This window comes from Bradyrhizobium sp. USDA 376 (assembly GCF_054063675.1).
Genome location: NZ_JBSSGN010000001.1, coordinates 575717 through 631927, shown reverse-complemented (window position 1 = coordinate 631927; position 56211 = coordinate 575717). Strand labels below are relative to the sequence as shown.

Below are 56211 nucleotides of genomic sequence, written 5' to 3'. Positions count from 1 at the left end.
CGAGTTGGTGAAGCTCACCACCGAGGTGCCGTAGTTCAGGTTCGCGGAGAGGTCGATGCCGAGCTGCTTGACGATGCTGCGCTGGACCTCGGCCACCGTCACCTTCAGCATGACCTGGTCGCGGCCGCGGACCACGATCGAGTTCACCACCTTGTCGGCGCCGCCGGCGAGGCGCGCGGCGAGTTCGTTGGCCTGCTGCGCCTCCATTGGACTAGCCACGCTGCCGGTCAGAACGACACCCTCGCCGAGCCCGTCGATCTGGATGTCGGAATTGGGCAGGACCTGCTTCAATGCGGCGCGCACGCCGTTGAGGTCGCGCTTGACCGCGATGTCGTAGGCCGCAATCTGCTGGCCGGCGGAATCGAAGAACACGATGTTGGTCTGTCCGACCGAGGCACCGATGATGTAGGCGCGCTGCGCCGAGCGCACCACCGCATTGGCGATCTTGGGGTCGGCGACCAGCACGTCCTTGATGTCGCGCGGCAGGTCGATCACGATCGATTTGCCGACGCCGAGCGAAAGGAAGCGCGCGTTCATCTGGCCGTCGGCGGCGGCCGGTGCCACGGGGCGGTAGTCGGCGGCGACCACGGGGGTCAGCGCCGGGTTGAGCACCAGCGCGAGGGCGGCCGAAAACGACAGGGCGCGGACCATTGAGGTTCGCATCGTCGTCAAATCTGCCCTGCAATTCATATAGACTGCCCTCATCGTGCCTTTGCCGTCGCGCTCGGGATACCGTAGCGAATGATCGAAACGCCATCGCGCTTCTGTGCGGAATCGTCGAGCGTGATCTCGCTCATCTTGACGTCGACGATGCTGCGCAGCGCCAGCGACAGCGTGCCGCTCTGGCGCGCGGCGGACAGCGTCGCCGTCTGCGCGGGATTGAGCTCGAGGGTGACGGTCTTGCCGACCACCGCGTTCTGGCCGTCCTTTTCCTTCGGCGCCTGGTCGATGGCCAGGACGCGAATGTTGGCCAGGATGATCTCGGAGGTGATGATATCGGGGGCGCCGCTGCTCTGATCCGGGTTCTTGAGGCGGCGGGTCAGAAGCACGTCGACGCGATCGTTGGGCAGGATGAAGCCGCCTGCGCCGGTCTCCGGCGAGATCTCGGTCGAGATCGCGCGCATGCCGGTGGGCAGGATCGCCGCCATGAAGCCGGAGCCCTCCGGCTTGACCAGCTTCTGATCGCGGATCGGCTCACCCTGGATGAAGGGGGCGCGTGCGATCGAGCCTGTCACCTGGGTCGCGCCCTCCGGGCGCTCGTTGCGGCGGATGAAGGTGGCGCTGGCGGTCGCGGCCGGCCAGGTCTGCCATTGCACGTCTTCAGGCTTGACGGTTTGGCCGAGACCGATGTCGTTCTTGGCCACCAGCACGTCGACGGTCGGAAGCTGCGCGACCGGAGCCGCTGGGGGCGGCGCAGAATTGTCCGAGCCGCTCGCCAGGTACGCGGCGACACCGCCGGCGCAGAGAGCGACCGTCAGGACGACAATGCGTGCCCTATTCATACGCTTCACTTTCCAACAAAAACGCCGCGACGCTGCCGCCGCCGTAATCGGCAGTTGACCAGCTATTCGTCAAAGCATGGTTAATGAGGCGTATCTAAATCGCCTTAACGCCGGGTTTACCCGGGGCGTTCAGCGCAGTGCGAGGTGAGCGAGGTCGATCGCCTTCACCCATTCGGTCTCCGGGTAGACCATCAGCGCGCTCAGCGCGAGCGCGATGCCGTAGGGAATACCGGTCTCCTTGGCGTGCAGTCGTGCAAGCCAAGCCTGGCCGGCGAGGCCGTAAGGCAACGGCCATTGCCGGAACTGGAGCAGGAGCAGCGTCAGCGCTCCGCCGAACAACGAAGCATAGAGCAGGAAGTTCATGAGGTGCGCGAAGCCGAACCAGAGCGCGACGGAGGCTGCGACCTTGGCGTCGCCGCCGCCGACCCAGCCCATCGCGAAGCAGGTGAAGGCCACGACCAGCAGAAGCGCGCCGGCGCCGACATGACTGAGCATCTCGTAAGGTGCCATGCCACCGGCAAGGGCGAGCACGAAGAAGCCCGCGATCAGTGCCAGCGACACACGGTTCGAGATGGTCATCGTGAAGAGATCGCTCGCGGCGGCGAACGCCATCAGGGCCGGGAAGAGCAGGAGGCGCGCAAGGTCGAGGATCATGGGCTGCGTCTTGAGGCCTGGATTTGTCGCGGGATCTGGCGTCGCGTGATGCTAGCCGGCAGTGCTAAACAAACCGACAACGGCAGCAGCGGACTGGACGGGCAATAGCCCGCCAGAGGCATGTTCACCAGAGGCTGGCTATGCGCGCGGCGAGCGCGACCGTTGCCAGCAGCAGTGCAAGGCACACCCAATAGGCCGGCGAGCCGGTCGGCGCCGGCTGCGCCTCGCTCGCCGCAACCGCGGCATCGGTTCTGTACTTTCGCAACGCCACTGGAACTCGCCGTACTCAGAAAAACAAAGGCCCCGGAGGTCCGGGGCTCTTGCCGTCGTTTGTCGGTCGCTTACTTCAGCGAGCTGCTGATCGAGCCGAACTTGGTGTTCAGCGTGCTGCCGAGGTTGTTGACGACGGTGATGATGGCCAGCGCGATGCCGGCGGCGATCAGGCCGTATTCGATGGCGGTGGCGCCGGATTCATCCTTCGCGAAACGCGCAATCAAGTTCTTCATGAACATACTCCATCTGGGGTGAGATCGCCTCGTTCGGCGCTGTCGTTGACGCGATGACCATGAGAGCCGAGCTCTTTCGGTAGAGTTAATTCGATCGTGTAAACCCAATTCCCGCGCGATGCTTTTGCCCAGAGTGAATTTCACCTTAAGGCGCTTATTGAATTTCGCTCCGGTTCCGGACGCAGTGCAACTGCGCCGCCGGCTTTCACGCTCCCTTAAATTTCGCGGAGTAGGCGTAGAAGAACCAGCAATTCGGAAGAGAGGCGACGATGTCGAGCCTGCCCATGCAAGTCGCCCTGATGCTCGGCGAGACCATCGCGAAGGTGGTCCCCGTCACTTTCGTGCTCGCGCTGGTCTTCACGGTGCTCGAGCATTTCTGGGCCTGCAATCCCGGCGTGCCGTGGTGGCGCAAGCGGGAGATCGTCACCGACATCTGCTACTGGTTCTTCGTGCCCGTATTTGCCCGCACCATGCGGATCGGGCTCCTGATCGTCGGGGCGAGCGTCTTCTTCAACATCCACGACGCCGACGATCTCATCGCCTTCTACGACAACGGCCACGGCCCGCTGGCGCAATTGCCGGTCTGGGTGCAGGCCGTGCTGTTCCTGGTGCTGTCGGACTTCATGCTGTACTGGCTGCACCGGCTCTTCCATGGCGGCGGGTTCTGGAAGTACCACGCGATCCATCACTCCTCCGAGGAGATCAGCTGGATCTCGGCTGCCCGCTTCCATCCCGTCAATCTCGTGCTCGGCACCATCGGGGTCGACGTCGTGCTGCTGATGGCCGGCATCTCGCCGAACGTCATGATCTGGGTCTCCCCGTTCACGACCTTCCATTCGGCCTTCGTGCACGCCAACCTGAACTGGACCTTCGGGCCGTTCAAATACGTGCTGGCGACGCCGGTATTCCACCGCTGGCATCACACCCCGCTCGAAGACGGCGGCGACACCAATTTCGCCGGGACGTTCCCGATCTGGGACGTGCTGTTCGGCACCTTCCGCATGCCGGAGGGGAAACTGCCGCAGGACTACGGCAAGGACGAAGCGACCATGCCGAAGGAGATCGGAGGGCAGCTTGCCTATCCGTTCCGCCGTTAAAGCATGATCCGGAAAAGTGCGAGGCGGTTTTCCGGAAAGATCATGCGTAAACAACAACCTAAAGCGCGATGACGATTCATCCCAATCTCATCGCGCTTGAGGCTCCTCGAGAGCGGCAAATCGTCAGTCCGTTCAAACAATAGAAGGCGAGTTTGCGGAACGTTCACGAATTGAGGGCAGGTTAGCGGGGTCGGGCACCGGCTCCGCTGCTATCAGATCGCTTCTGCCGGTTTGTGACGTCCCGGGGGTAAGAGTATGCGTAAACAACTGCTGCGCCGCCATGCGCGCGTCTGTCTTCTGGTTGCGGCCGCGGTGCTGGCATCGCCTTCTGCCGGCCTTGCCGAATCCACCGCCGATACCATCGCCGTCAATGTCGACCAGGCCAAGCTGGTCCGGCTGCCCGGCAAGGTTGCGACCATCGTGGTCGGCAACCCCCTGATCGCCGACGTCACACTCCAGCCCGGCGGTATGATCGTCGTGACCGGAAAGGGCTACGGCGCCACCAATTTCATCGCGCTGGACCGGGCCGGCGAAATCCTGGTCGACCGCCAGATCCAGGTCGAAGGTCCGAGCGATCGGCTCGTGACCGTCTATCGCGGGGTTGAGCGCGAGTCCTACAGCTGCCTGCCGCTTTGCCAGCGCCGCGTGACGCTGGGCGACAGCGACAACTACTTCAACACCACGATGGGCCAGGCCGGTTCGCTGAGCAGCAATGCCAGCGGCAATGCCGGCGCGGGTGCCAAGACCAACTAGCAGGACCAGCGAGCAAGTCCGATTGGCGGGGGCCGGATCGTGCGGTCTGGTCCAGACGACTGCGCTCGCCAGTCCTCTCCGTCCGGCGGTCAACTAGTGCGCCTCGGATCGTCTCGGGTTAACGATCCCTTAACGGCGTGTTCCGCCGGCCGCGGCCGTCCTGGAACACTGGGGAAATTTGACGCGATGCCAACGCCTGCACCCGTGAGGTTCACGCTCCGAGCCGTGCTGCGCCGGTTTCGCGGCAACCGCCGCGGGTCCGCGGCCGTCGAGTTCGCACTGGTCGCGCCGATCTTCTTCGCGTTGCTGTTTGCCATCATCGAGACGGCGCTCATGTTCTTCGCGAGCCAGGTGCTCGAGACCATCACGCAGAATTCTGCGCGGGTGGTTCTGACCGGGCAGGCGCAATCCGGTTCAGTCACCGCCTGCGCGGTGTCCGGCGTCGGCACGCCGTGCACGCAAGCGACGTTCAAGACCTACGTCTGCAGCCAGATCCCGGCACTGTTCGATTGCAGCAAGCTCTACGTCGACGTCACGAGCTACTCGTCCTTCTCTGCGGTCACGCTGTCGAGCCACATCGACGGCTCCGGCAGTTTCGATACGAGCATGAGCTACAGCCCGGGCAGCGCCGGCGACATCGTGGTGGTGCGGCTGTTCTACCAGTGGCCGCTGTTCGTGACCGGGCTTGGCTACAACATCGCCAATCTCACCGGCAGCAAGCGGCTGCTGGTGGCCACGGCCGCGTTCAAGAACGAGCCCTACTAGAGCATGATCCGGAAAAGTGCATAGCGGTTTTCCGAAAAGATCATGCTCAAACAATAGACCAACGGATCGGCGGAACGATGCAGGCGATTGCGAAAATCCGGCGGGCGATGCGTCTTTCCGCGCAGGAATTCCTTGCCGATGGCAGAGGTCTTGCGGCCACCGAATTCGCGGTGGTCGTGCCGCTGATGCTGGTGATGTTCTTCGGCACGGTCGAGTTCTCGTCGGCGGTGGCGATCGATCGCAAGGTGACGCTGATGGCGCGGACGCTGTCGGACCTCACCTCGCAGTCGACGTCGGTCGGCGATACCGACATGACCAATTTCTTCGCCGCCTCGACAGGCATCATGACGCCCTATGCCACCTCGCCGGTCTTGGCGACGATCACCGAGCTCTATGTCGATCCCTCGAGCCTGCAGGCGCATGTGCAGTGGAGCAAGGGATCGGTGCCACGGACGCCGAAGTCCGCAGTGACGATCCCCACGACGCTCGCAATCGGCGGCACCTATCTGATCTTCAGCGAGGTCAGCTACACCTACACGCCGTCGGTCGGCTATGCGCTCAAGAGCGCGATCACGCTGAGCGACGTCGCCTATACGAGGCCGCGCCAGTCGACCTGCGTCTACTACAGCCCGGATACGGCCTGCACGACCTACTGAGTGCACCGGCCTCCAACATGAAAAAGGCCGTGCGTCGCGCACGGCCTTTTCCATTGTTGTTTGACTTGCTCGTTTGAGCTGATCCGGACCGAAGGTCCGTGGGCTCAGCCGGCGGAGCGAAGATTGTCGGCGGCCGACTTGCCGGACCGGCGATCGGCGACGATCTCGTAGGAGATCTTCTGGCCTTCGCGCAGCGTGCCGAGGCCGGCGCGCTCGACGGCGCTGATGTGCACGAACACGTCCTTGCCGCCATCGTCGGGCTGGATGAAGCCGAAGCCCTTGGTCGCGTTAAACCACTTCACGGTTCCCATGCTCACGGGGTAGTTCCCTCTCAGATAAACAATGTAAGAGCCCGCTCGCGCGGACAGGTTAGATCGAATTTCTGGAAGGGTCGTCAGCGTGTCTGAACCGGCTGTACCGGTGGATGCCAATGTCGTCCGGCCGAAAATCGATTAATTCATTTTATTGGAAATGGGGTCTCAAAACAATCGGGACGTGCACGATTTTTTGATCCGCCGTGTTGAACACGGCAGATCAGCATACAGGTCAGCATTTTAATTCCGCGCATGCGCGCGGATCGAGCCTTCGGCGCTTAGCGGCGGCGGAACTGGCCACCGCGCTGCGGCCCACCGCGCGGCGGTCCGCCGGCCGTTGCGGGACGTTCGTCCTTGTGACGGAAAATCAGTCGGCCCTTCTCGAGATCATAAGGCGACATCTCCACCGTCACGCGGTCGCCCGCGAGCGTCTTGATGCGGTTCTTCTTCATCTTGCCGGCGGTGTAGGCGACGATCTCGTGTCCGGCGTCGAGCTGCACGCGGTAGCGGGCGTCGGGGAGGATTTCGGTGACCAGTCCTTCGAACTGGATCAGCTCTTCCTTAGCCATTGATATCTCCAGGTCGTGGACGGCTAGTGCGAATAGGGTTTGCGGGTCGATTGGCCGTTCGGCCGACTCTCACGGCGCAGAAAGGCCACGCCTTGTATCCCATCAGGCTTGCCGGCGCTATGCGCGGGACGCTGTTCCGACCGATCGGTTTGCGAATGTCCCAGCTTATTAGCACCGGAGCGGCGGCGGCGGCGAGACCCCTTCGAGGCGTTCTGGCCGTCGTTGAATCGTCCGTCAACATGCCGCGCGTCGCCGCCGTGCCGGCCTTCACCGGGGCGTCCGTCGCCCTGCTTGCCGGCGCTATGGTGACGTCCGTCGCCATGCCTTTCGTCGGCCCGACGTCCGTCACCGTGCCGTGCGCCTTGCGGACGCTGGCCCGGGCGGCCTCCGCGGCCCTGCCGTTGCTGCGGCGCGGGAGGACCCGCATCCCGGCGGCCGGCATCGGTGCGGAGGTCTTCGCGCGGCAGCGCCACCTTGATCAGCCGCTCGATGTCGCGGAGATAGCTGAGTTCCTCACCGCCTGCGACCAGCGAGATCGCGGTGCCGTCGGCCCCGGCGCGCGCGGTGCGGCCGATGCGATGGACATAGGTCTCGGGCACGTTGGGCAGGTCGAAATTGATGACGTGGGTGATGCCGTCGACGTCGATGCCGCGGGCGGCGATGTCGGTGGCGACCAGCGTACGGATTTCACCGGAGCGGAACTGCGCCAGCGTGCGCTCGCGATGGTTCTGCGACTTGTTGCCGTGGATGGCGCTGGCGGGGATGCCGGCCTTTTCGAGCGTCTTCACGACCTTGTCGGCGCCGTGCTTGGTGCGGGTGAAGACCAGCGCACGGTTGATCGGCTCGTCCTTCAGCAGCTTGGTCAGGAAGGCGGGCTTGGCCGAGAAGTCGACCTGCAGGATGCGCTGGTTGATCCGCTCGGCGGTCGAGGACACCGGGGTCACCGCGACGCGGGCGGGATCGCGCAGCATGGAATCCGCGAGCTCGGCGATGTCCTTCGGCATGGTGGCCGAGAAGAACAGCGTCTGCCGCTTGATCGGCAGCTTGGCGACGATTTTGCGGATGTCGTTGATGAAGCCCATGTCGAGCATGCGGTCGGCCTCGTCGAGTACGAGGAATTCAACGCTTGAAAGCTTCAATCCGTTGCTCTGCACGAGGTCGAGCAGGCGGCCGGGGGTGGCGACGAGCACGTCGACGCCCTGCATCAGGGCGCGGACCTGGCGGCCCATCGGAACGCCGCCGATGGCCAGCGTCGAGGACAGGCGGATGTGGCGGCCATAGGCGTTGAAGCTGTCGAGGATCTGGCCGGACAGCTCGCGGGTCGGCGACAGCACCAGGACGCGGGCGGTCTTGGGCTGCGGCTTGATGCGGTTCTCGAGCAGGCGGTGCAGAATCGGCAGCGCGAAGGATGCGGTCTTGCCGGTGCCGGTCTGGGCGATGCCGACGACGTCGCGGCCGGTGAGCGCAATGGGAACAGTCTGGGCCTGGATGGGGGTGGGGGTGACGTAGTTCTCTTCGGCGAGAGCACGGGCGATCGGTTCGGCGAGGCCGAAGTCCTGAAACGAAGTCAAAAGATGGGTTCTTTCCATGTCAAAAGCGGGCGCCCGGCGCATTCAGCGCGGCGCGCGCAAAAGGGTGTCAAGAAGACACCTGCGTGTTTGGGGTGTCGGATGGCTTGGGAGATGTGGGGCAAGCCAGAGGCCCGTAGAGGGCTTAAGAACACGCGGCTCGCTACGACCCCTTGATTCGCAAGAGGTCTCGGCCGTTCATATGGAACATCGAGGGGGCGCTTTCAAGGCAAGTTGGCCCCAAACCGCGGTTGCGGTGCAAAAATAGTTATGCCGGAAATTTAGACAGAAGCGTCATTCTGCTCAATAATTAAACTGTCTGCCGCATTAGCATACATTTTATTTGCTCGTGTTTTGAGCAATGCAGTGGCTGCGAAACTCCGATTTGAGGCGAATTATCAAATAAAATCAATAAGTTGATGCGTGTATAGGCCATGGCATGGTTCTTGCGATTCCATTAATCGCAGGCGGCCGTGGGGCCGTTTCGCAGCGTCTTTTCACGTCTGCGTCAGGGAGATGATACACAAATGCTTACCAAATCCACTCGCGATAGAGCGGCGTCATTTAGCCGCCGCGGCGTGCTCGCCGCGACCGCCGGACTGATGCTCGGTCTGGCCTCATTGACCGGCGCCAAGGCCGCGGACGACACCATCAAGGTCGGTGTGCTTCACTCCCTCTCCGGCACCATGGCCATCAGCGAAACCACGCTGAAGGACACCATCCTCTTCCTGATCGACGAGCAGAATAAGAAGGGCGGCGTGAACGGCAAGAAGCTCGAGGCCGTCGTCGTCGATCCCGCTTCCAACTGGCCGCTGTTCGCCGAAAAGGCGCGCGAGCTGATCACCAAGGACAAGGTCTCGGTCGTGTTCGGCTGCTGGACCTCGGTGTCGCGCAAGTCGGTACTCCCCGTGTTCAAGGAGCTGAACAGTATCCTGTTCTATCCCGTGCAGTACGAGGGTGAGGAGAGCGAGCGCAACGTGTTCTACACGGGTGCTGCGCCGAACCAGCAGGCGATTCCCGCCGTCGACTATCTGATGAAGGAAGAGAAGGTGAAGCGCTGGGTGCTTGCGGGCACCGACTACGTCTATCCGCGCACCACCAACAAGATCCTGGAAGCCTATCTGAAGTCCAAGGGTGTCGCCCAGGAAGACATCATGATCAACTACACGCCGTTCGGACACTCCGACTGGCAGACGATCGTGGCCGACATCAAGAAGTTCGGCTCGGCCGGCAAGAAGACCGCGGTGGTCTCGACCATCAACGGCGACGCCAACGTTCCCTTCTACAAGGAGCTCGGCAACCAGGGCATCAAGGCCAAGGACATCCCGGTGGTCGCGTTCTCGGTGGGTGAGGAAGAGCTCGCCGGCATCGACACCAAGCCGCTGGTCGGCCATCTCGCCGCCTGGAACTACTTCGAGTCGATCAAGACCAAGGACGGCTCGAACGAGAAGTTCATCAAGGACTGGCAGGCCTACACCAAGAATCCGAAGCGCGTGACCAACGACCCGATGGAAGCGCACGTGATCGGCTTCAACATGTGGGTGAAGGCGGTCGAGAAGGTGAAGTCGACCGATCCGGACAAGGTGATCGATGCGCTTCCCGGCATCGAGGCGCCGAACCTGACCGGCGGCGTGTCGAAGATGCTGCCGAACCACCACATCACCAAGCCGGTGTTCATCGGCGAGATCAAGGGCAACGGCCAGTTCGACGTGGTCTGGAAGACCCCGGGCCTCGTCGCGGGCGACGCCTGGTCGAAGGAGCTCGACGGCTCCAAGGACCTGATCGGTGACTGGGTCGGCAAGAAGTGCGGCAACTTCAACACCAAGACCAACAAGTGCCTCGGCTCGGGCTCCTGATCCGGGTCTGACGCTCCATTGCACGATCGGGGAAGGCGGCGATCCCGCCGCCTTCCCCACCTATTTCTGCCGGGGTCATTCACAGTGCCAGCCAATTTGTCCGCCCGTCTCTGTTCGCTCCTGCTCTCGTTGCTTCTGATCGCGTTCGCACTGCCGGCCTTTGCGGGTCCGTTCGAGGATGCGGTCGCCAAATTCGCCAACGACGATTTTTCCGACACCGAGGAAGCGGTCGGCGCGATCGCCAGCAGCGGCAACAAGCTGGCTTTTCCCATCATCAGCGCGCTCCAGGACGGCCGGTTGATGGCCGATCCGGATAGCAAGAAGGTTTACGTCACCGGCACCGACGGCAAGTCGATCGATGCCGCGACCGGCGAGCCCGTCGCCAGCGTTCCCGACAGTGCGAGCGCGGTCCGCCTCAACAACCGCCTGCGCCGCAGCGTCGATGCCGCGCTCGGCAGCCTGACACTGCAGTCGCCCGATGTCGGAACGCGCCTGCAGGCCGCGCAATCCGTCTTCAAGTCGCACGAGGAGACCGCGCTCGAGGCCGTCGACGCCGCGCTCGCGAAGGAAACCAACAAATCCGTCAAGGCTGCGCTCGGCGAGGCCCGCGCGGCGATCCTGCTGTTCAAGTCCGATGCCACGGAGGTCGAGAAGCTCGAGGCCGTCGCCACCCTCAAGGCGCGCGGCGACCAGGAGGCGATGGCGCTGCTCACCGGCATGGGTGACCAGCCGGCCTCGGTGACCAAGGCTGCAGCAAGCGCTATCAGTTCGATCCAGTCTTCGCTCGCGGTCTGGTCCACGGTGCAGAATGCCTGGTACGGCCTCTCGCTCGGCTCGGTGCTGCTGCTCGCGGCGATCGGGCTCGCCATCACCTTCGGCGTGATGGGCGTCATCAACATGGCGCATGGCGAGATGGTGATGATCGGCGCCTACACCACCTTCGTGGTGCAGGAGGTGATCCGCACCCGCTATCCCGGCCTGTTCGACTATTCGCTGCTGATCGCCGTGCCGCTCGCTTTCCTCGTTGCCGGCGCGATCGGCGTCTTGATCGAGCGCAGCATCATCCGCTTCCTCTACGGCCGTCCGCTGGAGACGCTGCTCGCGACCTGGGGCTTGTCGCTGGTGCTGCAGCAGGCGGTGCGCACCATGTTCGGCCCGACCAACCGCGAGGTCGGCAACCCCTCCTGGATGAGCGGCGCCTTCGAGCTCGGCCAGATCACCATCACCTATAACCGGCTCTGGATCCTCTGCTTCACGCTCGCGGTGTTCGCGATCCTGCTCGCGATGCTGCGCTACACTGCGCTTGGCCTCGAGATGCGTGCGGTGACGCAGAACCGCCGCATGGCAGCCTCGATGGGCATCGCGACCTCGCGCGTCGACGCGCTGACCTTCGGCCTCGGCTCGGGCATTGCCGGCATCGCCGGCGTGGCGCTGTCGCAGATCGACAATGTCAGCCCCAATCTCGGCCAGAGCTACATCATCGACAGTTTCATGGTTGTGGTGTTCGGTGGCGTCGGCAATCTCTGGGGCACGCTGGTCGGCGCCTTCACGCTCGGTATCGCCAACAAGTTCCTGGAGCCGGTCGCCGGCGCCGTGCTTGGCAAGATCGCGATCCTCGTTCTCATCATCCTGTTCATTCAAAAGCGGCCGCGCGGCCTGTTCGCGCTCAAGGGCCGTGCGGTGGAAGCATGACCCCTCACATGCTGACGCGATCGCTGGACCGCGGCGCGACGATCTTCCTGCTGGTTGTCGCCGCTCTGGGCGTGCTGATCCCGCTGTCCAACCTGCTGCTGCCCGCAGGCTCGTTCCTGCAGGTGCCGACCTATCTGGTCGCGCTGTGGGGCAAGTACGTCTGCTACGCCATCCTGGCGCTCGCCATCGACCTGATCTGGGGCTATTGCGGCATCCTCTCGCTCGGCCACGGCGCCTTCTTCGCGCTCGGCGGCTACGCCATGGGCATGTACCTGATGCGGCAGATCGGCACCCGCGGCGTCTACGGCAATCCTGTTCTGCCCGACTTCATGGTGTTCCTGAACTATTCGAAGCTGCCTTGGTACTGGTACGGCTTCGACATGTTCTGGTTCGCGGCGCTGATGGTGCTGGTCGTGCCCGGCCTGCTCGCCTTTTGCTTCGGCTGGCTCGCCTTCCGCTCCCGCGTCACCGGCGTGTATCTGTCGATCATCACGCAGGCGATGACCTACGCGCTGCTGCTGGCCTTCTTCCGCAACGATTTCGGCTTCGGCGGCAACAACGGCCTCACCGACTTCAAGGACATTTTGGGCTTCAACGTGCAGGCTGAAGGCACCCGCGCGGCGCTGTTCGCGCTGAGCTGCCTGGCACTGATCGTCGGCTTCCTGATCTGCCGCGCCATCGTCTCCTCCAAGCTCGGCAAAGTGCTGATCGCGGTGCGTGACGCGGAATCGCGCACGCGCTTCCTCGGCTACCGCGTCGAATCCTACAAGCTGTTCGTGTTCACCGTGTCGGCCTGCATGGCCGGCGTTGCCGGTGCGCTCTACGTACCGCAGGTCGGCATCATCAATCCGAGCGAATTTGCACCCGGCAACTCGATCGAGGCGGTGATCTGGGTCGCGGTCGGCGGCCGCGGCACGCTGGTCGGCGCCGCGCTCGGCGCCGTCGTCGTCAATTACGCCAAGACGTTCTTCACCTCGGGCGTGCTGGCGCCGTACTGGCTGTTCATGCTGGGCGCATTGTTCATCCTGGTGACGCTGCTGCTGCCCAAGGGCATCGTCGGCACCTTCAATGCCTGGTGGGCCTCGTCCAAGGAAAAACGCACCGCGGCGGCTGTTGCGAGCGCCGCGGCCGAAGACGGCGTCACCGAACCCAAGATGGCGGAGTAAGCGGTCATGAACGTCATGGACACCCGCGCGACCTCCGCAATGCTCTATCTCGACGGCGTGCACGTCTCGTTCGACGGCTTCCACGCCATCAACAATTTGTCGCTGACGCTCGAGCCCGGCGAGATGCGCGCCATCATCGGCCCGAACGGCGCGGGCAAGACCACGATGATGGACATCATCACCGGCAAGACCAAGCCCGACGAGGGCACCGTGCTGTTCGACGGCGTCACCGATCTCACGCGCCTGGACGAAACCCGCATCGCCGAGCTCGGCATCGGCCGCAAATTCCAAAAGCCGACCGTGTTCGAGAGCCAGACCGTGCAGGACAATCTGCTGCTCGCGCTCAATGTCGACCACTCGGTCCGCGGCACGCTGTTCTGGCGCGGCAGCAAGGCGGAATCGGAGCGTATCGACAAGGTGCTGGAGACGATCCGCCTCACCGAGGCCCGCAACCGCCTGGCCGGCAGCCTCAGCCACGGCCAGAAGCAATGGCTCGAGATCGGCATGCTGCTGGCGCAGGATCCGAAGCTGCTCCTCGTCGACGAGCCCGTTGCCGGCATGACCGACGTCGAGACGCATCTCACCGCCGAGCTGCTGAAAGAGATCAACAAGACCCACACCGTGATGGTGGTCGAGCACGACATGACGTTCGTGCGCGAGCTCGGCGTCAAGGTCACCTGCCTGCACGAAGGCACGGTGCTCGCGGAAGGTACCATCGACCAGGTCTCGTCCAACGAGCGGGTCATCGAAGTCTATCTGGGACGCTGAGCAATGCTTGAGGTCAAGGACATCAACCTGTTCTACGGCGCCGCGCAGGCGCTGCGCGGCGTCTCGATCTCGGCCGAGCCCGGCAAGGTGACCTGCGTGCTCGGGCGCAACGGCGTCGGCAAGACCTCGCTGCTGCGCGCCATGGTCGGCCAATATCCGATCTCCTCGGGTGCGATCGTGTTCGACGGCAACGACATCACGGGCCTCAAGCCCTACGAGCGGGCGCGCAAGGGCATCGGCTTCGTGCCGCAGGGTCGAGAGATCTTTCCGCTGCTGACGGTCGAGGAGAACCTCAAGACCGGCTTCGGTCCACTCAAGCGCGAGGACAAGCACATTCCGGACGACGTCTTCTCGCTGTTTCCGGTGCTGCAATCCATGCTCGGCCGCCGCGGCGGCGACCTCTCCGGCGGCCAGCAGCAGCAGCTCGCGATCGGCCGCGCGCTGGTGATGCGGCCAAAGCTGCTCCTGCTCGACGAGCCGACCGAGGGCATCCAGCCCTCGATCATCAAGGACATCGGCCGCGCTATCTCGTATCTGCGCAACCTCGGCAACATCGCCATCGTGCTGGTCGAACAATATCTCGACTTTGCCTGCGAACTCGGCGACAGTTTCGCGGTGATGGATCGCGGCGCGGTGAAATTCACCTGCGACCGCTCCAACCTCGACGCGAGCGAGATCAGCCGCCAGATGGCGCTGTGAGCCAGGAAATCCCGCCGCGACCGGCTGGGGAGACGGATGCGCAGCAAACTGTCAGCCACGTCCACAATATTCGAAGCCAACCGCGCCCGGGGCGCGGTGCGGTTCGACGTGCATGCGCGCGATGGCGTGACGCGGCGCGGGGCCTTGCATGAATCCGGTTCGCTTCGCGTCCGCTTTCCCTCGCCGGAAGATCAGGGCCTGTCCGGCGTGTTCGTCAACACGGCCGGCGGCGTTGCCGGTGGCGATCGCTTCGACATCGAGATATCGGCGGCGGATCGCGCGCGACTGACGCTGACCACGGCGGCTGCCGAAAAGGTCTATCGCGCGCCGGGGGCGGCGGCGCAGCTCAATATCACGCTGAAGGCCGGCGCGGGCGCGCATTTGTCCTGGCTTCCGCAGGAGACGATCCTGTTCGACCGCGCCCGCGTGCAGCGCCGTTTCGACATCGAGCTCGACGAGGCGGCCTCGCTCCTGCTTTGCGAGATCGTGGTGTTCGGCCGTACCGCCATGGGCGAGCGGATGGAGCAGGGCGAGTTCGTCGACCGCTGGCGGATGCGCCGCGGCGGCAAGCTGGTGTTCGCAGAAACCGTCCGGCTCGACGGCGATATCGGCGCAAAGCTCGCGCGATCCGCCGTGGCCAAGGGCGGCGCGGCGATCGGCACGGCCCTGATCGTGCCCGGTGACGAGGCCCTGGTCGAGCGCATCCGGGAGGCATCGGAGTCTTTCTCCGGCGAGGTTGGAATCTCGGCATGGAATGGCTTTGCAATGGCGCGGTTCTGTGCCCAAGATGCGGCGCGTTTGCGCGCCGACATGATGGCCGTGCTGGCGCGCACCGGCGCGGCCCTGCCGCGGCTCTGGCTGAACTGACTGGTTGAATTGACGTGTTGAACGGAAGAGATTTCGCATGAACCTGTCTCCCCGCGAAAAGGACAAGCTTCTGATCTCGATGGCGGCGATCGTGGCGCGCCGCAGGCTGGACCGCGGCGTCAAGCTCAACCATCCCGAGGCGATTGCGATCATCTCCGATTTCATCCTCGAGGGCGCGCGCGACGGCCGCACCGTCGCCGAGCTGATGCAGTCGGGCGCGCAGGTCCTCACCCGCGATCAGGTGATGCCGGGCATCCCTGAGATGATCCATGACATCCAGGTCGAGGCGACCTTTCCGGACGGCACCAAGCTCGTCACCGTGCACGACCCGATCAGGTAGCTGTTAATGCGTCATTCCGGGGCGCCCGAAGGGCGAACCCGGAATCCAGAGGTGGTTGACCGAGATTCCGGGTTCTCGCTCCGCGAGCCCCGGAATGACAGAGGAAGGCAAACATGATCCCCGGCGAACTCTTCATCCAGGACGGCGAGATCGAGCTCAATGCCGGCCGCAAGACCGTGACGCTGACGGTCGCCAACACCGGCGACCGCCCGATCCAGGTCGGCTCGCACTACCATTTCTTCGAGACCAACCCGGCTCTGAAGTTCGATCGCAAGAAGTCCCGCGGCATGCGCCTCGACATCGCCGCCGGCACCGCCGTCCGCTTCGAGCCCGGCCAGACCCGCGACATCCAGCTCGTCGCGCTCGCCGGCAAGAAGACGATCTACGGCTTCCGCGGCGATGTCATGGGGAAGCTGTGAGCTCCACAGGAACGAGCGCGGCGCGGCGCGGTTGAGGCGGAAACGGAGGTATTTCCCATGCTCTCGCCAATCCGCCTCGTCTCCGAAGCTGCCGAAGTGGCCGCTCGCCGGCACAAAAGCATGATGCGTAAGGGCCGGGACAACGAGCCCTATGCAAATCATCTCGCCGAAGTCGCGAACTTCCTTGCTATTGCAACGAACGGCGCGGATGCCGAGCTCGTTGCAGCCGGCTGGCTGCACGATACGCTTGAGGACACAGAGACGACTATCGAAGAGCTCTCAGCAAGATTCTCTGATCGTGTGGCGTCCCTCGTCATCGAATGCACAGATGACATGAGCTTGCCAAAGACCGAGCGGAGGAGGCGACAGATTGTCGATGTGCTGAAGAAGTCGGCTGACGCCAAGCTAATCAAAATTGCCGACAAGATCAGCAATATCGGGGCTCGTATTCGTTCCAACCCGACCGCTGAGCAGCGTGCCGACCTGATCGAGTACACCGATTGGGCGGTGCAGGTCGTTGCGGGCTGCCGCGGCGGCAATGCCTACCTCGATGAAACGTTCGACGACGTGGTGGAACGAGCGAGAGCCTCGCTAGGAACACCACCAAAGTAATCAATCGCAAACGGGGCTTGTGATGTCCGTCAAAATAAAGCGTTCCGTCTATGCCGACATGTTCGGCCCGACCACCGGCGACAAGGTGCGGCTGGCCGACACCGACCTCATTATCGAGGTCGAGAAGGATTTCACCGTCTACGGCGAGGAGGTGAAGTTCGGTGGCGGCAAGGTCATCCGCGACGGCATGGGGCAGTCGCAGGTCACCAACAAGCAGGGCGCGGCCGACACCGTCATCACCAATGCGCTGATCGTCGATCACTGGGGCATCGTGAAGGCCGACGTCGCCATCAAGGACGGCATGATTTCGGCGATCGGCAAGGCCGGCAATCCCGACATCCAGCCCGGCGTCACCATCATCATCGGTCCCGGCACCGACGTCATTGCGGGCGAGGGCAAGATCCTGACGGCCGGTGGCTTCGACAGCCACATCCATTTCATCTGCCCGCAGCAGATCGAGCACGCGCTGATGTCAGGCGTCACCTCGATGCTGGGTGGCGGCACGGGGCCGTCGCATGGCACCTTCGCCACCACCTGCACGCCGGGGCCGTGGCACATGGGGCGGATGATCCAGTCATTCGATGCCTTCCCGGTCAATCTCGGCATTTCCGGCAAGGGCAATGCCTCGCGGCCCGCCGCGCTGGTCGAGATGATCAAGGGCGGCGCCTGCGCGCTGAAGCTGCACGAGGATTGGGGCACGACCCCGGCCGCGATCGACAACTGCTTGTCGGTGGCGGATGACTACGACATCCAGGTCATGCTGCATTCCGACACGTTGAACGAATCCGGCTTCGTCGAGGACACCATCAAGGCGTTCAAGGGCCGCACCATTCATGCCTTCCACACCGAAGGCGCCGGCGGCGGCCACGCCCCTGATATCATCAAGGTCGCCGGCCTGAAGAACGTGCTGCCGTCCTCGACCAATCCGACGCGGCCCTTCACGCGCAACACCATCGACGAGCATCTCGACATGCTGATGGTGTGCCACCACCTCGATCCCTCGATCGCGGAAGACCTGGCATTCGCCGAAAGCCGCATCCGCAAGGAGACGATCGCGGCCGAAGACATCCTGCACGATCTCGGCGCGCTCTCGATGATGTCCTCGGACTCGCAGGCCATGGGCCGTCTCGGCGAGGTCATCATCCGGACCTGGCAGACCGCCGACAAGATGAAGAAGCAGCGCGGGTCGCTGCCGCAGGATAAGGGCAAGGACAACGACAATTTTCGCGTCAAGCGCTACATCGCCAAGTACACGATCAACCCCTCGATCGCGCATGGCGTGTCGAAGCTGATCGGCTCGGTCGAGAAGGGCAAGCTCGCCGATCTCGTGCTGTGGTCGCCGGCCTTCTTCGGCGTCAAGCCGGATTGCATCGTCAAGGGCGGCACCATCGTCGCGGCGCCCATGGGCGATCCCAACGCCTCGATCCCGACGCCGCAGCCGGTGCACTACCAGCCGATGTTCGGCGCCTTCGGCAGGGCGCGCACCGCGTCCTCCGTCGTCTTCACGTCGAAGGCCGCGGTGACCGGGGGTCTCGCGCGAAAGCTCGGCATCGAGAAGAAGCTCTATGCGGTCCAGAACACCCGCGGCAAGATCTCCAAGAAGAGCATGATCCACAACGACGCCACGCCCAACATCGAGGTCGATCCGGAGACCTATGAGGTTCGCGCCGATGGCGAACTGTTGACCTGCGCGCCGGCGGTGGTGCTGCCGATGGCGCAGCGATATTTCATGTACTGAAATAGCGCCTCAACGCATGTCCCCGGCGAGCGTCCGGGGACGGCTTTTTCCGGTTTTGCGTTCGGTCCCGCCTGGTCTAATGTCCCGCCCGGTATCTAACCTTGAGAAGAAAAGCCGGGAGGATTTCTCGTGATCTACGTCGTTGCAACCCTGACCATCAAGCCCGAGACGCGCGCCGAATTCATTGCAGCCGCCACCGCCTGCATCAAGGAAACGCGGAAAGAGCCCGGCAACATCGCCTATGATTTGCACGAAAGCGTCACTGATCCCAGCAAGATGGTGTTCGTCGAGCAGTGGGAGAACATGGAGGCGCTGGGACCGCATCGCGCCGCCGAGCACATGAAGACGTTCGGCCGGGTCGCCGTCAAATGCTTCACGGCGCCGCCGAAGATCGAATACATCACGCCCGCGAAGGTCGAGACACGGTAAAGAGGTAAGACGCATGATCCGGGCGACGCAGGTCAGGGGACAACACCGCTTCACGGAAGCGCCGGCGGACACGGTCGTGCTCGATTTCGACGATCGGCACCGCCGCCGCATGGCGATGACGGGGACGCGCGGCCTCGAATTCCTGCTCGACCTGGAGAATGCCGTCGCGCTCCGCGGCGGCGACGCGCTGGTGCTGGAGGACGGAAGGCTGGTCGAGGTGGTCGCGGCGCCCGAGCCGCTGCTCGAGATTCGCGGCCGCGATCCGCATCACCTCATCCGCGTCGGCTGGCATCTCGGCAACCGCCACCTGCCGACGCAGATCATGGCCAAGAGCCTGCGCATTCGCCGCGACCATGTCATCGAGGCCATGGTGAAAGGCCTCGGCGCGCGCGTGATCGAGATCGAGGCGCCGTTCGATCCCGAAGGCGGCGCCTATGCGGACGCCGGTCACGCGCATGGCCACGACGATCATGCGCATCACGATCACGGTCATCATCATCACGATCATGGTCATGATCACAATGACCACCACGGTCATGATCACCATCATCATGATCATGCCGCGCATGACCATAGTCACGAGCACCACCATCACCACGACGAGCATTGCGACCATCCCGACCACCACCACGGCCACAAGCATGCTCATGACCACAAATGAGCCGGTCAATGCCGATGACCTCGCCGGGCGCGAGGCGGCGGCGCTGTACCGGCTGATGACCTGGCTGTCGCCGGCGTTTCCCGTCGGCGGCTTCTCCTATTCCAGCGGCATCGAATGGGCGGTCGAGGCGGGCGACATCGGGGACACCGCCACGCTGGCCGACTGGCTCGATGCAATGCTCGGCGACGGCTCGGGCTTCTGCGATGCGATCTTCCTGGTCCATGCCTATCGCGCCACGGAAGCTGGCGAGGAGACCTCCTTGCGCGACATCGCGGAACTCGCGAGCGCCTTCGTGCCGTCGCGCGAGCGTCAGCTGGAGACGGCCTCGCAGGGCCGCGCCTTCATCGAGATCTCCCGCGCCGCATGGGATGCGGAAGGTCTGGATGCCATGGTCGCGGCATGCAGCACGCCACTGGTCTATCCCGTCGCCGTCGGTGTGGTTGCAGCTCAGCACGGCGTGCCGCTGGCGCCGACGCTGCACGCCTTCCTCCATGCGCTGGTCTCGAACTGGATCTCGGCGGCCAGCCGACTCATTCCGCTCGGCCAGACCGACAGCCAGCGCGTGCTGGTGCGGCTGGAAGCGGCGGTGGCCGCCACCGCCAATCGTGCGCTGAACGCGACATTGGACGATCTCGGCAGCGCCACGTTCCGCGCCGATCTCGCCAGCCTGCGGCACGAGACGCAGTATACGCGGCTGTTCCGGTCGTGAGTGTGCCGTGTCATACTCCGCCGTCGTCCTGGCGAAAGCCAGGACCCATTACCACGAATGCCTGTGGTGATGTGGAGGTGTGGCTTCAGTTTGCCGCAGCAACGAGCATCGGTGGTAATGGGTCCTGGCTTTCGCCAGGACGACGATAGGAAAGAATCAATGGCGACTTCTCACGGCCCCTTGCGTGTCGGCGTTGGCGGCCCGGTCGGGTCGGGCAAGACCGCGCTGATGGATCTGCTCTGCAAGACCATGCGCGAGCACTACGACATCGCCGCGATCACCAACGACATCTACACCAAATGGGATGCGGAATTCCTGGTGCGGTCGGGCTCGCTGACGCCGGATCGCATCGCCGGCGTCGAGACCGGCGGCTGCCCGCATACGGCGATCCGCGAGGACGCCTCGATGAACCTCGCAGCGGTCGCGGACATGCGCGCGAAATTCCCGGGCCTCGACCTCGTGCTGATCGAGTCCGGCGGCGACAATCTCGCTGCCACTTTTTCCCCTGAGCTTGCCGACCTCACCATCTACGTCATCGACGTCGCCGCCGGCGACAAGATCCCGTCCAAGGGCGGCCCCGGCATCACCCGGTCCGACCTTCTGGTGATCAACAAGATCGATCTTGCGCCCCATGTCGGCGCCTCCCTGGAGAAGATGGAGACGGACGCGAGGCGCATGCGCGGGGAGCGTCCCTTCGTCATGACCAATCTGAAGAAGAGCGAGGGGCTCGACCGCATCGTCGGCTTCATCGAGGCCAAAGGTGGGCTGAAACGGGCGGGCTGACCGACGCGACGACTTGGCGCAGGCGTTTTTCATCGTTAACGCCTGGGGCAGGGCCGCGCCTTGCGGAACAAATTTCGGACACGGCGATTGAATACCTCCGGTGCCCGGGGCAACTCCATCCCGGCCGGACCCCTCGGCCGGGCGGATTAAGCTTTCCAGGCGACCCAAGTTGCGTACTGATGCCTCCTCCTCCATTATCACCGCCATTGGGGTTCACCCTGTTTCGGCACATGGCCGTTCGAGCGGCGTTCATATGCTCCGTGTTTATTGCCGACCTCCCGCTTCCGTCTGAGTAGTCGCGTGGTCCGGCTGGGTTTCATCATCGGCTTCATCGCTCTGCTCGGAGCCTTGCTTTCCGGGCTTGCGGCCTATCGCGTCCACGACCAGGAGCTGGCACTGGACCGGATCGCGCTGGCGCGTGCGATCGACGTCCATGCAAGCCTGGTTCAGGACCGGCTCACCGAGCGCGAGCTGCTCGCGCGTGTCGCCTCAGGCCTGTTCCGTGCGCCCTCGGTGCTCAAGCCCAACATGCTGGAGCCGCTGCGCTCGGCGATCTACGCGTTCAAGACCGATTTCGTGGTGGCCGGCTGGGTTGCCCGGCTGCAGCCGAACGAGCTCGCCGCGGCGCAAGCGGCGATCGCTGCGGCCGGCTTCCCGAAGCCGCAGATCCGTGACTACAGTGACAAGCCCATCGCCCCCGCAGGCCTCACCCACCCGATCGACGTGCTGATGGACCTCGAGCCGCGCAGCGACGAGACCAAGGCACTGCCCGGCCGCAGCTATGACCAGGATCCGGTGCGCAGCGCGATGCTCGCCCGGGCCAGGATCGAGAAGCGGTCGGTTGCTTCCGACCCGGTGCCGCTGCTGCGCGGGAACGGCCCGATCGGCATCATCGTGGCTGCTCCCGTCATTCCCGAGGGGGCAACGGAGCCGGCCGGTTTCGTCACGTTCTCCTACGAGCTTGCCACGCTGATGCTGACCAATGACGACATGTCGTTGTTCTCGGTCGCGCTCAGGGATCCGCGCAAGGAAGGCGGCGAGCTCGTCGCCAACGACCAGGGCATTGTCTCCACGCGCATGGGCGCGGACGGCCCGCCGCCATCGGCGACACGCACGGTGAGCTTCGGCGGCCGCGACTGGCAGCTCAGCTATTACGCCAAGACCAATTCGGCGCGCCGCGCCGAGCAGACCGCGATCATCGTGGCGGCGATCGGTTTTGCCATCACCGCGATGGTGTGCGGTCTGTTCGGCTATGTCGCCTACAACAATCTGCGGCTCAGCCGGGAGATCCAGGTGCGGATCGGCTTCGAGCGCCGCCTGACCGCGGTCATCGACGAGCTCAATCACCGGGTCAAGAACATCCTGGCCGTGATCCAGTCGATCGTGACGCGAACGTTGCGCCACGGCTCGGACATCGACGTCGCGCGCGAACTCCTGATCGGCCGCATCCACGCCATGTCCAACGTGGTCTCGCTGCTCAGCGAGAGCCAGTGGCAGGGCGTCAAGCTGAAGGGCCTGTTCGAGGCGCGCGCGATCCCGCATGCCGATCGCATTGCCGTCACCGGCCCCGACATCGCGGTCAGCGCGCGCGCCGCGCAGAGCCTGTCGCTGCTGTTCTTCGAGCTCGCCTCGCATTCCGACGAGGGCCTGTCGCTGGTCGGCAAGCATCCGCACATCACCGCCAACTGGACGGTGACCGGCGAAGCGCCCGAGGAGGTCTTTCATTTTCGCTGGGAGGAGTTCAACACCAGCGAGGCGACGCGTCGGCCCGATTCCGATTTCGGCCTGATCCTGCTCGACCGCGTCGCGCCCGAGGCGCTGGGAGGCACCGCCAAGCGCTTCTTCACCGACGTCTCCTACGTCTATGAACTGATCGCGCCGATGGAGACGGTGGTCGACATGACCGAGCGCGACCGCACGGACAAGCTCTCGGCGCCGGTCAGGCCGGTGCGATAGGCACTTGTTTTCTTGAGCATGATCTTTTCGGAAAATCGCTTCACTCTTGTCCGGATCATGCTCTAGCTCTTCGGCCGCAACACCAGATCGACCAGATTGCGCGCGTAAGCGGGCGTGATCGGCGCGATGCCGAAGATGTAGCGGTAGAACAGGCTGCCATAGATCGCGTCGTAGAGATCCTCAGGGCGCCCCTCGGCCAGAATGCTGCCGTCCTTCTGGCCCGCGGCGATCATGTCCACCAGCGCGTCGCGGCGGAATTGTAAGTACCGGGCGTAGAACAGCTCCGCCGAGCCGGTCTTGGAGATGCATTCGGAGATGACGGCGAGCTGGACCTTGCCGAACTCGCCCTGGAGCGCCTCGGCATAGGCGGTGGCATGGCGCCGCGCACGCGCCGCGGGCGTGCCGGCGCTCGCGGGCGGCAGCGGCAGCATCTGTGCGGCATGGTGGAGGAAGGCGTCGATCAGCAGCGCTTCCCGCGACGGCCACCATTTGTAGATCGTCATCTTGGACACGCTGGAGTGGCGTGCGATCGCATCGATGGTGGTGGCGGCAAGGCCCGTGGCCGCCATCAGCGAATAGGCGCTTTGGAGGATGGCGTTGGTGGTCTCGATCGATCTTGGCCGGCCGCGCCGGGGCGCGCTCTCCGCCTCTTCACCCCCGTCTTTCGCCATCGCCACGCCCGGTCTCCTCGCGCAGAGTCCCGGCATAGCGCAGCGGCCGCTTTCGGCCTAGCAGAATCGCACGAATTTGTTGCCAGAGCGACTTAGCTCTGGGCCTGCTGCCGCAGGGCTGCCGGCAGATCCTGCCGTTTCGACCAGGCGATGTAGTAGGCGAGCCCGGTCATCGCGGCGAAGCCGGCGATGCTCACCGCGATCTGCATCAGCACCAGGTTCGGCCCGGTGATCAGGATGAGGTGGCCGGCGAAGGACAGGAACACGGCGACGCAGAATACCGCGAGCCATTCCTCGCCGCATGCGATCACCGCCTGCAGCGGTCTCCATTTCAGGCCGGGATGATCGGCCGGAATGAGATGGGTCGCAATGAACGCGAGGGCGAGGAAATGGAGCACGCGATAGGGCGCGAGGTTTTCCTTGTCGGTCGGCGCGATGCTGTTGAGGAGCAGATCGGGCAGGTAGGCGGACAGCGCCGGCGAATGGCGCATCAGGGTGACGGCCATCGCGAAGACCAGGTAGGCGCCTGCGAGGATCCGCAGCCAGGGCATGCCGCGTAGCGCACGCCCCGGCGCACCTGTCACGGCGAACCAGCCGCCCAGCACCATCAGCATCTGCCAGCACAGCGGATTGAAGGTCCATTCCTGGTCCGGGTAGACCCGGAAATTCCAGTCGAACCAGCGCGCGGCGACGTACAGCGCGACCGATGCGGCGAGCGTCACGTTCGGCCGTCGCAGCAGGCCCCACAGCACGAACGGAAAGAACGCCATCAGCGGAATCATCAGTTGCAGCAGATCGAGGTTCAGCGGCTCTTCCAGGAGCATGAGGCCACGGACCAGGATACGCAGCGGGTGCTCGAGAATCCCGGAGATGTTGTATTCGTGGATGATCTCCGGCGCCATCGATTGCGAGGCGACATAGGCGATGGCGTCGATATAGATCACGAACAGCACGACATAGGCGGCATAGAGCCGCCAGACGCGGCGAAAGATTCGCGTCGCGGCGACCACGTAGCCGCGCTCCAGCGCCATCCTGCCGTGGATGATGGCGACGCCGTAGCCCACCACGAACACGAACAGGTCCGCCGCGCCGCTGAAGCCGAAATTCCGCAGCGTCAGCAGGTTGACGACGTTGTTCGGAATATGGTCGACGAATACGGACCAGTTGGCGATGCCGAGCGTCAGATAGAGTCTGGCGTCGTGCTGAAAGGCGGCGAGGTTCGCCTTGACGGACGGTTTCATTGAGTAAAATAGCTTTGGGAATCAGGATGATGCTTTTACCGGCAACCGCCTGCCTATCCGAGTAGCGTTTGCGTGAGCAAGACCGGTTTGTCCCGATTGGCGTAAAATTGCGCAGGGCGCGCCCGCTGCATTTGTTTGTCCGCGCTTAACCCGCCCGGGACGCAACTTCTGCAAAGGCAGACGCTCCGTCTTGCGCTCGCCGCCGGCGTCTCCGCGGTCAGCGACCTCGGGACGGAGATTCGCGGTTTGGTATCCCACATGACCGCGTTGCGCCATCGGTCGCAGTCGCTGGGCTGAGATGCTCCCCTCTACTCGGCGGGCTCTGCCGATGCCTCGTCGGGGATGCTCGCTCGGCTCGCCAAAATTCCGAGCGCGACGCCGCCGATGGCCAGAATCGGCAGCAGCCGCTTGACCCCGATGGCACGGACGATCTGCAGTCCGGTGGCAAGCAGCATGGGGTCGGCGAGTAGGTTGTGAGCTGCGGACTTTGCGGCGCGCTCGGCGGCGATGCGGGCCTCCTTGCGCAGTTGCCGTTTGTACGCCCAGTAGCTCACCGCTGCGGTCAAGGTCAGCAGAAAGAATACGCCGGCACCCGCGAGGCAGGCCTGCACCGGGCCATATTTATCGAGGACTGCGATGAAGGCTGCGGCGCAGAGGAAGCATGTCGTGATGAAAAGCGCGAATGCAGCACCCGCGGCAAGCGACGTCAGCCGGACCGTCGTGCCGGTCGATGCACTGATGCCGTCGATGATGCGCTGAAACATGGCCTTGCTCCTCGGATCCCCAACAAGCCTGGTCGTCACACGCCGACGTCGGCGGCGCCTCAACCTTCGCCGGGCATCCTTACCGGCGCCAGGCTAGTCCGATCAGGAAGCCGATGCCGAGCGCGAGCCCGACGGTCGCCAGCGGCCGCTGCGTGATCGCGTCTTCCAGCGTCTCCTCGATCGATCCATAGGCATCCTGCGCCGCGTCCATCATGGCGCTGCCGCGCTCCGACATGTCGTCGATCGCGGAATCCATGTTCTCGCGCGCCTGGCGATAACCGCGCCTGGCCTGCTTGCTGGTGGAATTGGCAAAGGTGTTGAGCGCGTCGGTGATCTGATCGGTGAGGGCGGCGATATCGCTTTTCACGGCTGCTACATCCTTCTCGAGGCGTTCCCTGGTGGCTTTGTCGGTCCAGTCTCTCATCCCGGCTTCGGCATCGCTCGTTGACATCTGGGGCTCCGAACTGTTTGCGGCTGAGATAGCCGGAAAACGTTTCGTCCGCGGGTAAGTTCCGATTGCGGAAACCGCCTCAATCCTGCGGCAGCTGCGGCGTATCCACCGGCAACAGATGTTCCTTCAGGATCAGCCCGACGATGAGCAGCGGCGACGACAGGAAGGCACCCATCGGCCCCCACAGCCAGGTCCAGAACGCCAGCGCCAGCAGCACCGCCAGAGCATTCAGCGCTAGGCGGCGGCCGATGATGGTCGGCGTGACGAAATGTCCCTCCAGGAACGTGATGCCGCCGAAGGCGATGGCGGCAGCCAGGCCGCCGCCGATGGTTGGGAAGGCGACGAGCCCCACCACGACCAATACGGCGAACATCGCGATCGGCCCGATGATCGGGATGAAGTTGAGGGTTGCCGCAAGTGCGCCCAGGCCGGCCGGGTTGGGCATGCCGGTCACGGCGCAGACGAGGCCGGTGGCAATGCCGACGCCGATATTTATGACGGTCACCGTCAGCAGGTAATTGCCGAGATGGACCTCGATCTCGTTGAGGATGCGCAGCGTGCGCAGCCGCGCATCGCGGTCGCTGAACGTCATGATCAAGGCCCGCCGCAGATCGCGCCAGCTCGCGATGAACAGGATCAGCGTGACGAAGAACAGCAGGAATTCGGTGAAGGTGGGCGAGAGGAATTCAAGCGTCGGCTGCACCCATTCGAATTTCGGCAGCTGGAAGCTCGGCAGCCCCTCCGAGCCGCCGAGCATGGCTTGCAGCTCGCGCCACAGCGCCAGCGGCCGGTCGAACACGTGCAGCTTGTCCTTCAGCTGTGCGCCGAGCTCCGGCAGGTGCGAGCTCCACTCCATCACGGGCGAGGCGATCAGGGCGACGATGAAGGTCACCACGGCGGTCACGGCAATCACGATCAGGACGGCGCCGAGGGCGCGCGGCACCTTGCAGTTTTCCAGGAAAGTTGCCGCCGGCGACAGCATGGTGCCGGTGACAAAGGCCATGACCACCGGGAGGAAGAACGCCTTGGCGACGTAGAGCACCGCGACCACTGCGATCAGCAGCAGGCCGGCGAGCGCGAAGGCGACGAACTCGGTGCGGCGGATGACCGGGGGCAGTTCAGCATGGCTGCCGGGGAGCGGCTCACCTTCGCCGCTGCCGGGAACCAGACGTTCACTGGGAAGGACGCGCACAATACCTCTCCCGCACGGAAAGCTTCCGCGCGCCCACTGATGACGTCACAACGTCCGAGGCGGCGCCGAGGTTCCATCGCGGCTTCGTGAAGTTGCGCTCGCTTGACTGTGACGTCGCCACAGCAATCAGACGCGGAACTTGAGTCGCTCCGGCTGCGTTTGTTGGCAAGCCGCATCACCCTGATGCACACATCCAACGGGGCAGCACATGACAATGGTCTCTCCAGCCCGCCGCCGCTTCTCGCCGCGCGCCGTCACCGCTTTTGCCTTCGCGACCACCCTGCTCGCCGTGCCCTTCGGCGGCGCACATGCGCAGACGCTGGGTTACATGCCGCTGCAGCCGCAGGTGTATCGACCAGACCCGGGCTATTCGCAGGGGTACGCAAACCAAGGTTATGTCAACGATGAGCCTCAGGCGGCCGACGAGGACGCCCAGCTGCCCGACCGGCTGCGCAAGCAGATCGTCGCATTCGACCGCAGCGAGTCGGCCGGCACGATCGTGATCGATACCGGCAATACATACCTCTATTACGTGCTCGGCAATGGCCGGGCGATCCGCTACGGCGTCGGCGTCGGCCGCGAGGGCTTTACCTGGTCGGGCGTCCAGAACATCAGCCGCAAGGCGGAATGGCCGGACTGGCACCCGCCCGTCGAGATGATCGCGCGCCAGCCCTACCTGCCGCGCTTTGTCGCCGGCGGCCCCGGCAATCCGCTCGGCGCGCGCGCGATGTATCTGGGGTCGAGTGAGTATCGCATCCACGGCACCAACGATCCCACCACCATCGGCAAGTTCGTCTCCTCCGGCTGCATCCGCATGACCAACGAGGACGTCACCGACCTGTTCAGCCGCGTCAATATCGGCGCCAAGGTCGTCGTGCTGCCGAAGAACGCCCCGCTGATGGCGAAAGGCGGCGACAAGGGGGGTGATTCCTGGCGCAAGCGCCCCGCGGCGACGACGCTGCTGTCGGGCCGGCAGGCCCTGAACATCTCGCCGTCGGCCGTGAACTGAAGAGTTTGAGTGAGGTGATATGAAGAGACGCCTGATTGGCAAACTGGCTGGCGCTGCGGCAGTTCTGGTCGCCGTCTCCGCCGGTCTAGGATTGGCGCCGTCGGCGCATGCGCAGGATTTCTTCTCGGCGCTGTTCGGCGCGTTCGGAGCGCGGCCTCCACAGATCCGCACTCCGTTCCCGAATGACGACATGCCGCGCTACGACGCGCCGCGGCAGCGGGCCGCCTATGGCGGCGGCTCCGCCTATTGCGTGCGCGGCTGCGATGGCCGGTATTTTCCGGCGCAAGGGAATGATGCCGAAAGCAAGGCGCAATCCTGCAAGAGCTTCTGTCCGACGTCGGAGACCTCGCTGGTCTATGGCAGCAATATCGACGACGCAACGACCGAGAGCGGGAAATCCTACTCCGACCTGCCGAACGCGTTCCGCTACCGCAACGAGATCGTCGCGGGCTGCAGCTGCAACGGCAAGGATCCGGTCGGGCTCGCCCAGGTCAAGGTCGAGGACGATCCTACCTTGCGCAAGGGCGACATCGTCGCCGGCCGCGATGGCCTGGTGGTTGCGAGCCGCAACGCCAACGACCGCCGCGGCGTCGCGATGAATTTTTCACCGCTGCCGGATTCGGTGCGGGCGAGGTTCCGTCAGGTGCCGGTGGTAGCGAAGGAGTAGGCCGGTATCGCGTGTGAGCGATGCGGGTACCACAATCATCGTCGTCGTCCCGGCGAAGGCCGGGACTCATAACCACAGGAAGTGGTTTGGCGATGATTCGTAGTTGCCGGCTTGCGCCGCAACTTCTGCCTGGGAGTATGGGTCCCGGCCTGCGCCCATGGGCGCTAAAATAGGATTTGCGCGTTGGATTCGCTTGTGATTCCAAATTGGGATGGCACACGAATCGCTTGTGAACGAGGACTGGGCGCGCGTAGTCGCCCGGCTTGGCGGCGCCGAAGCGCTCAACGTTAGCGCGCGCGAGACGAAGGCGTTTGTCCGCCCGCGGGAAATCAGCAATGCGGTGGATTTGCTGCGCTTGATCCTGGCGTATTGCCTTGGCGAGCGAGGTCTGCGGTTGACGGCGGCATGGGCCACGTCGGTGGGCCTTGTCGATATCTCCAACGTGGCTCTGTTGTATCGGTTGCGTCAGTGCGGAGATTGGCTGGCGAAGTTGATAGGCCAAGCACTGGCGAGCGGTGCGCCGAAGGCGAGCCACGGCCGCCTGATCCGCATTGTTGACGCCACGACGGTCCCGAAGGCTGGGACGAGCGGCAGGAACAAGAACGCGGTGTGGCGCATACACAGCGCGTTCGATCTTCCGCAGGAGCGCTTTGGTCACTTCGAGCTGACCGATCAGCGAGCGGGCGAGACGCTGGACCGGATACCGGTGATTGCCGGCGAAATCCGTCTTGGCGACCGCGCTTATCTGCAACCGGAGCGCATGGCACGTCTCGTCGATGCCGGCGCGGACTTCGTGATCCGGTCCGGCTGGAAGAGCGCGCGTTGGGTTGATGCCAAAGGTGGTCTGGTCGATCTGACGGCCGAACTGCGCAAGGCTTCGGCATGTGGCCTGATCGATCGACCGATCTGGATAAAACGCAAGTCTGGCGCACCGCTGCTCGCTCTGCGTCTGGTTGCCGTCAAGAAGCCGGCGCAAGCGGCCGCGGTCGCACGACGCAAGGCGCGCCGAACGGCCCAAAAGGGAGGCCACCAGCTCTCCAGGCAAACACTTGACGCTGCAGATTGGGTGATCCTGGTGACCTCGCTCGCACCGGAGGACTTCTCAACGAGCGATGTCCTTGCCCTCTATCGGCTGCGATGGCGCATTGAACTCGGCTTCAAGCGGCTCAAGAGTTTGATTGGCCTGAAGGGCCCTCCCGGAACTGACGAGCGGTCCGCCAGGCCCCACATCCTCGCTCATCTGCTGATCATTCTCCTGCTCGAGCCACTCGTCGACGAACTCGAGGACTCTCCCCGCTTGGCCGAGGCCGCCTGACCCGTCCAGGGACCTGGCGTCTGCTCCGCCAACTCGTCGCCTCGCTCCGACAAGCAATCATGCCCCAACCCGCGATTGCTTGCCTGCGCAGACTTCGCTCCACGCTCGGACGGCACCTACACGAACCACCAAGACGAAAACGTCGCTATCAAGCTATGCAACTATTTTAGCGCCCATGGGCCTGCGCCGGGACGACACTGAAGGTGTGGCTACAGCTTCCTCTCGAACCCGTACCCTACGCCGCGCGGATCTTGCCGAGGAAGTCGCTGACCTGCTGGCCGAGCTGACGGCTCTGCGTTTCCAGCGTTTCGGAGGCCTGCTTGACGTTCTCCGCGGCGCCGGCCGCGGTGTCGGCGTCGGCCTTCACGCCGGTGATGTTGTCCGAGACGTTCTTGGTGCCCTGCGCTGCATATTGCGTGCTGCGGGTGATCTCCTGCGTCGCCGCGCCCTGTTCCTGTACGGCGGCGGCGATCGCGGTGGCGACCTCGTTGACCTCGCCGATGATACCGCCGATCGCCTGGATCGCGTTGATGGCATCGCCCGCGACCTTCTGGATGTCGGCGATCTGCTCGGAGATGTCCTCGGTCGCCTTCGCGGTCTGGCTCGCCAGCGACTTCACCTCCGACGCGACCACGGCGAAGCCGCGGCCGGCCTCGCCGGCGCGCGCGGCCTCGATCGTGGCGTTGAGCGCCAGCAGGTTGGTCTGTGCCGCAATCGTGTTGATCAATCCGACGACCTCGCCGATCCGCCCGGCGGATTGCGCCAGCCCCTGGACGGTGCTGTCGGTCTCGCGGGCCTGGTTGACGGCCCGGCTGGCGATGCCGGCGGCATGCGCCGCCTGCTGGCTGATGTCGTTGATCGAGGCCGACAGTTCCTCGGCCGCCGCGGCCACGCTGTCGACGCTCATGGAGGCGTCGTTGGACGCCTTGCCGGCGATCTCGACGCGCTCGTTGGTCTGGCGCGAGACCGCGGAGAGGTCGCCCGAGGTCTTGCGCATTTCGCCGGAGGCCTCGCTCAATTCGCCCAGCGACTTGCGCACCACACCCTCGAACTCGCCGACATGGGCCTCCATCGCGCGCTGGCGCGCGGCGGCGCCGGCGTTGCGTTCGCGCTCCTGCTCCTCGATCTTGAGCTTGTCGATCGCCTGCTGCTTGAACGTCTCCAGCGCGCCCGCAAGCGAGCCGATCTCGTCGTGACGGTCCAGATAGCCGCTGTCGACGGTGAGGTCGCCGCCGGCGACCTTGAGCATGGCATCGCGGATCCGGTGCAGCGGCGTGATCACGCGGCGGCTGACCGCCAGCATGGTAGCACCCGTCAGGAGGATCGCGGCGACGAGCAGGGCAGTATTGACGATCAGCCATTGCACCGCGGCCGCGCGCTGGGCCGCGGAATGGTCCTTGGCCGCCTCGAGCGCGGCGTCGGCGAGCTTGATCGCGCTCGCCATGCGGCCAACCGAGTAGGGGCTCCACTGGTTGGCGGTCATCGACGGTTTTTCGCCCTTGGCGACCGCGGCAATGATGCCGTCGCGCGTGGCGGCGTATTGCGGGTCGAAATAAACCGCCTTGGCGTTAGCCATGGCCGCGGCGAGCGCCGGCGGCAGTTGCATGCCGACCGTGGCGAGCTCGATCGCATTCCAGGCCGTATCGGTGCCGCCAACGAACTTCGTATAGGCGAGCTGAAGCTCGGGCGTGATCTTGCCGGTGCCGAGCGCATTGCCGACGATCAGCGAGGACTCGCCCGCGCTGAGGCGCAGGAGCCAGGCCATCTGCTTGATCATCAGGAGCTGGTCGATGACCGCGTCCTGATGATTGACGCTCGCGCCGAGCATCGGCGCCAGCTTTTCGAGGATCGCCATCAATCCATCCTCGGTGTCGGTATATTCCTTGGCGAGGGCTGCGCGCCGCGAAGCCTTGGGCTTGGCGACCTCGGTCCAGAATTCTGCCTGCTTCTCAAGCAGCATCTTGTTCAGCCGACCGAGATCGGACACCATCGTCTCGCCCTGCGGCAAGTCGATCGAGGGAAGAATCTCGATGGCGCGCGCCAGCGCGGGCATCAGGATGTCGCGGATTCCGCGGATGTATTTTTCAATGTCCTGGTCCACCTGGACATCGGAGGTGAGCTGGCGGCTGCTGGTCGAGCGGTCGGCCCGGATGTTCGCCATCGCCTTGAACACTTCGGCCGAGGCGCCTGAAACCGCAACGATCCGGTTCGCCTGCTGAAGCCGGGTCCATGAGCTCCATGCGCTGATCGAGAAGCCGATGACCACGACGAGCGCGGTCGAGAGGATCACCGCTTTCAGCAGCGTGGATACGGTCAGGCGGTTGAGCATCGGACACCCCGGTACGCATTTCGAAGTTCATGGCCCCGAACGGCAGCCCCCCAACGAACTTCGAAAGACCAAAGGGTTGCACGTGACACATGCGCCGGCCTCGCAGCAGGCGCTTGAAGCGCATTTGGCCCGAAAAGGGTAAAAACTTAGACAGTGCCTTTGCCGTAAAATTACGGGCCGGCGCTGGGAGCGGGGCGATCAATCTCCGTCGTCGTCCCGGCGAAGGCCCATGGGCGCTAAAATAGTTGCATTGCTTGATAGCGACGTTTTCGTCTTGGTGGTTCGTGTAGATGCCGTCCGAGCGTGGAGCGAAGTCTGCGCAGGCAAGCAATCGCGGGTTGGGGCATGATTGCTTGTCGGAGGGAGGCGACGAGTTGGCGGAGCAGACGCCAGGTCCCTGGACGGGTCAGGCGGCCTCGGCCAAGCGGGGAGAGTCCTCGAGTTCGTCGACGAGTGGCTCGAGCAGGAGAATGATCAGCAGATGAGCGAGGATGTGGGGCCTGGCGGACCGCTCGTCAGTTCCGGGAGGGCCCTTCAGGCCAATCAAACTCTTGAGCCGCTTGAAGCCGAGTTCAATGCGCCATCGCAGCCGATAGAGGGCAAGGACATCGCTCGTTGAGAAGTCCTCCGGTGCGAGCGAGGTCACCAGGATCACCCAATCTGCAGCGTCAAGTGTTTGCCTGGAGAGCTGGTGGCCTCCCTTTTGGGCCGTTCGGCGCGCCTTGCGTCGTGCGACCGCGGCCGCTTGCGCCGGCTTCTTGACGGCAACCAGACGCAGAGCGAGCAGCGGTGCGCCAGACTTGCGTTTTATCCAGATCGGTCGATCGATCAGGCCACATGCCGAAGCCTTGCGCAGTTCGGCCGTCAGATCGACCAGACCACCTTTGGCATCAACCCAACGCGCGCTCTTCCAGCCGGACCGGATCACGAAGTCCGCGCCGGCATCGACGAGACGTGCCATGCGCTCCGGTTGCAGATAAGCGCGGTCGCCAAGACGGATTTCGCCGGCAATCACCGGTATCCGGTCCAGCGTCTCGCCCGCTCGCTGATCGGTCAGCTCGAAGTGACCAAAGCGCTCCTGCGGAAGATCGAACGCGCTGTGTATGCGCCACACCGCGTTCTTGTTCCTGCCGCTCGTCCCAGCCTTCGGGACCGTCGTGGCGTCAACAATGCGGATCAGGCGGCCGTGGCTCGCCTTCGGCGCACCGCTCGCCAGTGCTTGGCCTATCAACTTCGCCAGCCAATCTCCGCACTGACGCAACCGATACAACAGAGCCACGTTGGAGATATCGACAAGGCCCACCGACGTGGCCCATGCCGCCGTCAACCGCAGACCTCGCTCGCCAAGGCAATACGCCAGGATCAAGCGCAGCAAATCCACCGCATTGCTGATTTCCCGCGGGCGGACAAACGCCTTCGTCTCGCGCGCGCTAACGTTGAGCGCTTCGGCGCCGCCAAGCCGGGCGACAACACGCGCCCAGTCCTCGTTCACAAGCGATTCGTGTGCCATCCCAATTTGGAATCACAAGCCAATCCAATGCGCAAATCCTATTTTAGCGCCCATGGGCGAAGGCCGGGACCCATAACCACAGGGAGCGGTTTGGCGAAGGCTCGTTGTTGGTACTTCTGCCGTCTCAAATCGATGGATCACGCGGTATGGGTCCCGGCCTTCGCCGGGACGACACCGGGAAGTGTGGCGCCACCGTGCCCTAAGCCGCGCGGATCTTGCCGAGGAAGTCGCTGACCTCGTGGCCGAGCTGGCGGCTCTGGCTCTCCAGCATCTCGGAGGCGTGCTTCACATTGTCCGCGGCCGCGGCGGCGGCATCCGCGTCGGCCTTGACGCCGGTGATGTTGTCCGAGACGTTCTTGGTGCCCTGCGCCGCGTATTGCGTGCTGCGGGTGATCTCCTGCGTCGCCGCGCCCTGCTCCTGCACGGCCGCTGCAATCGCGGTCGCAACCTCGTTCACCTCGCCGATGATGCCGCCGATGGTCTGGATCGCGTTGATGGCGTCTCCGGCGACCTTCTGGATATCGGCGATCTGCTCGGAGATTTCTTCCGTCGCCTTCGCGGTCTGGCTCGCCAGCGACTTCACTTCGGAGGCGACCACGGCAAATCCGCGGCCGGCGTCGCCGGCGCGCGCCGCCTCGATCGTGGCGTTGAGCGCCAGCAGATTGGTCTGCGCTGCGATGGTGTTGATGAGGCCGACGACCTCGCCGATACGCCCGGCGGATTTTGCCAGGCCCTGCACGGTGCCGTCGGTCTCGCTGGCCTGGGTCACGGCGCGGCCGGCGATGCCGGCGGCATGGGACGCTCATCGAGGCGTCGTTGGAGGCCTTGCCGGCGACCTGGACGCGGTCATTGGTCTGGCGCGACACGGCGGACAGATCGCCCGAGGTCTTGCGCATCTCGCCGGAGGCTTCGCTCAATTCGCCGAGCGTCTTGCGGACCACGCCCTCGAACTCGCCGACATAGACCTCGATCGCGCGCTGGCGCGCGGAAGCACCGGCATTGCGCTCGCGCTCCTGCGCCTCGATCTTGAGCTTGTCGGTGGCCTGCTGCTTGAAGGCTTCCAGCGCGCCGGCGAGCGCGCCGATCTCGTCCTTGCGATCGAGATAGCCGCTGTCGACCGAAAGGTCGCCCCCGGCGACCTTGAGCATGGCATCGCGAATGGTGTTGAGCGGACGGATGACGCGGCGGCTGACCAGCATGATCGCGCCGACGGCAAGGGCGACGGCGAGCGCGAGCAGCACGAGCTGCACGATCAGCGCGCGCAGCGCAGCACCGCGCTGTTCCAGCGTATGGCTCTTGGCGGCGTCGAGCGCGGTCTCGGCGACGGCAACCGCGCTGGACAGGCGGCCCACCGTGACGGGCGTCCACTGGTTCGCGGTCATTTCGGCCTTTTCGCCATTGGCGAGCGTGTTGGCCAGGCGATCACGAAGGGCCAGATATTGCGGATCGAAATAGGCAGTCTTGGCCGCGGCCATGGCCGACGACAGTGCCGGCGGCAGCTCCATGCCCGAGGCCGACAATTCCAGCGCCTTCCATATCGCGGCCGTTCCGCCGACGAATTGGGTGTAGGCGAGGCGCGCCTCCGGCGCGATGCGGCCGCTGTTGAGTCCGAGGGAGATGATCAGCGACGCCTCACCTGCCGTGTTGCGGAGCAGCCAGGCATTCTGCTTGATCGACAGCAGCTGGTCGATCGCCGCGTCCTGGTGATTGATGGTCGCGGCCAAGGCGTTCGAGAGCTTGTCGAGCGTGTCGAGCAGGCCCTGCGTCGTCTCCATGTATTCCTTCGGCAGGCCGGCGCGACGCTGGTCCTTGGGCTTGACGACCTCCTCCCAGAACTGCTTCTGCTGCTCGCTCGCCGATTTGTAGAGGCGCGCGAGCTCCGGCACCAGCGTGCCGGACTGCGGAAACTCCATCGTCGGCAGCAGCTCCAGCGCATGCGCCATTGCCGGCATCTCGGCGTCCCGGATCGCGCGCAGATATTTCTCGATCTCGGCATCCATCGGCTCGGTTGCGTTGAGGAGCCGGTTGGTGGTCGAACGGTCGGTCCGCAGATTGTGCATCGCCTTGAACAGGTCGGCGGATGCGTCGGCGATCTGCGAGATGCGGTTGGCGGTCTTCAGCCGGTCCCAGGATGCATAGGCCGTGAGCGAAAGCACAACGACCACGCAGACCGACGTGATCGCGATCACTGCCTGGAGCAGCGCGGATACGGTCAGACGATTCAGCATCGAGGTCCCCCAATTCCCATATCGAAGTTCGCGACGGCGCCCCGGCAACATCGAAAAGGAGGGCCGCGTTAGAATCGGCAATCACATGCCGTTGGCGCCTCACGGCCAGACGGTTTCTGCATGTGAAAGGAAAAGGGTAAAGTTTTAGGCAGCCAGCCTGCCGGTAGAAATACGCATTTACTAGAAGTTGCAATGGGTTGCGGGGATGGAACCGGCGCGCGAGACGGGCGTTAGGATACCGTTAGCAATTTGCCAGAAGGGGGGTCCCTGCAATGCTGATCGGCGTCCTCGTCACTTTTCTCGTCGTCATCCTCGTACTCTATCTCATCAACATGCTGCCGATGGATGGCCGTGCCAAGCAGATCGCGCGCGTCATCGTCATCATCATTGGCGTGGTGTCGCTGTTGAAATATTTGACAGTGTTCTAGCGGGCGACTGCTCCCAAACAAAAAGCCCCGGCCTGAGCCGGGGCTTCGTTCATCCTGCGCTAATGCAGCGACTTCAGCCAGTCGTCGACGTCCTGACGAACCTGGTCCTTGGCCTTGCCGTAGCGTTCCTGGAGCCGGCCTTCGAGCTGTTCGCGGCGGCCCTCGATCAATTGAAGATCGTCGTCAGTGAGCTTGCCCCATTTCTCCTTGGCCGATCCCTTGAACTGCTTCCAGTTTCCTTCGATCCGATTCCAGTCCATGACCATCTCCCATGGGTTGATGGCCGGACAACGCGAGGCGCGCGCAGCCGTTCCGTGGAGCGCCGCGACGTTTCGCCCAACAAAAAAGCCCCGGCGTAGGCCGGGGCTTTTGACGTTCCAGCGACTTCGCTCAACCCAGCGCCTTGGCCTCGCGGCGGCGCGCGGTGAGGATGTATTCGGTGTAGCCGTTCGGCTGCTCGCGGCCCTTGAAGATGAGGTCGCAAGCCGCCTTGAAGGCGACGCCGTCGAAGGCGGGCGCCATCGGCTTGTAGATCGCATCGCCGGCGTTCTGCTTGTCGACCACGACCGCCATGCGCTTGAGCGATTCCATCACCTGCGCCTCGGTGATCACGCCCTGGTGCAGCCAGTTGGCGAGATGCTGGCTGGAGATGCGCAATGTCGCGCGGTCTTCCATCAGGCCGACGTCGTGGATGTCGGGCACCTTGGAGCAGCCGACGCCCTGGTCGATCCAGCGCACGACGTAGCCGAGGATGCCCTGGCAGTTGTTGTCGATCTCCTGCTTGACGTCGTCAGGCGCCCAGTTCGACTTCGACACCGGAATGGTGAGGATGTCGGAGAGCTTCGCGCGCTGCCCGCCCTTGGTCAGCTCCTGCTGGCGCGCGATCACGTTGACCTGGTGGTAGTGCAGGGCGTGCAGTGTCGCCGCGGTCGGCGAGGGCACCCAGGCGGTGGTGGCGCCGGCCTGCGGATGGCCAAGCTTCTGCGCCAGCATGTCCGCCATCTTGTCGGGCGCGGCCCACATGCCCTTGCCGATCTGGGCGTGGCCGGGCAGGCCACAGGTCAGGCCCATGTCGACGTTCCAGTCCTCATAGGCCTTGATCCAGGCCTGCGCCTTCATCTCGTTCTTGCGGATCATCGGACCCGCTTCCATCGAGGTGTGGATCTCGTCGCCGGTGCGGTCGAGGAAGCCGGTGTTGATGAACATGATGCGCTTGGAGGCGCGCTGGATGCAGGCCTTGAGGTTGACGGTGGTGCGCCGCTCCTCGTCCATGATGCCGACCTTGAGCGTGTTCTCGGGCAGGCCCAGCATCTTCTCGACGCGGTCGAAGATCTCGCAGGTCAGCGACACCTCGTCCGGGCCGTGCATCTTCGGCTTGACGATATAGGCAGATCCGGTGCGGCTGTTCTTGACCTTGGAGTTGCCCTTGAGGTCGTGGATGGCGAGCAGGCCGGAGACGGCGGCGTCGAGCAGGCCTTCCGGAACCTCTTCGCCCTTCTGGTCCAGCACCGCGTCGGTGAACATGTGGTGACCGCAATTGCGCATCAAGAGCAGGCTGCGGCCGTGCAGCTTGAGCTCGCCCTTGCCATCCGGCGTCTTGTAGAGGCGGTCGGCGTTGAGCGAGCGCGTCAGCGTCTTGCCGCCTTTTTCGAAGTCCGCCGACAGCGTGCCGTTCATCAGGCCGAGCGTGTTGCGATAGACGAGAACTTTGTCTTCGGCATCGACCGCGGCGACCGAGTCTTCCATGTCGAGGATGGTCGAGACCGCGGCTTCCATGATCATGTCGGCGACGCCGGCCGGATCGTCCTTGCCGATCGTGCTGCCACGATCGATCTTCACCTCGACATGCAGGCCGTTGTTGGCGAGCAGCACCGCGCTCGGCGCGGCCGCATCCTCCTGGAAGCCGGCGAACTGCGCGGCGTTCTTCAGCGCGGTGGCATTGCCGCTCTTCAGCTTCACCGCGAGCTGGCCTGCGACGACGCTATAGGCGGTGACGTCGGTGTGGCTGCCGGTCGCGAGCGGTGCGGCGGCGTCGAGGAACGCCTTGGCCTTGGCGATCACCTTGTCGCCGCGCGCCTTGTTGTAACCCTTGCCGCTCTCCGAAGGATCGTGCGGAATCGCATCGGTGCCGTAGAAGGCGTCATAGAGCGAGCCCCAGCGCGCATTCGCCGCGTTCAGCGCATAGCGCGCATTGGTGAGCGGCACGACAAGCTGCGGGCCGCAGATCTTGCCGATCTCCTCGTCGACATTGGCGGTCTCGACCTTCTGCGTCGCCGGCTCCGGGACGAGATAGCCGATCTCCTTCAGGAAGGCGGTATAGGCGTCGAGGTCGAGTGCCTTGCCCTTGCCCGCGCGGTGCCAGTCGTCGATCTTGGCTTGCAGCGTGTCGCGCACCGCCAGCAGCGCGCGGTTCTTCGGCCCGAGGTCCTTGATGATGGCGGCAACCCCGGCCCAGAACGCATCCGGCGCGATCCCCGTTTTCGGGGCCGCTTCCTTGGCGATGAAGTCAAACAGGACGGGAGCGATCTTCAATCCGTGGGCGTCGACGCGTTTCATGATGGGCTTTCTTGTTGGAAATGGCTGTTTTTTGGCTGCTTTTGACCCGACAGCAGCAAAATGCGCCCACGAGGGGCGGCTTTCGGGACCTATTAGCCCCAAAATCGAGGCCGTGAGAAGACCTCCATAAGTTGTCAAAATGTCAAGATGAGGTGGAAGCGGTAGCCCCCAATGTCGTCCTGGCGAAAGCCAGGACCCATTACCCCAGGGAGGAGTTTGGCGAAGACTTGCTGTCCGGGACTGCTAGCGTGCCCGACCGATAGATCACGCGGTATGGGTCCTGGCTTTCGCCAGGACGACACCGGTGATGTGACGCGCAGTGTGCTCCTCAAGCGGAGCACGCGACTCAAATATTCGCAGCGAGGTCCACGACTTCGTCGAACAGCACGCCGGTCGTCTTCAGCATCTGCTCGATCTCGTCGGCCGCCTCCGCAACCGTCCGCTTCGACGTGTCGATCACGAGCTCGGCGGCCTGCGGCGCCTCGTAGTCGTTGCCGATGCCGGTGAACGAGGCGAGCGCGCCGGCGCGCGCCTTCTTGTAGTGGCCCTTGGGATCGCGCTCCTCGCAGACGCCGGCCGGCGTCGCGACATGGATCTCGCGGAACGCGGTGTCGGCGATGCGACGCGCGGTGGCGCGGTCCTCGCGGGCCGGCGACACGGCCGCGACGATCGCGATGTGGCCGTTGCGGGCGAGATGCGTCGCCACTTCCGCGAGGCGACGGATGTTCTCGCTGCGATCGGCGGCGGAGAAGCCGAGGTCGCCGTTGAGACCCGCGCGCAGCGTGTCGCCGTCGAGCAGGATCGGCGAGCCGCCATTGGTGAACAGACGCCGCTCCAGCGCCTTCGCCAGCGTCGACTTGCCGGAGGCCGGCAAGCCGGTGAGCCAGACCACGGCGCCGTTGTGCTGATAGCGCGCGGAGCGCTCGTCGGGACGGAGCGCCGATTCCACCGGCACGATGTCGACCGGCACGGCGCGCTGGCCGGCATCGACCGACAGCACGAGGCCGCCGCCGGCGATGCGCCCGGAGACCTCGATGACGAGACGGCCGGTGCGCGGATTCTCGGTGTAGGGATCGGTGGCAATCGGATTCGAAAGAGAAATGTCGATCTCGCCGACATGGTTGCGGCCGATCGCCTTGTTCTCACTGCTCGAGAGCTCGCCGGGATCGACTGCCTTCTCGATGGCGACGACGGTGGCGCGGCTTTCCTTCGGCCCGCAGCGAACCAGCAGCTGGTCGCCCTTGGCGAGCGGCTTGTCGTGCAGCCAGAAGATGCGCGCGCGCAGGCGGCGCGTCTCGCGCGGCGCGGAGCCGGCATGCGCGACGATGTCGCCGCGCTCGATGAACAATTCGCGGTCGAGCGTGATGCCGACCGAGCGGCCGGCGCCCTGTCGTCCCGCCACCGGCGTCACCGGCCAGCTCTCGACCGTCTTGATCTTCGCGATCTTGCCGGCCGGCATAATCACGATCTCGTCGCCGGCAACCAGGCTGCCGGATTCGATGCGGCCCGCCACGATGCGGCGGTCGTCGAACTTGTAGATCGCCTGCACCGGCAGCCGGAGCGCCAGCGCTTCCAGCGGCCGGGCCGGCTCGAGTTGGTCGAGCGCCTCGACCACGGTCGGCCCTTTGTACCAGCCGATGCGGTCGGTGCGCTCGGCAACGCCGTCGCCGTCGCGTGCGGAGATCGGGATGACGGCGGTCGGCGTCACGCCGAGACCGTTGAGATGCGCCGAGATCTCGTCGCTGATGTCCTTGAAGCGCTCGGCGGAGAAATCCACACGGTCCATCTTGTTGACGACGACGGCGACCTGCTTCACGCCGAGCAGATGCAGGAGATAGCCGTGCCGCCGTGTCTGGTCGCGCACGCCTTCGAGCGCGTCGATGATCAGCACCGCGCCGTCGGCCTGCGAGGCGCCGGTGATCATGTTGCGCAGGAATTCGGCGTGGCCGGGCGCGTCGATCAGCACGATGTCGCGCGAATTGGTGCGGAAGCGGATCTGCGTGGTGTCGATGGTGATGCCCTGGTCGCGCTCGGTCTGCAGCGCATCGAGCAGGAACGACCATTCGAACGGCATGCCGCGCCGCGCGCTGACGGCTTTCAGCATTTCGAGCTTGCCGTCGGGCAGGCTGCCGGTCTCGTGCAGCAGGCGGCCGACCAGCGTCGACTTGCCGTGGTCGACATGGCCGACGATGACGATGCGGACTTGCGGACGCGTGGTGCCGTTCGGGGTCGCAGGCGAAGCGGGAGTAACGATCATGTTCATAGCCGCAAAGCGTCCTTGATCAGAGATAGCCGGCGACGCGAAGGCGCTCGAAGGCGTCCTCGGTCTCGTGGTCGAGCGCGCGTCCGGCGCGCTCCGGCACCTTGGTCTGCTCGAGCTCGATCAGGATCTCGTCGATGCTGGACGCTGTCGAATTCACGGGGTTGGTGATGTCCTGATCGCCGAGCGAGCGATAGCGCTTGCCGTCCTTGGCGAGATACAGCGGGATGATCGGGATGTTCTCGCGCTTGGTGTAGGCCCAGATGTCGGCCTCGGTCCAATGCAGGATCGGATGGATGCGCAAATGCGCGCCTTGCGGCGGCGAGGCATTGAAGTGGTCCCAGAACTCCGGCGGTTGGTCGCGCACGTCCCAATTGCCTTCGAGCCCGCGCGGCGAGAACACGCGCTCCTTGGCGCGGGTCGCTTCCTCGTCGCGGCGGATGCCGGCGATCAGGCCGTCGAAGCCGTACTTTGCGAGCGCCATCTTGAGGCCCTCGGTCTTGCGCGCGGCGGAACGGGCGGCCGGCGGCAGCGTTGGGTCGACGGCATCGATGGGCGGGCAGGGCTCGACGCGTAGATCGAGATCCCATTCCTTCCCGTAATGGTCGCGGAAGCGATACATCTCCGGAAACTTCTTGCCGGTGTCGACATGGAGAGCCGGGAACGGCATGCGGCCGAAGAACGCCTTGCGCGCCAGCCAGATCATGACGTTGGAGTCTTTGCCGAGCGACCACAGCAGGGCGATCTTCTTCAGGCGGGCAAAGGCCTCGCGAAAGATGTAGATGCTCTGCGCCTCGAGCTGGTCCAGATGGTCCATGCTGGGGGCGGTCAGCCCGACGGAAATTTGCTCGGAAACGGGAGTCCTGGAGTCCCGTCCATCTGCACCGGAATCGGTCCTGAGAAGATGCATCTCTGCCACTTTGCGTTTGGAGGCGAATTTTCTATAGTTGCGGTGCAGAAGAGAAGAAAAAATTTTCTCTTTGCGCGCTCGAAACGACACATATATAGAAAATAATTCCAGTCAACCCCGTATGTGGGGGAAGCGAGTATCGCATGCGGTTCTTGCCGGTGTTTCTCGATCTCAAGGCCGGTCCGGTGGTCCTCATCGGCGCGGGTGAGCTTTTGCGCGCCAAGCTGCGCGTGCTCGCCGCTGCCGGCGCGCGCATCCGCGTGCATGCGATCGACGGCAATCATGACCTTGGGCTCGGCTCCGAGGACGCTGCGCGCGTTGAAATCGCGAGCGGCGATCCGCTGACGGCTGATCTCGCGGGCGTCATCGCTATCGTTTGCGCGGGCGCAGGCGACGTCGGCGTTGCCATGTCGGTTCGTGCCAAGTCGCTCGGTCTGCCCGTCAACGTCATGGACGATCTCGAGCACTCCAGCTTCATCTTCCCGGCGATCGTCGACCGCGGCGATGTCGTGGTCGCGGTTGGCACCGGCGGCACATCGCCGGTGGTGGCACGGCGCGTGCGCGAGAAGATCGAGGCGCTGCTGCCGGCGCGCATCGGCGAACTCGCCGAGTTCATCGGCACCTTCCGCAAATCCGTCAACGAGCGCATCGCCGAGTTTCCGCTGCGTCGCCGCTTCTGGGAGCGCGTCATCGACGGCCCGATCGGCGCCGCCGTGCTCGCCGGCCGCAAGGGCGAAGCGGACGCATCGCTCAAGGCGATCTCCGATCCCTCCGAATTCGCCCGCGCCGACAAGCCGGAAGGCTCTGTCGCATTGGTCGGTGCCGGTCCAGGCGACCCTGATCTTCTCACTATCAAGGCGCTGCGCGCACTTCAGGATGCCGACATCGTCTTCCACGATGAGCTGGTTTCGCCCGAGATTCTCGACCGCATCCGCCGCGACACCACGCGCGTGCCGGTTGGCCGTCGCGTCGGCAAGCCCGGCATCGGCCAGGATGCCATCAACAAGCGCATGATCGAGGCCGCGCAATCAGGCCAGCGCGTCGTGCGGCTCAAGGGCGGCGATCCCTTCGTGTTCGGCCGCGGCGGCGAAGAGGTCGAAGCGCTGCGCGCCGCCGGTGTCGCTTACTCGATCATTCCCGGCATCACGGCCGGGCTCGGCGGCGCCGCCGATTTCGAGGTGCCGCTCACTTATCGCCATGAAGCGACCCGCATCACCTTCCTCACCGCACACAAGGCGCGCGATGCCGAGAACGTGGACTGGTCGACGCTGACTGACACCAGGATGACCGTTGTCGTCTACATGGGCATGACCGCTGCGCCCGCCGTGCGCGCAGGCCTGTTCGCGGCCGGCCGCTCGCCGGAGACGCCGGTCGGCGTGTTCGCCCGTGTCACGCGGCCCGATGCGCAGGGCGCGATCGGTACGTTGCGCGACCTGCCCGAGCTCGTGCGGCGGATCCAAGGTGGTCCCGCCATCCTCATCATCGGCGACGTGGTCCGGCATGCCGGCTCGCTTCGCCGCCAAACACCCAAGCAAATCATCTCTGACCTCCTGGATGCTGCTGAATGACCTCTCCTCTGCAACAAAAACTGAAAATCGCGGGCCCGTCCGTTGTGACCGCCAACCGCACCTGGGACGGCGTCGTGGTCTATCGCACTGCCGCCAAGGGCTGGTCCGTGGAACTGACCGATGCCGCGATCGTGCGAAACTCGGACGAGGCGAAAGCGTTGCTTGCCGAGGCCGTTGCCGATGACGTCGGCGCGATCGGCCCCTATATCGCGCCGGTGCAGGTCGACGATGCCGGCAAGATCCTGCCGGGCAATCTGCGCGAGCAGATCCGCCGCGACGGCGTGACAATCGGCTTGCCGGTCTGATCGCAGGTCGAGCTGTAAGGCACTTTAATCATGTATGCTTACGACGAAATCGACCGCACGCTGGTCAACGAGCGCGTCTCTGAATTCCGCGACCAGGTGCAGCGCCGTCTCTCGGGCGAGCTCACCGAGGACGAATTCAAGATGCTGCGCCTGCAGAACGGCGTCTATCTGCAGCTCCACGCCTACATGTTCCGCGTCGCGATTCCCTACGGAACGCTGGCGTCGAACCAGTTGCGGGCGCTTGCACATGTTGCGCGCAAATACGACCGCGGCTACGGCCACTTCACCACGCGGCAGAACATCCAGTTCAACTGGATCAAGCTGTCGGACCTGCCGGATGCGCTCGCCGATCTCGCCGAGGTTGGCATCCACGCGATGCAGACCTCCGGCAACAACATGCGCAACGTCACTTCGGACCAGTGGGCCGGCGTCGCGCCGGGCGAGATCGAGGATCCCCGCATCTGGTCGGAGCTGATCCGCCAGCACACCACGCTGCACCCGGAATTCTCGTTCCTGCCGCGCAAGTTCAAGATCGCGATCACCGCGTCGGATCACGACCGCGCCGCGATCAAGGTTCACGACATCGGCCTGCGTCTGATCAAGAACGAGAAGGGCGAGACCGGCTTCGAGGTTCTGGTCGGGGGCGGCCTCGGCCGCACGCCGTTCATCGGCAAGACCATCAAGCACTTCGTCCACGGCCGCGATCTGCTCAGCTATATCGAGGCCATTCTGCGCGTCTACAACCAGTACGGACGCCGCGACAACATTTACAAGGCGCGCATCAAGATCCTGGTGCACGAGCTCGGCATCGAGAAATTCTCGCGCGAGGTCGAGGAGGAGTGGCAGCACATCCGTAACTCCTCGCTCCAGATCGACGACGAGGTGATCGAGGACATCCGCTCGCGCTTCATCTATCCCGCCTACGAGAAGCTGCCGCACATGCCGGACGAGCTGCGGCAGGCCGCGGCTGATCCCGAGTTCGAGGCGTGGCGCAAGAACTCGGTCGCCGCTCACAAGAACCCCGGCTACTCCATCGTCACGATCTCGCTGAAGCCGATCGGCGCGCCTCCCGGCGATGCCACGGCCGAGCAGATGGATGCGCTGGCCGATCTCGCCGACAAATATTCCTTCGGCGAGATCCGCGTCGGCCACGAGCAGAATCTCGCGCTGCCGCACGTCGCCAAGCGCGATTTGCCGGCGCTGTGGAAGGCGCTCGACAAGCTTGGCCTCGCGACGCCCAACGTCAACCTGATCACCGACATCATCGCCTGCCCGGGCCTCGACTATTGCTCGCTGGCGAATGCGCGCTCGATCCCGATCGCGCAGGAATTGACGCGGCGTTTCGCCAATCACGAGCTCGCCAACCTGATCGGCCGGCTCCACATCAACATCTCCGGCTGCATCAATGCCTGCGGCCATCACCATGTCGGCCATATCGGCATTCTCGGCGTCGAGAAGAACGGCGAGGAGGTCTACCAGATCACCATCGGCGGCCGCGCCGACGAGAACGCGGCGCTCGGCACCCTGATCGGTCCCGGCGTCAAGTTCGACGAGGTCGCCGACGTGGTCGAGGACATCGTGGAAGCCTATCTCGCGCTGCGCGAGCGGCCCGAAGAGCTGTTCATGGACACCGTGAAGCGCCTCGGTGTCGAACCCTTCAAGGAGCGCGTCTATGCCACTCGTTAACGGCGGAAAGATCGCCGACGACAGCTTCGTCAAGCTCGCCGTCGACACGCCGCTGCCCGAGGGCGGCGACATCCTGGTGCCGGCCGAGCGCTTTCTCGGTGAGGCTGATGCGCTGCTCAAGCGTTCGGGCAAGGTCGGCGTGATCTGGCCGAACAATCGCGACATCGCGGAGCTCGTGCCGTATCTCGGCAGGATCGCCGCGGTCGCGCTGGTGTTCCCGAGCTTCCGCGACGGGCGCGCCTACAGCCAGGCGCGGCTGCTGCACGAGCGCTACAATTATCGCGGCGAGCTGCGCGCGACGGGCCAGGTGCTGCGCGACCAGTTCGTGTTCATGCTGCGTGCCGGTTTCGATTCCTTCGAGGTCAAGAAGCAGGCCGACGCGGAAGCCTTCATGCAGACCGCGAAGCGCTATTCGGTGTTCTATCAGCCGACCGGCGATGGCCGCATCACGGCGCTGCACCGGCGCATGCAGCTGCGTCACTCCGAAGGTGTCGGCACGTGAACGCGATCGCGCCACAGGTTTCGTCCGCGTCTGCGCTGCCTTCGGCGGAGGAGCTTGATCGCGCCCTGCGCGATGCCTCGCCCGCGGAGGTCATTGCCGCGGCGCTGAAGACGGTCGGACGCGAGAAGCTTGCGCTCGTGTCCTCCTTCGGCACGGAATCGGCGACGCTGCTCAAGGTGATGGCGGACGTCGATCCTGCGATCCCCGTGATCTTCCTCGACACCGGGTGGCTGTTCGAGGAGACGCTCGCCTATCGCGACACGCTGATCGCGATGCTGGGCCTGAAGGACGTCCGTTCGATCAAGCCGGCCGAGGAGACGCTGTCGCGTGAAGATCCCGACCGCGATCTCTGGTTCTCCAATCCCGATGCCTGCTGCCGCATCCGCAAGGTCGAGCCGCTGGCGCGCGCGCTGAAACCGTTCGACGCCTGGCTCAACGGCCGCAAGCGCTTCCAGGGCAATGCACGCGCCGATATTCCGGTCGTCGAGGACGACGGCGTGCGGTTGAAGTTCAATCCCTTCGCCAATGTCTCGCGCGAGGAGCTCGAGGCGATCTTCGTCCGCGCCAAATTGCCGCGTCATCCACTGGCTGCCTCCGGTTTCCTGTCGGTTGGGTGTATGCCTTGCACCAGCAGAACGGCCGAGGGCGAGGATGCGCGCGCCGGTCGCTGGCGCGGCCGGGCGAAGACAGAATGCGGCATCCACACGATGAAGATTTCGTAGCACAGCTGCGCTGCCCGGCTGCGAACAAGAAAATCCGGTTCCGTTGACTTAAGAGCGTTTCGCCCCGAGTTATGCCTGCCATCGATGACGCCGATGTCGTCGAGGTGAATGGAGATGGACATGATGCGCCGTATCGTTCCGCTCGCGGCAGGACTGCTCGTAACGGGATTCTTGGCAAGCTCGGCTCTCGCCGCCGACATCAATCTTTTGAACGTGTCGTACGATCCGACGCGCGAGCTCTATGTCGAGTTCAACAAGGCGTTCGCGACCGCGTATCAGAAGGAGACCGGCAAGAGCGTCGAGATCAAGCAGTCGCATGGCGGCAGCGGCTCGCAGGCGCGTAGCGTCATCGACGGCTTGCAGGCCGACGTGGTGACGCTGGCGCTCGCCTATGACATCGACGCCATCGCGAACAAGGGCCTCACCGCGGCCGACTGGCAGAAGCGGCTGCCGCAGAATTCATCACCCTACACCTCGACCATCGTCTTCCTGGTGCGCAAGGGCAATCCCAAGGGAATCAAGGACTGGGACGATCTGCTCAAGTCCGGCGTTGCCGTGATCACCCCGAACCCGAAGACCTCGGGCGGGGCGCGCTGGAATTATCTCGCCGCCTGGGGCTTTGCGCAGAAGAAGTACGGCTCGGCCGACAAGGCCAAGGACTTCATCGGAAAACTCTACCAGCAGGTTCCGGTGCTGGATACCGGCGCGCGCGGCGCCACCGTGACCTTCGTCGAGCGCGGCGTCGGCGACGTGCTGCTCGCCTGGGAGAACGAGGCCTATCTCGCGCTCAAGGAGTTTGGTCCCGAAAAATTCCAGATCGTGGCGCCGCCGCAGTCGATCCTCGCCGAGCCGCCGGTCGCGATCGTGGACAAGGTCGCCGACAAGAAGGGCAGCCGCAATGCGGCCGATGCCTACCTTCAGTACTGGTACACCAAGGAGGGTCAGGAGATCGCCGCGCGCAACTTCTACCGTCCGCGCGATGCCGAGATCGCCAAAAAGTATGAAAACTCCTTCGCCAAGGTCGAACTGTTCACGATCGACGACGTCTTCGGCGGCTGGACCAAGGCGCAGAAGGAACATTTTGCCGACGGCGGCGTTTTCGATCAGATTTACAAGAACTGATCGGGCGCTGTCGTAGGAGGCTTTAGCAGGGGGCCTGGTGAGCGCACTAGCAGCACGACGCCGGACATTGCCGGGCTTCGGTCTCACGATGGGACTGACGCTTTCCTGGCTGTCCGTCATCATCCTGATTCCACTCGCCGGCCTCTTCCTGCGCACGTTCGAGTTGAGCCCCGAGCAGTTCTGGGCCATCCTCTCCAGTCGCCGCACCCTGAACGCGCTCCGCGTGTCCTTCGGGCTCGCCTTCGCGGCGGCCTGCGTCAATCTGGTGATGGGCAGCATCATCGTCTGGGCGCTGGTGCGCTACCGCTTTCCGGGGCGGCGCATCTTCGACGCCATCGTCGATGTGCCCTTCGCACTGCCGACGGCGGTCGCCGGCGTCGCGCTGACCGCGCTGTTCGCCGAGAAGGGCTGGTTGGGCGCGCCGCTCGCCGCGCTCGGCATCAAGGTGGCGTTCACGCCGGTCGGCATCTTCGTCGCCATGATCTTCATCGGCATCCCCTTCGTGGTGCGCACCGTGCAGCCCGTGCTCCAGGATCTCGACCCCGAGATCGAGGAGGCCGCGGGCAGCCTGGGGGCCAGCCGCTGGCAGACCATCATCCGCGTGATCCTGCCCTCGCTCGCACCGGCGCTGCTCACGGGCCTCGCGCTCGCCTTTGCCCGCGCCGTCGGTGAATACGGCTCGGTGATCTTCATCGCCGGCAATCTGCCCAACGTCTCGGAGATCGCGCCACTCTTGATCGTGATCCGCCTCTCCGAATTCCGCTATGCCGATGCGACCGCCATCGCGGTGGTCATGCTCGTCGTGTCCTTCGTCATCATCTTCGCCGTCAACCGGCTCCAGCGCTGGGCGCAGAGCCGGATTCCGGCGCGCTGAGGAGGGATGCGATGACGATGCAGATCGCAGATACCGTGTCGCTCTCGGCCTCCGACGCCAAGGCCCGTGAGAAGGCGCGCGCGCATGCGGCGGCCGCGCGCGACAATCTCCGCACCGAGCCGCGCGCGGTGCGCATCGCCATCATCACGCTGGCGATCATGTTCCTCACCGTCTTCGTCGTGCTGCCGCTGGTCGTCGTGTTCGCGCAGGCGTTTTCGCGCGGCATCCTCGCCTATCTCGCCGCGCTCGCCGAGCCGGAGGCGATGGCGGCGATCAAGCTGACGTTGATCGTCGCGGCGATCTCGGTCGGCCTCAACCTCGTGTTCGGTCTCGTCGCCGCCTGGGCCATCGCCAAGTTCGAGTTCAAGGGCAAGACCTTCCTGATCACGCTGATCGACCTGCCGTTCTCGGTGAGCCCGGTGATCTCGGGCCTCGTTTTCGTGCTGCTGTTCGGCGCGCAAGGCTATTTCGGCAACTGGCTCAGGGATCACGACATCCAGATCCTGTTCGCGGTGCCCGGCATCGCGCTCGCGACCACCTTCGTGACGTTCCCGTTTGTGGCGCGCGCGTTGATCCCGCTGATGCAGGAGCAGGGTACGCAGGAGGAAGAGGCGGCTATCTCGCTCGGCGCCTCCGGCCTGCAGACCTTCTTCCGCGTCACGCTGCCCAACATCAAGTGGGGCGTGCTCTACGGCGTCCTGCTCTGCAACGCCCGCGCGATGGGCGAGTTCGGCGCGGTCTCGGTCGTCTCCGGCCACATCCGCGGCGAGACCAACACCATGCCGCTGCTGGTCGAGATCCTCTACAACGAATACCAGTTCGTCGCCGCCTTCGCGATCGCCTCGCTGCTCGCGATGCTGGCGCTGATCACGCTGATTGCAAAAACTGTCCTCGAACGTCATCTCGACGAAGGAGAAGACGCAAGTGACCATTGAAGTCAGGAATCTCGTCAAGAAGTTCGGCAGCTTTGCCGCCCTCGACGGCGTCGACCTCAAGGTCGACAATGGCGAGCTGCTGGCGCTGCTCGGTCCCTCCGGCTCCGGCAAGACCACCTTGCTGCGGATCATCGCCGGTCTCGACTGGCCCGACTCCGGCGAAGTCTCCTTCAACGGCGAGGACGCGCTGGCGCAGGGCGCGCGCGAGCGTCATGTCGGCTTCGTGTTCCAGCACTACGCGCTGTTCCGCCACATGACCGTGTTCGAGAACGTCGCCTTTGGCCTGCGCGTGCAGCCGCGCGCGGTCCGCAAGGAAGAGGCCAAGATCCGCGCGCGCGTAAAAGAGCTGCTCGATCTCGTGCAACTCGACTGGCTCGCCGACCGCTACCCCAGCCAGCTCTCCGGCGGCCAGCGCCAGCGCATCGCGCTTGCCCGCGCGCTCGCGATCGAGCCGCGCATCCTCCTGCTCGACGAGCCCTTCGGGGCGCTCGATGCCAAAGTTCGCAAGGAGCTGCGGAGGTGGCTGCGCTCGCTGCATCACGAGATCAACGTCACCTCGATCTTCGTCACCCACGACCAGGAGGAGGCGCTCGAAGTCGCCAACCGCGTCGTGGTGATGGACAAGGGCCGGATCGAGCAGATCGGCTCGCCCGACGACGTCTATGAGACCCCGGCGACCGCCTTCGTGCACGGCTTCATCGGCGAGTCCATCGAGCTGCCGGTCCAGGTCGACGGCGGCGTGATCAGGCTCGGCGACCGGCCGCTTCAGCTCGCGGCGGAGGGCCTGGTGCCTGGCGCGTCAAAGCTGTTCGTACGGCGACATGACATGCTGGTCGGCCCGCCCGGCACCGGCGCCTTCGAGGGCGCCGTCCAGCACGTCCGCAATTTCGGCCCGGTGCAGCGGGCGGAGGTCGCCCTGTCAGGCGGCGAAACCATCGAGATCGACGCCCCCCGCGACAAGGAACTGCGCGCCGGCGACACCATCGGCCTCAATCCCCGCCGCTACCGGATATTTGCGGGCTGAGGTCGCTGTCATTCCGGGATGGTCCGAAGGACCAGACCTCAGGTGCGCAATTGCGCACCATAGTTCAGTGCTGCGCACTGCCCTGGAATGACAGCCACGATTTTCCTCAAAATTCACCTTTCAGCCACGGTTGGTATGCAACAACGGCCTCCTCATTGGGGGCCTCGATTCATGCGCGCTGCGGCCGCAATTCTCATCACTTTGCTGCTCGCCGGCTGTGCCGGCAACGAAGCACCGGTCCAGCAGCCGTCGATGTATACGGACATGGCGGTCCCGGGCTCCAAGCTCGATGCGCAAGCGGCTGCGATCATGATTTCGCAATACCGCCAGAACAACATGCTCGGCACGGTCGTGATCGACACTGATCTGATGCGGCTCGCCGAATCCCAGTCCCAGGCTATGGCGGCCGCCAACAAGATGGACCACGACGTCCGCGCGCCGCTGGCCAAGCGCCTTGCCACCGGCGGCTATCCGGCCACGGTTGCCGTCGAGAACGTCTCGGCCGGCTATCATACGCTGGCGGAAGCGTTTTCCGGCTGGCGCGACTCGCCTCCGCACCGCGCCAACATGCTCAAGGGCGGTGTCACAAAATTGGGCATCGCGGCGAGCTATGCTCCGGGCACCAAATACAAGGTGTTCTGGACCATGATCCTGGCCTCGACCGAGCCCCGATAAGCCAGACTTGATCCCGGGATGCATTGACGCCGCGGCGGAGTGTCGCCACGGTGGTGCGCCCTTTGCTATTGTTCCCTTATGACCGATCATAGCCCTGAAGCCGCCAGTGTCCCCGCCAATGCGCAACGCGTCCTGGTCCTGCAGGGCGGCGGCGCGCTCGGCTCCTATCAGGCCGGCGCCTATCAGGCGCTGTGCGGCTACGGCTTCGAGCCGGAATGGGTCGCCGGCATTTCCATCGGCGCGATCAACGCCGCCATCATTGCCGGCAATGAGGGCCACACCCGCGTCAAGCGGCTGAAGGAATTCTGGGAAATGGTCTCGGCGCCGGTGCCGTGGAAACCGGTCGGCAAGAGCGATCACAGCCGCGAGCTGTTCAACTCGACCAGTGCCGCGCTGATCGCCACTTTCGGCGTCCCCGGCTTCTTCGTGCCGCGCGTTCCGCCCGCGCCGATGTGGCCGCCGGGCCATCCCGAGGCGGAAAGCTATTACGACACCGCGCCGCTGAAGAAGACGCTGGAGCGGCTGGTCGATTTCGACCGGATCAACGATCTGAAGACGCGCCTGTCGATCGGCGCCGTCGGCGTCACCTCGGGCAACTTCAAATATTTCGACAATTACGAGTTCAAGAAGCTCGGCAAGAAGATCGGCCCCGAGCACATCATGGCCTCCGGCGCGCTGCCGCCGGGCTTTCCGTCCGTCGTGATCGACGGCGAGCATTATTGGGACGGCGGCATCGCCTCCAACACCCCGCTCGATTACGTGCTCGACGCAGAGCTCTCGCGCGACATGCTGATCTTCCAGGTCGATCTGTTTTCCGCCCGCGGCGATTTGCCGAATTCGCTGCTGGAAGCCGCCGAGCGCGAGAAGGACATCCGCTATTCCAGCCGCACGCGCATGAATACGGACAAGAACAAGCAGATCCACAATGCCCGCCGGGCCGTGCGCGACCTGATTTCCAAATTGCCCGATTATCTCAAGAACGACCCTTCCGTCGAATTCCTTGCCAAGGCAGCACGTGAGAGCACCGTCACGGTGGTGCATTTGATCTATCGCAGCAAGAACTACGAATCCTCGTCCAAGGACTATGACTTCTCGCATGTCGCCATGGTCGAGCATTGGGAAGCCGGCGTGCGCGACGTCCACCTGTCGATGCGCCACAAGGACTGGCTCGAGCAGCCGCAGTCCGGCGAGACCATGGTGACCTACGATCTCACGGGGGACGTCACCGCGCCCCCGGCAAAAAGGAGCGAATAACATGGGTAGTCTCTCAGGCAAGAATGCCGTCGTGACCGGTTCGACAAGCGGCATCGGGCTCGCCTACGCGCGCGGCTTTGCCGCGGCCGGTGCCAACGTCGTCATCAACGGCTTCGGCTCGCCGGAGGACATCGAGAAGGAGCGCGCCAAGATCGAGTCCGATTTCGGCGTCAAGGCGGTCTACTCGCCCGCCGACATGACCAAGCCCGCCGAGATCGCCGGGATGATCGCACTCGGCGAGAAGTCGTTCGGCTCGGTCGACATCCTCGTCAACAATGCCGGCATCCAGTTCGTCTCGCCGATCGAGGAGTTCCCGGTCGAGAAGTGGGATCAGATCATCGCGATCAACCTGTCATCGGCCTTCCACGCCATTCGCGCCGCTGTGCCCGGCATGAAGAAGAAGGGCTGGGGCCGCATCATCAACACCGCCTCGGCGCACTCGCTGGTCGCCTCGCCCTTCAAGTCGGCCTATGTGTCGGCCAAGCACGGCATCGCCGGCCTGACCAAGACCGTGGCGCTCGAGGTCGCGACCCACAAGATCACCTGCAACTGCATCAGCCCCGGCTATGTCTGGACCCCGCTGGTGGAGAAGCAGATCCCCGATACGATGAAGGCCCGCAATCTGACGCGCGAGCAGGTCATCAACGACGTGCTGCTCGACGCGCAGCCGACCAAGGAGTTCGTCACCTCCGAGCAGGTCGCCGCCCTCGCGCTGTTCCTGTGCAGCGACGATGCCGCGCAGATCACCGGTACCAACCTTTCGATCGACGGCGGCTGGACGGCGGAGTAAGCACTCGGTGCCGTAGGGTGGGCAAAGGCGCGTCAGCGCCGTGCCCACCATTTTTCCGCGATTGAGAAAGAGCGGTGGGCACGCTGCGCTTTGCCCACCCTACGAGAGTTGGGCGGCCGCTCCCGCTCAATGCGTCCAGGCCAGCGCCGTCACGATGGCCGACGACAAATTCAGCTCCGCGAACATGATCTTGCCGGCGACCACGAACAGCACGCTGGCAAGCGTCAGGCGCAGCACCGTCTCGGGGACGCGCGTCGCGCTGTAGCTGCCGACGATGATGCCGGGCAGCGAGCCCAGCAGCAGCACACCCATCAGGCCCCAGTCGACATCGCCGAGCGCCCAGTGACCGACGCCGGCGACCAGCGTCAGCGGCACCGCGTGGGCGATATCGGAGCCGACGATGGTCGCCATCGGCAGGCGCGGATAGAGCAGCAGCAGCACGGTCACGCCGACCGCGCCGGCGCCGACGGATGAAATCGACACCAGCACGCCGAGCACGATGCCGGTGACGACGGTCGCGATCGCCGTGGTGCGCTCGTCGACCTGCTCCAGTCTCCTGCGATAGCGCTCCATGATCGCCTTGCGGAAGATCAGCGACGTGGCGGTCAGCAGCAGCGCGAAACACAGCACCAAATTGACCAGGCTGCGCTCGGCATCGCTTCTGAGATCGAGCTTCCACAGCACCAGCAGCGTCAGCGCACTGGCGGGAATGCTGCCGCAGGCGAGCCGCAGCACCGCCGGCCAGTGCACACTGCGCGACCAGCCATGCACGAAGCTGCCGCCAGTCTTGGTGGCGGCGGCATAGAGCAGGTCGGTGCCGACAGCCGTGGAGGGATGGACGCCGAACAGCAGGATCAGCAGCGGCGTCATCAACGAGCCGCCACCCACGCCGGTCATCCCGACAAGCAGGCCGACGCCAAATCCGGAGGCGACGTAAAGTGGATCGATCATGGTCTGGGGAATCTTAGGTTTATCTCGTCGGTTGGGCAATACGACGTAGAATAAACTTTCCCTGATGTGCAACTACTTGGGTAGAATAAGAAAAATCATGCTGCGGACGGTTAGTGTGGGGATGTTTTCTCCAATCTGAGGTCGTCCCGGAAAACGGGTGTTTCGTCCCGTCCGCGTTGACGAGGGCGCGATCGCACAATTCATTCGCGGAGAAATCTTGCGAAGACCGCCTTGACCTCACTCTCGGTAGCAACTTCGCCGCGATCTATGGAAGCCAGGGCGGCATCAATCATCCGCAGTTCGTCCGCGGTGGCATGATACTCACCGTCGCCCGGGTCATCTTGAGGAGTGACGTCAGACTTTGTCATGGCCTGAAGCCTACCAGAGCATCGTCGCTGACTCTACCGGATCAAATGGCTAGCGTCCAAACGCCAGCACGTGCAGGCCCAGGCGCTGCCGCACGATCCAGAACAGCAGCACCGTCTCGAAGCTGAGCGAGATCGAGGTCGCGGCCGCCGCGCCATGGCCGCCGAAGCGCGGCACCAGGATCACGCAGAGCACGAGGTTCATCACGAAGGCCAGCGCGTAGGCCAGCGCGCAGATCTTCTGCTCGCCGAGCATGTTGAGCAGGCGCTCCACCGGTCCGATCGCGGCGCGCACCACGAGGCCGATCGCGGCGACGAACATGATGTCGTAGCCGACTGTGAATTGCGGCCCGAACAGCCAGAGCAGCGGCTTGCCGAGCGCGAGCAGCACGATGGTCGCCGCCAGCGACGGCCAGAACGTCCAGTTGATGGCGTGCGCGACGTAGGCCGACAGGCGCGCCTTGTCGCCGCTGGCGTTGTATTCGGCGAAGCGATGCGCCGTCGTCGCCGACATCGCGTAGTGGATGAACGAGACCAGCGCCAGCGTCTTCACCACGGCGAAATAGACGCCGACCTCGTCGGACGGGCGGAACTGCTGCAGCACCAGCACATCGGTGTAGGACAGGAGCAGGTAAAAGCTCTCGACCAGCAGAATCGGCAGCGACACGGCGAGCCAGCCGCGCACGTCGTAGGCCTTCGGGCCCGGCTCGATGTGATCGGCGAGCTTGCGGTCCAATACCACCATCTGCCCGGTCATCGCGATCCACACCGCACCCAGGCTCGCGACCATCGCGGCGATCGCGCCGAGATGATAGCCGAGCAGGAAGG

Annotated in this window: 57 protein-coding genes and 1 pseudogene (2 of these 58 only partly in view); 35 read left to right on the top strand and 23 right to left on the bottom strand. The window is 64.4% G+C overall.

The window, feature by feature from the left end; genetic code table 11:
- The 5 genes from ACVJ19_RS02795 to ACVJ19_RS02775 all read right to left on the bottom strand — a co-directional run.
- Positions 1–690, bottom strand: partial view of a type II and III secretion system protein family protein gene (locus tag ACVJ19_RS02795; RefSeq protein WP_453955060.1) — the 5' portion only. Its footprint begins 780 nt before the window's first position; the window shows 690 of its 1470 coding nt (coding positions 1–690); it begins with the start codon at positions 688–690; its stop codon lies beyond the left edge, outside the window.
- 11 nt (positions 691–701) lie between these two features.
- Entirely contained in the window at positions 702–1502 is an 801-nt protein-coding gene (cpaB, locus tag ACVJ19_RS02790) for a Flp pilus assembly protein CpaB (protein ID WP_453947923.1), read from the bottom strand.
- A 129-nt stretch (positions 1503–1631) separates the two neighbouring features.
- A complete protein-coding gene (locus tag ACVJ19_RS02785; protein WP_453947922.1) occupies positions 1632–2156 on the bottom strand; it encodes an A24 family peptidase in 525 nt (174 codons plus the stop codon).
- Positions 2157–2280: 124 nt separating this feature from the next.
- Complete coding sequence (locus ACVJ19_RS02780; RefSeq protein WP_453947921.1) at positions 2281–2427, bottom strand: hypothetical protein; 147 nt, start codon at positions 2425–2427, stop codon at positions 2281–2283.
- A 70-nt stretch (positions 2428–2497) separates the two neighbouring features.
- The gene (locus ACVJ19_RS02775; protein WP_018646598.1) at positions 2498–2662 is read right to left on the bottom strand and encodes a Flp family type IVb pilin; all 165 of its coding nucleotides are present in this window, start codon (positions 2660–2662) and stop codon (positions 2498–2500) included.
- A 269-nt stretch (positions 2663–2931) separates the two neighbouring features.
- On the opposite strand from ACVJ19_RS02775, the gene ACVJ19_RS02770 reads away from it, so the two are divergent.
- The 4 genes from ACVJ19_RS02770 (at position 2932) to ACVJ19_RS02755 (ending at position 5933) form a co-directional block, all read left to right on the top strand.
- Complete coding sequence (locus ACVJ19_RS02770) at positions 2932–3759, top strand: sterol desaturase family protein (protein ID WP_453947920.1); 828 nt, start codon at positions 2932–2934, stop codon at positions 3757–3759.
- A 255-nt stretch (positions 3760–4014) separates the two neighbouring features.
- Positions 4015–4512: a pilus assembly protein N-terminal domain-containing protein gene (locus ACVJ19_RS02765; RefSeq protein WP_211402790.1), complete on the top strand. Its 498-nt coding sequence runs from the start codon at positions 4015–4017 to the stop codon at positions 4510–4512.
- Between the two features lie 186 nt (positions 4513–4698).
- The gene (locus ACVJ19_RS02760) at positions 4699–5277 is read left to right on the top strand and encodes a TadE/TadG family type IV pilus assembly protein (RefSeq protein WP_453947919.1); all 579 of its coding nucleotides are present in this window, start codon (positions 4699–4701) and stop codon (positions 5275–5277) included.
- A 77-nt stretch (positions 5278–5354) separates the two neighbouring features.
- Entirely contained in the window at positions 5355–5933 is a 579-nt protein-coding gene (locus tag ACVJ19_RS02755) for a TadE/TadG family type IV pilus assembly protein (protein WP_453947918.1), read from the top strand.
- Between the two features lie 104 nt (positions 5934–6037).
- Here the strand turns inward: ACVJ19_RS02755 and ACVJ19_RS02750 are convergent, their stop codons facing one another.
- The 3 genes from ACVJ19_RS02750 to ACVJ19_RS02740 form a co-directional block, all read right to left on the bottom strand.
- Positions 6038–6250, bottom strand: coding sequence for a cold-shock protein (locus ACVJ19_RS02750; protein ID WP_011084262.1), 213 nt, complete (start codon positions 6248–6250; stop codon positions 6038–6040).
- Between the two features lie 275 nt (positions 6251–6525).
- Complete coding sequence (gene infA, locus ACVJ19_RS02745; RefSeq protein WP_008546913.1) at positions 6526–6816, bottom strand: translation initiation factor IF-1; 291 nt, start codon at positions 6814–6816, stop codon at positions 6526–6528.
- 23 nt (positions 6817–6839) lie between these two features.
- Positions 6840–8429 carry a DEAD/DEAH box helicase gene (locus ACVJ19_RS02740; protein ID WP_456739348.1) on the bottom strand — a complete coding sequence of 530 codons (1590 nt, stop codon included), beginning with the start codon at positions 8427–8429 and terminating at the stop codon, positions 6840–6842.
- Between the two features lie 482 nt (positions 8430–8911).
- On the opposite strand from ACVJ19_RS02740, the gene urtA reads away from it, so the two are divergent.
- The 15 genes from urtA to ACVJ19_RS02665 all read left to right on the top strand — a co-directional run bounded on the left by urtA (position 8912) and on the right by ACVJ19_RS02665 (position 23079).
- On the top strand, positions 8912–10240 hold the full coding sequence (gene urtA, locus ACVJ19_RS02735; protein ID WP_453947917.1) for an urea ABC transporter substrate-binding protein: 1329 nt from the start codon (positions 8912–8914) through the stop codon (positions 10238–10240).
- Positions 10241–10324: 84 nt separating this feature from the next.
- A complete protein-coding gene (gene urtB, locus ACVJ19_RS02730) occupies positions 10325–11932 on the top strand; it encodes an urea ABC transporter permease subunit UrtB (RefSeq protein ID WP_453947916.1) in 1608 nt (535 codons plus the stop codon).
- Positions 11929–13098, top strand: coding sequence for an urea ABC transporter permease subunit UrtC (gene urtC, locus ACVJ19_RS02725; protein ID WP_453947915.1), 1170 nt, complete (start codon positions 11929–11931; stop codon positions 13096–13098). The genes urtB and urtC overlap by 4 nt, the downstream gene beginning before the upstream one ends.
- A gap of 6 nt (positions 13099–13104) precedes the next feature.
- Positions 13105–13866, top strand: a complete 762-nt coding sequence (gene urtD / locus ACVJ19_RS02720; protein WP_018646608.1) for an urea ABC transporter ATP-binding protein UrtD — start codon at positions 13105–13107, stop codon at positions 13864–13866.
- Positions 13867–13869: 3 nt separating this feature from the next.
- Positions 13870–14565, top strand: a complete 696-nt coding sequence (urtE, locus tag ACVJ19_RS02715; protein WP_183247111.1) for an urea ABC transporter ATP-binding subunit UrtE — start codon at positions 13870–13872, stop codon at positions 14563–14565.
- A gap of 36 nt (positions 14566–14601) precedes the next feature.
- Positions 14602–15432 carry an urease accessory protein UreD gene (locus tag ACVJ19_RS02710; protein ID WP_453947914.1) on the top strand — a complete coding sequence of 277 codons (831 nt, stop codon included), beginning with the start codon at positions 14602–14604 and terminating at the stop codon, positions 15430–15432.
- Between the two features lie 37 nt (positions 15433–15469).
- A complete protein-coding gene (locus tag ACVJ19_RS02705; protein WP_018646611.1) occupies positions 15470–15772 on the top strand; it encodes an urease subunit gamma in 303 nt (100 codons plus the stop codon).
- A gap of 113 nt (positions 15773–15885) precedes the next feature.
- Positions 15886–16191: an urease subunit beta gene (locus ACVJ19_RS02700; RefSeq protein ID WP_298881113.1), complete on the top strand. Its 306-nt coding sequence runs from the start codon at positions 15886–15888 to the stop codon at positions 16189–16191.
- 57 nt (positions 16192–16248) lie between these two features.
- On the top strand, positions 16249–16803 hold the full coding sequence (locus ACVJ19_RS02695) for an HD domain-containing protein (protein WP_453947912.1): 555 nt from the start codon (positions 16249–16251) through the stop codon (positions 16801–16803).
- Between the two features lie 22 nt (positions 16804–16825).
- Entirely contained in the window at positions 16826–18541 is a 1716-nt protein-coding gene (gene ureC, locus ACVJ19_RS02690; protein WP_453947910.1) for an urease subunit alpha, read from the top strand.
- 129 nt (positions 18542–18670) lie between these two features.
- Complete coding sequence (locus ACVJ19_RS02685; RefSeq protein ID WP_453947909.1) at positions 18671–18970, top strand: putative quinol monooxygenase; 300 nt, start codon at positions 18671–18673, stop codon at positions 18968–18970.
- Between the two features lie 13 nt (positions 18971–18983).
- Entirely contained in the window at positions 18984–19631 is a 648-nt protein-coding gene (locus ACVJ19_RS02680; protein WP_453947907.1) for an urease accessory protein UreE, read from the top strand.
- Positions 19612–20340 carry an urease accessory protein UreF gene (locus tag ACVJ19_RS02675; protein ID WP_453955059.1) on the top strand — a complete coding sequence of 243 codons (729 nt, stop codon included), beginning with the start codon at positions 19612–19614 and terminating at the stop codon, positions 20338–20340. The genes ACVJ19_RS02680 and ACVJ19_RS02675 overlap by 20 nt, the downstream gene beginning before the upstream one ends.
- 159 nt (positions 20341–20499) lie before the next feature.
- Complete coding sequence (gene ureG / locus ACVJ19_RS02670) at positions 20500–21123, top strand: urease accessory protein UreG (RefSeq protein ID WP_211413678.1); 624 nt, start codon at positions 20500–20502, stop codon at positions 21121–21123.
- A 300-nt stretch (positions 21124–21423) separates the two neighbouring features.
- Positions 21424–23079: a CHASE domain-containing protein gene (locus ACVJ19_RS02665; RefSeq protein ID WP_453947906.1), complete on the top strand. Its 1656-nt coding sequence runs from the start codon at positions 21424–21426 to the stop codon at positions 23077–23079.
- 62 nt (positions 23080–23141) lie between these two features.
- Here ACVJ19_RS02665 and ACVJ19_RS02660 read toward each other — a convergent pair whose 3' ends face one another.
- The 5 genes from ACVJ19_RS02660 to ACVJ19_RS02640 all read right to left on the bottom strand — a co-directional run bounded on the left by ACVJ19_RS02660 (position 23142) and on the right by ACVJ19_RS02640 (position 27398).
- Positions 23142–23750, bottom strand: coding sequence for a TetR/AcrR family transcriptional regulator (locus tag ACVJ19_RS02660; protein WP_453955058.1), 609 nt, complete (start codon positions 23748–23750; stop codon positions 23142–23144).
- Positions 23751–23842: 92 nt separating this feature from the next.
- Positions 23843–24991, bottom strand: a complete 1149-nt coding sequence (locus tag ACVJ19_RS02655) for an OpgC domain-containing protein (RefSeq protein ID WP_453947904.1) — start codon at positions 24989–24991, stop codon at positions 23843–23845.
- Between the two features lie 308 nt (positions 24992–25299).
- Positions 25300–25755, bottom strand: coding sequence for a hypothetical protein (locus tag ACVJ19_RS02650; RefSeq protein WP_453947902.1), 456 nt, complete (start codon positions 25753–25755; stop codon positions 25300–25302).
- 79 nt (positions 25756–25834) lie between these two features.
- Positions 25835–26206: a DUF883 family protein gene (locus ACVJ19_RS02645; protein ID WP_453947901.1), complete on the bottom strand. Its 372-nt coding sequence runs from the start codon at positions 26204–26206 to the stop codon at positions 25835–25837.
- A gap of 79 nt (positions 26207–26285) precedes the next feature.
- The gene (locus tag ACVJ19_RS02640) at positions 26286–27398 is read right to left on the bottom strand and encodes an AI-2E family transporter (RefSeq protein ID WP_453947899.1); all 1113 of its coding nucleotides are present in this window, start codon (positions 27396–27398) and stop codon (positions 26286–26288) included.
- Positions 27399–27606: 208 nt separating this feature from the next.
- Between ACVJ19_RS02640 and ACVJ19_RS02635 the strand changes: the two genes are divergently transcribed.
- The 3 genes from ACVJ19_RS02635 to ACVJ19_RS02625 all read left to right on the top strand — a co-directional run bounded on the left by ACVJ19_RS02635 (position 27607) and on the right by ACVJ19_RS02625 (position 30389).
- Positions 27607–28407: a L,D-transpeptidase gene (locus ACVJ19_RS02635; protein ID WP_453947898.1), complete on the top strand. Its 801-nt coding sequence runs from the start codon at positions 27607–27609 to the stop codon at positions 28405–28407.
- 19 nt (positions 28408–28426) lie between these two features.
- Positions 28427–29074: a DUF2865 domain-containing protein gene (locus tag ACVJ19_RS02630; protein WP_453947897.1), complete on the top strand. Its 648-nt coding sequence runs from the start codon at positions 28427–28429 to the stop codon at positions 29072–29074.
- Positions 29075–29285: 211 nt separating this feature from the next.
- Entirely contained in the window at positions 29286–30389 is a 1104-nt protein-coding gene (locus tag ACVJ19_RS02625; RefSeq protein WP_453947895.1) for an IS4 family transposase, read from the top strand.
- A 235-nt stretch (positions 30390–30624) separates the two neighbouring features.
- Here the strand turns inward: ACVJ19_RS02625 and ACVJ19_RS02620 are convergent, their stop codons facing one another.
- From ACVJ19_RS02620 to ACVJ19_RS02610, 3 genes and pseudogenes are all read right to left on the bottom strand, one after another.
- Positions 30625–32718 (bottom strand): methyl-accepting chemotaxis protein, encoded by a 2094-nt coding sequence (locus tag ACVJ19_RS02620; RefSeq protein WP_453947896.1) that lies wholly within the window; start codon positions 32716–32718, stop codon positions 30625–30627.
- Positions 32719–33124: 406 nt separating this feature from the next.
- On the bottom strand, positions 33125–34228 hold the full coding sequence (locus ACVJ19_RS02615; RefSeq protein ID WP_453947895.1) for an IS4 family transposase: 1104 nt from the start codon (positions 34226–34228) through the stop codon (positions 33125–33127).
- 199 nt (positions 34229–34427) lie between these two features.
- Positions 34428–36456: pseudogene (locus ACVJ19_RS02610) on the bottom strand (methyl-accepting chemotaxis protein).
- Positions 36457–36728: 272 nt separating this feature from the next.
- Between ACVJ19_RS02610 and ACVJ19_RS02605 the strand changes: the two are divergent.
- The gene (locus ACVJ19_RS02605; RefSeq protein ID WP_130363252.1) at positions 36729–36884 is read left to right on the top strand and encodes a Thivi_2564 family membrane protein; all 156 of its coding nucleotides are present in this window, start codon (positions 36729–36731) and stop codon (positions 36882–36884) included.
- 59 nt (positions 36885–36943) lie between these two features.
- Here ACVJ19_RS02605 and ACVJ19_RS02600 read toward each other — a convergent pair whose 3' ends face one another.
- From ACVJ19_RS02600 to cysD, 4 genes are all read right to left on the bottom strand, one after another.
- Positions 36944–37144, bottom strand: a complete 201-nt coding sequence (locus tag ACVJ19_RS02600) for a CsbD family protein (RefSeq protein WP_008546815.1) — start codon at positions 37142–37144, stop codon at positions 36944–36946.
- A gap of 130 nt (positions 37145–37274) precedes the next feature.
- On the bottom strand, positions 37275–39440 hold the full coding sequence (locus ACVJ19_RS02595; protein ID WP_453947894.1) for a malate synthase G: 2166 nt from the start codon (positions 39438–39440) through the stop codon (positions 37275–37277).
- A gap of 346 nt (positions 39441–39786) precedes the next feature.
- Complete coding sequence (cysC, locus tag ACVJ19_RS02590; protein ID WP_453947892.1) at positions 39787–41703, bottom strand: adenylyl-sulfate kinase; 1917 nt, start codon at positions 41701–41703, stop codon at positions 39787–39789.
- Between the two features lie 19 nt (positions 41704–41722).
- Positions 41723–42517 (bottom strand): sulfate adenylyltransferase subunit CysD, encoded by a 795-nt coding sequence (gene cysD / locus ACVJ19_RS02585; RefSeq protein ID WP_453947891.1) that lies wholly within the window; start codon positions 42515–42517, stop codon positions 41723–41725.
- 236 nt (positions 42518–42753) lie between these two features.
- Between cysD and cysG the strand changes: the two genes are divergently transcribed.
- From cysG to ACVJ19_RS02525, 12 genes are all read left to right on the top strand, one after another.
- Positions 42754–44178: a siroheme synthase CysG gene (gene cysG / locus ACVJ19_RS02580; RefSeq protein ID WP_453947890.1), complete on the top strand. Its 1425-nt coding sequence runs from the start codon at positions 42754–42756 to the stop codon at positions 44176–44178.
- Positions 44175–44483: a DUF2849 domain-containing protein gene (locus tag ACVJ19_RS02575; protein ID WP_453947889.1), complete on the top strand. Its 309-nt coding sequence runs from the start codon at positions 44175–44177 to the stop codon at positions 44481–44483. The genes cysG and ACVJ19_RS02575 overlap by 4 nt, the downstream gene beginning before the upstream one ends.
- Before the next feature lie 30 nt (positions 44484–44513).
- Positions 44514–46169 (top strand): nitrite/sulfite reductase, encoded by a 1656-nt coding sequence (locus ACVJ19_RS02570; RefSeq protein ID WP_453947888.1) that lies wholly within the window; start codon positions 44514–44516, stop codon positions 46167–46169.
- Positions 46156–46671, top strand: a complete 516-nt coding sequence (locus ACVJ19_RS02565) for a DUF934 domain-containing protein (RefSeq protein ID WP_453947887.1) — start codon at positions 46156–46158, stop codon at positions 46669–46671. The genes ACVJ19_RS02570 and ACVJ19_RS02565 overlap by 14 nt, the downstream gene beginning before the upstream one ends.
- Positions 46668–47393, top strand: a complete 726-nt coding sequence (locus tag ACVJ19_RS02560; protein WP_453947886.1) for a phosphoadenylyl-sulfate reductase — start codon at positions 46668–46670, stop codon at positions 47391–47393. Before ACVJ19_RS02565 ends, ACVJ19_RS02560 begins: the two co-directional genes overlap by 4 nt.
- A gap of 120 nt (positions 47394–47513) precedes the next feature.
- Positions 47514–48515: a sulfate ABC transporter substrate-binding protein gene (locus tag ACVJ19_RS02555; RefSeq protein ID WP_453947885.1), complete on the top strand. Its 1002-nt coding sequence runs from the start codon at positions 47514–47516 to the stop codon at positions 48513–48515.
- A gap of 37 nt (positions 48516–48552) precedes the next feature.
- Positions 48553–49389 carry a sulfate ABC transporter permease subunit CysT gene (gene cysT / locus ACVJ19_RS02550; RefSeq protein ID WP_453947883.1) on the top strand — a complete coding sequence of 279 codons (837 nt, stop codon included), beginning with the start codon at positions 48553–48555 and terminating at the stop codon, positions 49387–49389.
- An 11-nt stretch (positions 49390–49400) separates the two neighbouring features.
- On the top strand, positions 49401–50324 hold the full coding sequence (cysW, locus tag ACVJ19_RS02545) for a sulfate ABC transporter permease subunit CysW (protein ID WP_453947882.1): 924 nt from the start codon (positions 49401–49403) through the stop codon (positions 50322–50324).
- Entirely contained in the window at positions 50314–51348 is a 1035-nt protein-coding gene (locus ACVJ19_RS02540; RefSeq protein WP_453947881.1) for a sulfate/molybdate ABC transporter ATP-binding protein, read from the top strand. Before cysW ends, ACVJ19_RS02540 begins: the two co-directional genes overlap by 11 nt.
- Positions 51349–51519: 171 nt before the next feature.
- Entirely contained in the window at positions 51520–52023 is a 504-nt protein-coding gene (locus tag ACVJ19_RS02535; protein ID WP_453947880.1) for a CAP domain-containing protein, read from the top strand.
- A gap of 78 nt (positions 52024–52101) precedes the next feature.
- Positions 52102–53277, top strand: a complete 1176-nt coding sequence (locus tag ACVJ19_RS02530; RefSeq protein ID WP_453947879.1) for a DUF3734 domain-containing protein — start codon at positions 52102–52104, stop codon at positions 53275–53277.
- Position 53278: 1 nt separating this feature from the next.
- A complete protein-coding gene (locus ACVJ19_RS02525; RefSeq protein ID WP_453947877.1) occupies positions 53279–54067 on the top strand; it encodes a 3-hydroxybutyrate dehydrogenase in 789 nt (262 codons plus the stop codon).
- Between the two features lie 126 nt (positions 54068–54193).
- Here ACVJ19_RS02525 and ACVJ19_RS02520 read toward each other — a convergent pair whose 3' ends face one another.
- The 3 genes from ACVJ19_RS02520 to ACVJ19_RS02510 form a co-directional block, all read right to left on the bottom strand.
- Complete coding sequence (locus tag ACVJ19_RS02520; protein WP_453947876.1) at positions 54194–55018, bottom strand: sulfite exporter TauE/SafE family protein; 825 nt, start codon at positions 55016–55018, stop codon at positions 54194–54196.
- Between the two features lie 200 nt (positions 55019–55218).
- Positions 55219–55386 (bottom strand): hypothetical protein, encoded by a 168-nt coding sequence (locus tag ACVJ19_RS02515; RefSeq protein WP_453947875.1) that lies wholly within the window; start codon positions 55384–55386, stop codon positions 55219–55221.
- Between the two features lie 49 nt (positions 55387–55435).
- Positions 55436–56211 carry the 3' portion of a flippase gene (locus ACVJ19_RS02510; protein WP_453955057.1) on the bottom strand. Its footprint extends 592 nt past the window's final position, so the window shows 776 of its 1368 coding nt (coding positions 593–1368); its start codon lies beyond the right edge, outside the window; its stop codon occupies positions 55436–55438.

Bases quoted from the DNA above. Each gene is read 5' to 3' on its own strand.
- ACVJ19_RS02675 (WP_453955059.1), top strand. From the start codon at position 19,612: ATGCTCATGACCACAAATGAGCCGGTCAATGCCGATGACCTCGCCGGG.
- infA (WP_008546913.1), bottom strand. From the start codon at position 6,816: ATGGCTAAGGAAGAGCTGATCCAGTTCGAAGGACTGGTCACCGAAATC.
- ACVJ19_RS02635 (WP_453947898.1), top strand. From the start codon at position 27,607: ATGACAATGGTCTCTCCAGCCCGCCGCCGCTTCTCGCCGCGCGCCGTC.
- ACVJ19_RS02600 (WP_008546815.1), bottom strand. From the start codon at position 37,144: ATGGACTGGAATCGGATCGAAGGAAACTGGAAGCAGTTCAAGGGATCG.
- ACVJ19_RS02655 (WP_453947904.1), bottom strand. From the start codon at position 24,991: ATGAAACCGTCCGTCAAGGCGAACCTCGCCGCCTTTCAGCACGACGCC.
- urtA (WP_453947917.1), top strand. From the start codon at position 8,912: ATGCTTACCAAATCCACTCGCGATAGAGCGGCGTCATTTAGCCGCCGC.
- cysW (WP_453947882.1), top strand. From the start codon at position 49,401: ATGACGATGCAGATCGCAGATACCGTGTCGCTCTCGGCCTCCGACGCC.
- cysD (WP_453947891.1), bottom strand. From the start codon at position 42,517: ATGGACCATCTGGACCAGCTCGAGGCGCAGAGCATCTACATCTTTCGC.
- ACVJ19_RS02760 (WP_453947919.1), top strand. From the start codon at position 4,699: ATGCCAACGCCTGCACCCGTGAGGTTCACGCTCCGAGCCGTGCTGCGC.
- ACVJ19_RS02700 (WP_298881113.1), top strand. From the start codon at position 15,886: ATGATCCCCGGCGAACTCTTCATCCAGGACGGCGAGATCGAGCTCAAT.
- ACVJ19_RS02525 (WP_453947877.1), top strand. From the start codon at position 53,279: ATGGGTAGTCTCTCAGGCAAGAATGCCGTCGTGACCGGTTCGACAAGC.
- ACVJ19_RS02535 (WP_453947880.1), top strand. From the start codon at position 51,520: ATGCGCGCTGCGGCCGCAATTCTCATCACTTTGCTGCTCGCCGGCTGT.
- ACVJ19_RS02740 (WP_456739348.1), bottom strand. From the start codon at position 8,429: ATGCGCCGGGCGCCCGCTTTTGACATGGAAAGAACCCATCTTTTGACT.
- cysC (WP_453947892.1), bottom strand. From the start codon at position 41,703: ATGAACATGATCGTTACTCCCGCTTCGCCTGCGACCCCGAACGGCACC.
- ACVJ19_RS02630 (WP_453947897.1), top strand. From the start codon at position 28,427: ATGAAGAGACGCCTGATTGGCAAACTGGCTGGCGCTGCGGCAGTTCTG.
- cpaB (WP_453947923.1), bottom strand. From the start codon at position 1,502: ATGAATAGGGCACGCATTGTCGTCCTGACGGTCGCTCTCTGCGCCGGC.
- urtD (WP_018646608.1), top strand. From the start codon at position 13,105: ATGAACGTCATGGACACCCGCGCGACCTCCGCAATGCTCTATCTCGAC.
- cysG (WP_453947890.1), top strand. From the start codon at position 42,754: ATGCGGTTCTTGCCGGTGTTTCTCGATCTCAAGGCCGGTCCGGTGGTC.
- ACVJ19_RS02770 (WP_453947920.1), top strand. From the start codon at position 2,932: ATGTCGAGCCTGCCCATGCAAGTCGCCCTGATGCTCGGCGAGACCATC.
- ACVJ19_RS02705 (WP_018646611.1), top strand. From the start codon at position 15,470: ATGAACCTGTCTCCCCGCGAAAAGGACAAGCTTCTGATCTCGATGGCG.
- ACVJ19_RS02530 (WP_453947879.1), top strand. From the start codon at position 52,102: ATGACCGATCATAGCCCTGAAGCCGCCAGTGTCCCCGCCAATGCGCAA.
- ACVJ19_RS02565 (WP_453947887.1), top strand. From the start codon at position 46,156: ATGCCACTCGTTAACGGCGGAAAGATCGCCGACGACAGCTTCGTCAAG.
- ACVJ19_RS02605 (WP_130363252.1), top strand. From the start codon at position 36,729: ATGCTGATCGGCGTCCTCGTCACTTTTCTCGTCGTCATCCTCGTACTC.
- ACVJ19_RS02785 (WP_453947922.1), bottom strand. From the start codon at position 2,156: ATGATCCTCGACCTTGCGCGCCTCCTGCTCTTCCCGGCCCTGATGGCG.
- ACVJ19_RS02520 (WP_453947876.1), bottom strand. From the start codon at position 55,018: ATGATCGATCCACTTTACGTCGCCTCCGGATTTGGCGTCGGCCTGCTT.
- urtC (WP_453947915.1), top strand. From the start codon at position 11,929: ATGACCCCTCACATGCTGACGCGATCGCTGGACCGCGGCGCGACGATC.
- ACVJ19_RS02625 (WP_453947895.1), top strand. From the start codon at position 29,286: ATGGCACACGAATCGCTTGTGAACGAGGACTGGGCGCGCGTAGTCGCC.
- ACVJ19_RS02595 (WP_453947894.1), bottom strand. From the start codon at position 39,440: ATGAAACGCGTCGACGCCCACGGATTGAAGATCGCTCCCGTCCTGTTT.
- ACVJ19_RS02570 (WP_453947888.1), top strand. From the start codon at position 44,514: ATGTATGCTTACGACGAAATCGACCGCACGCTGGTCAACGAGCGCGTC.
- ACVJ19_RS02650 (WP_453947902.1), bottom strand. From the start codon at position 25,755: ATGTTTCAGCGCATCATCGACGGCATCAGTGCATCGACCGGCACGACG.
- ACVJ19_RS02695 (WP_453947912.1), top strand. From the start codon at position 16,249: ATGCTCTCGCCAATCCGCCTCGTCTCCGAAGCTGCCGAAGTGGCCGCT.
- ACVJ19_RS02680 (WP_453947907.1), top strand. From the start codon at position 18,984: ATGATCCGGGCGACGCAGGTCAGGGGACAACACCGCTTCACGGAAGCG.
- urtE (WP_183247111.1), top strand. From the start codon at position 13,870: ATGCTTGAGGTCAAGGACATCAACCTGTTCTACGGCGCCGCGCAGGCG.
- ACVJ19_RS02620 (WP_453947896.1), bottom strand. From the start codon at position 32,718: ATGCTCAACCGCCTGACCGTATCCACGCTGCTGAAAGCGGTGATCCTC.
- ACVJ19_RS02755 (WP_453947918.1), top strand. From the start codon at position 5,355: ATGCAGGCGATTGCGAAAATCCGGCGGGCGATGCGTCTTTCCGCGCAG.
- ACVJ19_RS02765 (WP_211402790.1), top strand. From the start codon at position 4,015: ATGCGTAAACAACTGCTGCGCCGCCATGCGCGCGTCTGTCTTCTGGTT.
- ACVJ19_RS02645 (WP_453947901.1), bottom strand. From the start codon at position 26,206: ATGTCAACGAGCGATGCCGAAGCCGGGATGAGAGACTGGACCGACAAA.
- ACVJ19_RS02660 (WP_453955058.1), bottom strand. From the start codon at position 23,750: ATGGCGAAAGACGGGGGTGAAGAGGCGGAGAGCGCGCCCCGGCGCGGC.
- ACVJ19_RS02710 (WP_453947914.1), top strand. From the start codon at position 14,602: ATGCGCAGCAAACTGTCAGCCACGTCCACAATATTCGAAGCCAACCGC.
- ureC (WP_453947910.1), top strand. From the start codon at position 16,826: ATGTCCGTCAAAATAAAGCGTTCCGTCTATGCCGACATGTTCGGCCCG.
- ureG (WP_211413678.1), top strand. From the start codon at position 20,500: ATGGCGACTTCTCACGGCCCCTTGCGTGTCGGCGTTGGCGGCCCGGTC.
- ACVJ19_RS02775 (WP_018646598.1), bottom strand. From the start codon at position 2,662: ATGAAGAACTTGATTGCGCGTTTCGCGAAGGATGAATCCGGCGCCACC.
- ACVJ19_RS02515 (WP_453947875.1), bottom strand. From the start codon at position 55,386: ATGACAAAGTCTGACGTCACTCCTCAAGATGACCCGGGCGACGGTGAG.
- ACVJ19_RS02555 (WP_453947885.1), top strand. From the start codon at position 47,514: ATGATGCGCCGTATCGTTCCGCTCGCGGCAGGACTGCTCGTAACGGGA.
- ACVJ19_RS02575 (WP_453947889.1), top strand. From the start codon at position 44,175: ATGACCTCTCCTCTGCAACAAAAACTGAAAATCGCGGGCCCGTCCGTT.
- ACVJ19_RS02615 (WP_453947895.1), bottom strand. From the start codon at position 34,228: ATGGCACACGAATCGCTTGTGAACGAGGACTGGGCGCGTGTTGTCGCC.